The organism is Arthrobacter sp. AL12 (assembly GCF_029960645.1).
Classification (GTDB): domain Bacteria; phylum Actinomycetota; class Actinomycetes; order Actinomycetales; family Micrococcaceae; genus Arthrobacter.
On the sequence record NZ_JASBQY010000011.1, the window covers coordinates 1 to 57671 of the forward strand.

Sequence of the window (57671 nt, forward strand, 5' to 3'; positions counted from 1 at the left end):
GCTGGGCCTGTTTTGGCTGGGCCTGTTTTGGCTGGGCCTGTTTTGGCTGGGCCTGGTCGGGCCCCTGATTGCCGTCCATGGAAACACACTATCGGGCACCTCGGACAATATGAGGACGGCTGATCCGCTGTAGGCATTTCCGCGAATTGCACGCCCGATTGGCACCGCCGGGACGCGGGCCAAAGGAGGCAAGGCTGCCCGCCACAACAACGCGGGGTCACGGGGTCACGCTGCGCCCGTTGTCCGCCGTCGGATGGGCCGGAAATGACCCCGCGTTGCTCCTCTTGTTCCGCTGATTGTCAGGCGGCGGGCGCCGCAACGATGGGGGCAGCGGATCAGCACACAGGACCCGGCGCCTCAACAAGTCCCTCGCCCTGATTGGCCCCAACAAGCTGCCCGCGCTGATTGGGTAAGTCCCGCCACCCGGGGGTAGCGTCGAGTCATGACTCCTGGACGCCCTGTACCACCGCCCCTCGCCAAGCCGCTGCCCGATCTCGTCGCGCCGGCCGAAGCCACTGACGGCCCGCGCCTTGCCGCGGCCTACGGTGCGACAGCCAGCGACAGCGGCCTGGTCCCCCTAACGGTGGCCCGCCGCGCGCCGAAAGAAGACGACATTGAGATCGCCGTCGAATTCTGCGGACTCTGCCACTCGGACGTCCACGCCACCCGGGGTGAATGGGGACACCAGAACTACCCGCTGGTTCCCGGCCACGAAATCGTGGGCAGGGTCAGCCGTGTCGGGGCCGCCGTCGACGACTTCACGCCCGGCGAGCTGGTCGGCGTCGGCTGCCTGGTCGATTCCTGCCGTGAGTGCGACAGCTGCCTCGACGGCCTGGAGCAGTACTGCGAAAACGGCATGACCGGAACCTACGGCTCAAAGGACCGCCGCAACGCGGACTCGATCACACAGGGCGGCTACGCCACCTCTGTCGTGGTGGACCGACGCTACGTGCTGCACGTCCCGGAGAGCCTCGACCCTGCCGCGGCCGCGCCGCTGCTCTGCGCCGGCGTCACCACCTACTCCCCGCTGCGCCACTTCGACGTCGAGGAGGGGGACGTCGTCGGCGTCGTAGGCCTGGGCGGCCTGGGCCACATGGCCGTGAAGCTGGCCAAGGCCATGGGCGCCGAAGTGAAGGTCTTCACGACCTCCGAGTCCAAAATCGCCGCAGCCCGCGAACTCGGCGCGGACGAGGTCATCCTGTCCCGCGACGAGGCAGCGATGGACGCCGCGAACCGGAGCATCGACGTCATCATTGACACCGTCGCAGCGCCCCACGACCTCAACCCGTACTTCCGCACCCTGCGCGTTGACGGGGCCCTGTTCCAGCTCGGCCTGCCCTCGGAGGACATGCCCCCGGTGAACCCCGGTGCGCTGATCCGGCGCCGGGTCGCGTACGCCGGGTCGCTGATCGGCGGCATTGCCGAGACCCAGGAGATGCTGGACTTCTGCGCCGAGCACGGCGTCACCTCCGATGTTGAGGTGGTCCGTGCCGACCAGCTCAACGAGGCCTACGACCGCATGGTGGCAGGAGAAGTGAAGTACCGTTTTGTCTTGGACACCAGTACCCTCGGAACACCCTCGGAAAGGGCAGACGCATGAGCACTCTCTTCACCAGGATCATCAAGGGCGAGATCCCCGGCCGCTTCGTCTGGCGCGAGGACGACGTCGTGGCGTTCCTGACCACCGGCCCCCTCGCCGACGGCCACACGCTCGTGGTGCCGACCGAGGAAGTGGACCGCTGGACCGATGCGTCCCCCGAGTTGCTGGCCCGGGTGATGCAGGTGGCCCAGAAGATCGGCGCCGTCCAGGTCGAGGTGTTTGACGCCGCGCGCGCCGGACTCATTGTGGCCGGCTACGAGATCAACCACCTGCACGTCCACGTGTGGCCGTCCAACACCATGGCGGACTTCGACTTCGGCTCGGCGGACCAGCACCCCGATCCCGGGCAGCTGGACGCCAACGCGGAGAAGATCCGCGACGGGCTCCGGAAAGCCGGACACGAGGCCCACGTCCCGGAGTCTTAGCCCGGCGCCGTACTGACCACCCGCTGGCGCGGGTCTGCTGTCCCTCACCGGGCGTCAGGCCGGCGCCAGCGCCTTGTTGAGCACAGTGCGGATCCGCTTCTCGGAGACGGAATAGACGGTCCCGAGTTCTACGGCGAAGAGGCTCACCCTGAGCTCCTCGATCATCCAGCGGACCTGGGTTAACTCGGCTCCGGCCCGCCGGCCCGGGAGCAGCGCCGACACGGCGTCGTCGTAATCGTCCTCCAGGGCCTGGACCGCGGCCATGTGCTGGGCGTCCCGCTGGACGTTGGTGGGGAGTTTCTCAAGTCGCTTCTCGATCGCGGCGAGGTAGCGCGGCAGCTGGCTGAGCTGGTTGTAGCCCGTGCGTGCCACAAAACCGGGGAATACGAGCTGCTCCAGCTGGCTCTTGATGTCGTTGAGGGCGCTGATCAGGGCCAGGCTTGTGGTGCCCTGCAGTGCCTTCTCGATCCTCCGGGTGCTGGCCAGGATGCGCTCCACGACCGCGGTGACGGTGAAGACGGTGTCGATCAGCTCGGCGCGGACCTTCTCGTAGAGCGCATTGAAGGACGCCTCGTCCCACGGCAGTTCGGCCGGGGTGAGCTTGTCGATCGCGGCGAGGGCGCAGTCGGCAATCAGCGCCGTGACGGAACCGTGCGGGTTCTGGCTGAAGGTGAGCTTCTCGGTGTTGTTCAGGTGTTCCAGGACGTAGCGGTCCGGCGGCGGCACCCTCAGGGCCAGCAGGCGGATGACGCCGCCGCGCATGGCTTGGTCCTGCTCGGAACGCGTCTGGAAGAGCCGCAGGGCCACGGACTGGCCCTCATCCACTAGCGCGGGGTAGCCGGTAACCGTATGGCCCTTCACCGTGCCCTGGACCTGGCGCTGCAGTGTGCCGAAGGACCAGGAAGTCAAGCCAGCCTGCTCGGCGAAACCGGCCGCGGCCGCCGCCACAGCGGAAGCCGCAGTCCCCGGCGCCGCTCCGGCGGCCCGGGATGCCGCCGTGCCGGCGGCCTTGCCGCTGGACCTCCCGTTGGACGTGCCGATCGAGGCGGGGGCCGTCGTCGCGGGTGTGGCGCCCAGCGACTCGGCGATCGCCCGGCGGGTGGCCGGTGCCAGCCGTTCCTGCAGCGCGCCAAGGTCCTTGCCCTCGTCGAGGATCTTGCCCTGCGAATCCACGACACGGAAACTGACCCGCAGGTGGGCCGGAATGGCGTCCCAGTTCCACGACTTCGGCGGGATGACCTGGCCGCGGAGCCGGCGCAGGACGAGCTCCAGGGAGGCCTCCAGGTCGTCGGTGGCCGGATCGAAGTCCGCCTCGAGGGCCGCGACGGCCTGCCGGGCGACGTCAGGGGCCGGCACGAAGTTCTTACGCACCTGCTTGGGCAGCGACTTGATCAGGGCCGTGACCAGCTCCACCCGCTGGCCTGGGATCAGCCAGCGGAACGCCGCGTCGTCGAGCTGGTTCAGGAACAGCACCGGCACCTCGGCGGTGACGCCGTCGGACGGGTTGGGCGGCGAGCCGGGCGCCACGGGGTGGAACTCATAGCTCAGCGGCAGCTCAAAGCCCTTGTGCAGCAGGGTCTTCGGGTACGCCGTGTCATCCAGGGCATCGGCGTCCTCGCTGATCAGCAGCGCCTGGTCGAAGTCGAGCAGCGCAGGGTCCTGCTGCCGCGCATCCTTCCACCACTTGTCGAAGTGGCGCTCGGATACGACGTCCCTGCCGATCCGGGCGTCGTAGAACTCAAAGAGTGTCTCGTCGTCCACCAGGATGTCCCGGCGCCGCATCCGCGCCTCAAGCTCCTCGACCTCGAGGAGGAGCGCCCGGTTGCGGTGGAAGAACTTGTGGTGGGTCTGCCAGTCGCCCTCGACCAGGGCGTGCCGGATGAACATCTCCCGGCACAGCTCCGGATCCACCTTGCCGTAGTTGATCCGGCGGCTCGGGATGATAGGCACGCCGTACAGGGTGACCTTCTCATGGGCCATCACCGAGCCCATCTTCTTGGACCAGTGCGGTTCGCTGTAGCTGCGCTTGACCAGTTCCGGCGCTACCTGTTCGACCCAGAGCGGATCGAATTTCGCCGCCACCCGGGCCCACAGACGGCTCGTCTCCACGAGCTCCGCGGCCATAACAAACGTGGGGGACTTCTTGAACAGCGCAGAGCCCGGGAAGATCGCGAAGCGGCTGCCGCGGGCGCCGGCGTACTCCCGCTTTCGCTCATCGAGGATGCCCACGTGGCTCAGCAGGCCCGAGAGCAGGCTGATGTGGATGCCTTCATGGTTGCCCACCGGATCGGCCAGTCGGTTGTTGTCCAGGCTGATGCCGAGCGGCCGGGCCAGCTGGCGAAGCTGGGCGAACAGGTCCTGCCATTCGCGCACGCGCAGGTAGTTGATGAACTCGGCACGGCAGAGCCGGCGGAAGGCCGTGGAGGAGAGCTCCTGCTGCTTCTCCTGGATGTAGTTCCAGAGGTTCAGGAAGCCTGTGAAGTCCGAGTTTTCGTCCCGGAAGCGCGCGTGTTTCTCCGCGGCAAGCTGCTGCTTGTCGGTTGGACGCTCGCGCGGGTCCTGGATGGTGAGCGCTGCGGCGAGGATCATGACCTCGCGGACGCAGCCACGCTTGCCGGACTCGACGATCATCCGGCCGAGCCTGGGGTCCACGGGAACCTGGGCAAGCTGCTGCCCGACGGCGGTCAGCCCGCCGCCGTTTCTTCCGGCAGGGCCGCCGGTAGCCGACCGCCGGCCGGGGCGTCCGTCGCCGTCGCCTGTCTCCTCCTGCGGACGCGCGGCGCTCAAGGCGCCCAGCTCGCGCAGGAGGGTGACGCCGTCGTTGATGGCCCGGGAGTCCGGCGGCTCCACAAACGGGAAGTTCTCGACATCCTTGGGCCCGCGGGCGACGCCCATCGCGGTCATCTGGAGGATGACGGCGGCGAGGTTGGTGCGCAGGATTTCGGGGTCGGTGAACGGCGGCCGGGACTCGAAGTCGTCCTCGGAGTACAACCGGATGGCGATGCCGTCGGAGACGCGGCCGCAGCGGCCGGAGCGCTGGTTGGCCGACGCCTGCGAGACCCGCTCGATCGGCAGGCGCTGGACCTTGGTGCGGTGCGAATACCGCGAGATGCGGGCGGTGCCGGTGTCAATGACATATTTGATGCCGGGGACCGTCAGGGAGGTCTCGGCGACGTTGGTGGCCAGCACGATCCTGCGCTTGCTGCCGGGGTGGAAGACCTTGTGCTGTTCCTGCAGGCTCAGCCGCGCGAAGAGCGGGAGCACCTCGGTGCCGGCCAGCTTCCGGTTGGACTGGATCCTGCCGTTGAGGGCCTCGGCGGCGTCGCGGATTTCGCGTTCGCCGGAGAAGAAAATCAGGATGTCGCCGGGCGCCTCCTGCGCGAGTTCGTCGACGGCATCGCAAACGGCGTCCAGCGGATCGCGGTCCTCTTCCAGTTCGTCGTCGGAGGCAGCAATTGCAGCGTCGTCGGTGCTGCCACCGGCGGCCCCGCCGGCCGGCTGGGACAGCGGCCGGTAGCGGATTTCGACCGGGTAGGTGCGCCCGGAGACCTCGATGATCGGCGAGGGCTCAACCTCGCTGCCGAAGTGCTTGGCGAAGCGCTGCGGATCGATGGTGGCCGAGGTGATGATGATCTTCAGGTCCGGCCGCTGCGGCAGGATCCGCTTGAGGTACCCGAGGATAAAGTCGATGTTCAGGCTGCGCTCGTGCGCCTCGTCGATGATGATGGCGTTGTACCTGCGCAGCAGCTTGTCGCGCCGGATCTCGGCCAGCAGGATGCCGTCGGTCATGAGCTTGACCTTCGTGTTGCGGCCCACCTCCCCGGTGAAGCGGACCTGGAAGCCTACTTCCTGGCCGATCTCGACGCCGAGTTCCTCCGCGATGCGCTCCGCGACCGTGCGGGCGGCCAGCCGGCGCGGCTGCGTGTGGCCGATCAGCCCATTCTCGCCCAGGCCAAGCTCCAGGCACATCTTCGGAATCTGGGTCGTCTTACCGGAACCGGTCTCGCCGGCGATGATGGTCACCTGGTTGGCCGCAATGGCGGCCATCAGGTCCTCGCGGCGCTCGGAGACCGGCAGCTCGGCGGGGTAGGAGATATGCAGTGTCATGGCTGCACACAGTCTACTGGGAACTGTCCGCGCGGCGGTTCCGGGACAAAGAAGTGCTCGGCCCCTGTCGGGGCCGGGCAGCGGTGGGGACGGGTAGTGGACGGGACGCTGGAGGGATGCGGCGTGATCGGGTCTCGGCCGGGGCTCAGAAGATCCGGAAGGTGTAGTTGGTGCTGGGCAGGTCCAGCGCGGTCCAGTAGTCTTCCGAGCGGACCGGCGGGTTGTGGCCGAGTCCGTCCTTGCGGAGGGCTGCGACGGTGGCGGCGAGGCCGACGACGATGAGGACAATAAGGGCGATTCCGATGAGTTCCATACCTCCATGGTTCTCCGGCGGCGGAGGCAAAAGAAGTGGCAGAAATGCCCAAAAAGCTATAATTTCTGCCACTGTTCTGCCAGAATGGATTCATGATCAAATCAGTGGCGATGATCGTGGTTCCCAACTTCTCGATCTTTGAGTTCGGGACCGCGTTTGAGGTCTTTGGTGTGGACCGTTCGGACCGGGGGACCGGCGTGCCGGCCTTCGACTTCCGGGTCTGCACCCCCGTCCCGGGCGAGGTCCCGATGAAATCCGGGCTGTCACTGCACGTGGGTCTCGGGCTCGACGCCGCAGCGGACGCGGACCTGGTCATCATGACCCCCTACGGCCGGGACGAGGACCTCCCGGAATCCGTCCTTGACACACTGCGGGCCGCGAACGCCCGCGGGGCCTGGGTCATGTCCATCTGTTCGGGAGCCTTCGCCCTGGCCCGGGCCGGGCTGCTGGACGGCCGCCGCTGCACGACGCACTGGCACTATTCCCAAGAGCTCGCCAGCCGCTACCCCGCGGCGCGGGTGGATGAGAACGTCCTGTACGTCGAGGACGGCCGGATTATTACCAGCGCGGGCACGGCCGCGGGCATCGACGCCTGCCTGCACCTGGTCCGGATGGAGTTCGGGGCGAACGTGGCGGCGGCCATCGCCAGGGACATGGTGGTTCCGCCGCACCGCGACGGCGGCCAGGCCCAGTTCATCGACCGGCCGATCCCGGCCTGCGGCTCCGAGCCCATGGAGGAACTGCTGCAGTGGATGGTGCGGCATCTGGGGGAGGACCATTCGGTCAACGAGCTCGCCGCGCGTGTCCACATGTCGCCCCGGACCTTCGCCCGGCGCTTCCGCTCCGAGACGGGTGCGACCCCGGCGGCCTGGCTCAACTCACAGCGGGTGCTGCGGGCCCAGGAACTGCTTGAGACCACGGACCTGAACATCGACGAAATCGCCCGCGAATCCGGCTTCGGCCACTCGGTGCTGTTGCGGCACCACTTCGCCAAGGTGCTGGACACCAGCCCGCAGTCGTACCGCCGAACCTTCCGCGGACATCTGGCCGCGGCAGTCTAGATACTCTCACTGGCCGCGGCCAGATAGCGGCGCTGCCGGTCCGGGGGCGTCAGCGCGCGGATCGCGGCGGTCAGTCCGGGGGCGTCAGCGCCGGGGTACCGGCAGCCCGTCCGACGGCGGGGGCCCGGCCGCCGCTTTTGCCGTCTCGACGAGGTCCCGCCAGGGGCCGGTGACGGCCTGTTCGGGCAGGGTGGCGCGGTGCTGCCCGGCCTGGATGTTGTACAGGAACCGGTCCGGCTGGCCGGCGGCGGCACCCCGGCCGGGCTTGGGGACGGCGTCCCACGGGCAGGCCTCAATGAGGGGCTGCCAGAGGTCCGTATCCTCCGGCGGTGTGGGCTGCACGGTCCACGTCCGCTTCATGCCGGCCACGCCGCCACTGCGCTGGACGGTGATTTTCATCGGTCTCGGATCGTCGGGAGACGGCAACGTTCATGGTTTCGGAGCGCCATGAGCTAGTTATCGTCTGGCTCCAGGGAACTTTACCTTCACAGTTTCCCACGCGGATCGCACGGCGTCATGCTCTGTGGAATCCGCCCCGAACAGGTCTCTGGCGGAGGCGGCAGTGGCCTTGGCGAACGCCCCGAACGTGGCGGTCGGGGCGAGGGTGCCGCCCGTCAGGGTCTCGTACCAGATCCGGCCCGGCGCGTCCCAGGCGTTGCCGCCCAGCGCCGTGGCCACCAGGCAGAACGCCCGGTTGGGGATCCCGGAGTTGATGTGCACGCCGCCGTTGTCAGCGCTTGTGTGCACGTAGCCGTCCATGGAGTCCGGCTGCGGGTCCTTGCCGAGCACGTCGTCGTCGTACGCGGACCCCGGGGCCTTCAGGGAACGCAAAGCGGTCCCCTGGACCTTTTCCGTGAAGAGGCCCTCGCCGATCAGCCAACTGGCCTCCGCCGTCGACTGCTGCCGGACATGCTGCTCAACGAGCGCCCCGAAGACATCGGACATCGATTCGTTCAGCGCGCCGGCCTGGTTGCGGTAGACCAGCCCCGCCGAGTACTGGGTGACGCCGTGAGCGAGTTCGTGGCCGATCACGCTCAAGGACTTCGTGAACCGCTGGAACACTTGGCCGTCGCCGTCGCCGAACACCATTTGCTGGCCGTCCCAGAACGCGTTGTCGTACAGGCGTCCGTAGTGGACCGTGGCCTCGAGGTGGAGGCCGTTGCCGTCGATCGAGTTCCGGCCGAAGGCTTCGGCGTAGAGGCGGTGGGTGTGCCCCAGCCCGTCATAGGCCTCGTCGGCGGCGGGATCGCCGGTGGGAGGTTCCCCCTCTTTGCGGACCACAATGCCGGGGAGCTGCTCCGCGGATTTGGCGTCGTAGACCGTCCGTTCCGGCGGGGCCGGCTGGGGTTCCCGCAGTCGCGGATGGCTGCCAGGCCCGGGCGCGGCGCGGGACGCCTGGAAGCTCGGGACGTGGTGCAGGGCTTCCTTTGCCGCACGGGCGGCGGCGGAGAGCTCGGGTTCGCGCTGGGCCGCCAGGCGGCGAAGCATGTACGGAGGAATGATGGAACAGTGCATGTGAGACCCCTTTGTGCTTCGGCGGGATCCCGTGGTGGTGCGGCAGCCGGCACCCAGTCCAGCCACCCGGCCGCCGGAACCCCGCTGCCGATGCAGACAGCCTACGAGCGGGCACCGACAATTGGCAGGGGGGCGCGCCCTGTTCCGCATTCCGCACCCGGCCTGTTCCGCACCCGGCCCGTTCCGCACCCGGCCTGTTCCGCAGTTCGCACCCGGACGTAAAATCACGCATGGAAAAGTTAAGGTATTCGGTGGCGATCAACGCCCCCTTGCAGGACGTGTGGACCACGATGCTGAACGGTGCCACGTACCGGGAGTGGACCAGCGTGTTCAACAGTGATTCCTACTATGTGGGGGACTGGAGCCAGGGCAGCGAAATCCGTTTTCTCGGGCCCGACGGCGACGGCTCGCTGGCGGGGATGATCGCCACGGTCGAGGAAAACCGGCCGAACGAGCTCATTTCCCTGCGCTACATCGGGCAGATCGTCAATGGCGAGGACGACACCATCAGCGAGGCCGCAAAAGCTTTTATGGGCGCCCATGAGAAGTACGCCTTCAGCGCGGCCGGTGGGGTGACGACAGTGGACGTGGAGCTCGACAGCGAGGACGAGTTCGTTGCCATGTTCGACGAGGCGTGGCCGCTTGCGCTGGAGAAGCTCAGGGACATCGTGGAGGCCCGGGGCTGACCCGGCCGGATTCTCCGGCCGGGCTTCTCAAGGGGAGCGCGGGTCAAGGACGATCTGCTGGACCACGGTCCACAAATTCGTGGTGGTCCAGTAGATCAGGACACCGATGGGGAAAATGATGCCACCAATGCCGAAAACGATCGGCAGGGCGTAGAGCACCGCTTTCTGTTGCCGCAGGAACGGCTCCGCCATCGACTCGGCGGTCACCGTCCTGGCCATGATGTGTTTTTGCGTGATGACCTGCGCCGCCGTCATGGCCAGGATCATCACGATCGAGAGGATCCACACCGCCACCACGTTGCCGCCCCCAGGCGTGCCGTGCAGCAGGGACGCGGACAGCGGGGCGCCAAAGATGCTCGACTCGCCGAACTGCACCACCTGCCCGTGGCTCATGGCGCCGATGCCTCTGCCGCTGGTGGCCGCCGACGGAATGCCGGACAGCACCGTGAAGAGGGCAAAGAAGAACGGCATCTGGATCAGCGGCGGAAGGCACGCCGAGAACGGGTTGGTGCCGTGCATCTTGTAAAGGCCCATCTGCTCCTGCACCATGGCCTGGCGGGAGAGCGGATCCGTTTTGCCCTTGTACTTCTGCTCCAGTTTTTTCAGCTCCGGCTGCAGGAGCCGCATGCGGCGCTGGGCCCTGATCTGCCGCAGGGATACGGGAAGCAGGGCGGCGCGGACGAACAGCACCAGACCGATGATGGACAGGGTCCACGTCCAGCCGCTGGCGGCGGGCATGCCGAGGGCTCCGAGGCTGTCATGGAGTCCCACAAGGATGGCCGACACCAGCCACCGGAACGGTAACAGCAGGGCCGCGCCAACGTCCACCCGATGCCCCCACTCGTAGGGCCGCAGCGCGGCCTTCGACCTTGCGTTCTGTCAGCCAACACGAAAGAACCCCCAGAATCCAGTGGATCCTTCCCGGGCGCGGTCAGCGCGCTCGAGGGGACCGCTGGAGCCGTCGGTGGACAACAGCCGCAGCGACACGGATCGGAGCCAGCGCATACCAGCTGGCTGGCAGGTATGGGCGGTTCGGCGGTTCGCCGGTCCTGGCGTCCGGGTTGGACCCGGCCACAGCGCCACTGTCCCGTTCGATCACTTCCGCTGTACCGGCGCCGCTGGGCTCAGCGGCGCCGGTGGGTTCGGCGCCGCTGGGCTCTCGGGCTCCGGTAACCGCGGGCGTGACGTCAGGGCCAGCATCGTTGAGGTCATTCGGCCGGGGTGGCGGGACCCGCAACGGTGCGGCGGCCGGGGCAACCCGCATCAATCTCGTCGACCGTTTCTTTTCGTCGGAGAATCCCACAACGTATGAGCCTGCGCGCAACCCTTTGAACACGTATGGCGGGTCGCTTGGATTAATGACGGCAGTCTCGAGAGCCACTCCCGGGGTGCCGGAGGCGAAGAGGCTTACGGTGGTCTTGTGCTCACCGATGGCGTCGGGGTCTTTCACACTTCCGCTGATGGACGCACCCTTAACGAGGGTGGCATTAACTCCCGTCAGGTCCTCGCCGGTGCCCAGCACGATGGGAGTAGCGTCGTCAAAGGAATCCGCGTTTTTGTACCACTGGACCAAGGCGCCGCTGTCCGGGTCCTGGAATTCAGTGAAGTACACGGTGGCGAACTCAATTTTGTAGGATCCGGCAGGCAGGTAATTGAGCGAGTAGCTGCCGTCGGCCTTCAGGTATGTCGAACCGACGGACGCGGACGGGTTCCCTGTTGCGTAGGCGGAGATTATCACCTTGCCCGCCTCCACTCCGGGCGGGACCGTGACGGTGCCGCTGATGCTGGCCGCTTTGACCAGCGCCGCGTCTATGCCGGTTACGTCCTGTCCCTCTGCGACGCTGATGGCTTTTGCGGTGCGCCAGGACGTTGCGGAGCTGTACCACTGCCCCAGGGCTCCGCTGACGCTGAAGTTCACGTTGTACTCACCGGGAGCCAGCCCAATGATGTGGTAGCTGCCGTCGGCGGCGACCGTGGTGTGTCCGGTCCAGCCCCTCTCGCCCGGAACGGTGACCTCAACGCGGGTGTCAGTGAGTGTTACCCCGGCCGGAGCGGTGACCGTCCCGCTGATGCTGGCGCCCTTCCTCAGGGTCGAGTTGACGCCAGTGACATCCTGTCCGTCCGTCACGGCGATGGCAGTGGCTGTTTCGGCGGTGGGCGCGTTGTCGTAGTACCGGGCCATGGCGTGGCCGTCGCCGGAAAACCACAGCAGGTGGGACCCGGCGCGGAGACCCACAATTTTGTAGGTGCCGTCGGCGGCCACCGGCCAGCCGCCAGAGACACCATTGTCGTAAACCTTGGTATCGGTCAGAGTTACCCACGAGGGTGCGGCCAGGGTTCCACTGATGGTGCCGCCCTTGACGAGGGTGGCGTTGATCCCGGTGAGCTGCTGGCTGTCAGTCACCGTGACGACTTCTGCTGCCGAACCGTGAGGGGCATTGTTGTACCACTGGTCGAGGGCGCCGCTCCTTCCGGTGAATTGCAGCCGATAGCTAGCTGGCGGAAGCCCGGAGAGCTCGTATGACCCGTCCGGCTTGAGCATTGTGGATAATTCAAGGTCATAGACTTCACCGGCCACAGCCCACACCTCCACCAACCCGGCATCTACGCCGGCCGGTACGGTCACTGTGCCGCTGATGCTGGCCGGGGCCCGGGCCGGGTCCGGTTCCGCCTGTGCCGGGACAGTTCCCACCGCGGCGAGGGCGCTGAACAGCACGGCTATTGCGGCGACGATCAGACCAAATCTCAAGGCGCGGTCGTGCATGCTGACCCCTATGGTCGTCGACGGACAGACCCGCCACATCCGGTGCCTGCCACCAGCAGACGATCGCATTTTACACGTGCTCGTTCGGGCTGGGGAGCACTGTCAGGCGGACAAGCGAAAACCCCGCCACTTCCATGAAGTGGCGGGGTTTTTTCTGTGCCCTCGATTGGAATCGAACCAACGACCTTCTGCTCCGGAGGCAGACGCTCTATCCCCTGAGCTACGAGGGCAGTCAGGGTTCCTGCCGTTACCAGCGGGACGTCCTAGAGCTTAGCAGGAAGGTGGGCTCGAAGGGAAAATCGGTCGCTCAGTAGCCCGCGAAGGAGTCCACATGGATCCGCCGCGCCCCGGCCCGGCGGGCGGCGGCACGGAGGGAACGGACACTCGCGGGGGAGCCCGAGACGTAAACAACCCGGCCCGCGATGTCGGGGACGAGGTCCTTCAGGGTGGCGCCGTCGATCCGGACGGCGCCGGCATCCTGCATGAACGCCGGCGGCGCGGAACCGTCGGCAAGCCGGGCGATGACCCGGGCCCCGGTGCGTCCGAGTTCCCCGGCGTAGGCGAGCTCGGCGGCCGTCCTGGCCAGGTACAGCAGGACCACGTCCCGATCCCCGGCGGAACCCCCGGACAGTTGGGCCAGGTACGGGGTGATGCCGATACCGGCCGCTATCAGCAGCACGGGCGCCTCCGGGCTCCGCGGCAGGACAAAGTCGCCGCCCACGGTGGTGGCCGTCAGCTCGTCGCCGGGCGCCAGGGCCAGGAGCGACCGCTTCGCCGCGGACCGCGGTTCGGCCGTTCCCACGCCGATGGTCAGTTCCGGGGAGTCCGGGGCACTGGTCAGGCTGAACACCCGCCGCCGGCCCTTGTGGTCCGCCTTTCCCTCCGGCAGGTTCAGTTCGATGTACTGTCCCGGCGTGAAGCGCAGCGGCCGCTCGGGCTGGAAGCTGAACTCCGTCGTCGTCGGGGTCAGCGGGCGTGAGCCCCGGAAGTGGAGCAGAATGCGGCCGCGCTGGCCGGCGGCGAAGGCGAGAGCGTTCCCCGCGAGCAGCGCCAGTTCGGGGGAATTGGCCACGAAGCCCAAATTGTAGGGAATGGCGAACAGCAGTCCGACGACGGCGGCCAGCGCCAGCTGCTGCCGGCGGCGCGGCGGCAGGGTGAGCGGCTCGGTCAGCATAAAGCCGACGAAGAACAGGACCGGGCGCTGGGCGATGGACTGCCACAGAGCCTCGCCCGCTCCCATGCCGGCGCGCAGCAGTTCCACGGACACGATCGACACCGCCACCACAGTGAACACGGACGCCATCAGCAGCTTCCGGACCCGGACGAGCACCAGCAGGACACCAGGCAGCACCAGCCAGAGCATCGCGGGTGTGGCGGCCCACCAGGTGGCGATATTGAGTCCGGTCAGCCCGGTGATGAACGCGCCGGCCGCCGCCGGATTGAAAATGTGGCGGCCGCGCCAGGCCAGGGCGTACTTGGACGCCGAGGCGAGCGCACAGGCGAGGGCGACACCGGCCACGTCCAGGTACTGGAGCCCCGTCGAAAACTGAGTGGGCCAGAAGAGAAAGTACAGCAGCAGGCCCGTGATCAGGGACGACTCGGAGTGCGGCCGGACGTGGAACACGGCCGCGATCACCCGGTTTGAGGCATACGTCAGGCCGAGGCAGAGCGCCAGGTGGGCGATCATCTCCGGGAGCCCGAACGTCAGCCAGCCGAGCACATCGAGCAGCAGGCTGTAGCCGGCGAGCACGGCCAGGACCCAGAGGACCAGCCGGTACATCGTGAACCGGCCCAGGGCAGCGTCCAGCCGCGACCCGAAGGGCGTGGAGACGGTGGCGGTCATGTAAACAACACCCCTTCGAAATCGGCCGAGTACTCTGCGTGGCCGTCCGAGTGGACGGTCAGCCAGGAACAATCGAATTCCTCCCGCAGGCGGGATCCCTCGACGAAGAACAGCGCGGTTGCCAGCGCGTCGGCCACCATGGCGCTCGCTGCCATCGCCCAGCTCGCGACGACGGTGCGCACCGGCGCCCCGGTGGTGCCGTCCAGCACGTGGTGCAGCCCGTCGCCCCAGGCGCGCCGGTTGGCCGCGGAGGCGCAGAGCGCCCCCGCCCCGAGACAGACGATGCCGATGGCCCGGTCCGGATCATATGGATGCTCCAGGCCCACCTCCACCGGTATGGTTCCCGCGTTGACCAGGTCACCGCTCGCGTCGATGAAGTGTTCGCTGATGCCGGCGCGGCGCAGTTCGGCGGACAGCAGATCCGCCAGCTGCCCCTTACCGGCCGCCCCGACGTCGATCACCACCGGGGCCCGGGTCGTCAGCACCGTGCCCTGCCAGTCGAGCACCCCGGCCCAGGGCGGGGCGGGCAGCGGAGGTCCGCCCGGGCGGAGGGAGTAGCCGGCGTCATAGCCGAGCTGTTCGAGGCTGCCGCCGATCAGCGGCGTCATGGCCCCGCCGCTCAGCCGGTACAGCGCTGCGTAGAGCGGCCCCAGCTCGGCGGCACCGGCTGGCAGGGTGTACCGGCCCGGCTGCCGCGCGGCGCCCGCAATCACGGAGTCCGGCCGGAAACGGGACCACGCGGCGTCGTAGTCCGCGACCGCAGCCAGCAGCCGGCGGCGGAGCGCGCCGGACAGCGGGGAGGGTGTCGAGATGTCCCAGCGGGTACCGATCCCGTCGAAACTGAAATCCGCCCAGCCGGGATGCGGCACGTTTCCTCCTGCTACTTTGCCTCTGACTTGATCTTTTCCACGGCCTGGCTAAAGCCGCCGCTGGTCAGCGATGAGCCGGCCACTTTGGAGACCTTGATTTCCTCGAGCTTCTTGCCCACGATCTGGGAGTGGATGCCGCCGGCGAACTCGCCCTGGAACTTCCTGGTGTTGGGGTTCGACGGATGCTGGGTGATCTGGACATCGGTCACGGCCCCGCCGGTGAGTGTGAGCTTCACGCCCACCGTCTCGGTGCCGTTCGGCGAGACGTAGTTGCCGTCCGCGCTGTAGATGCCGTCCTTGTAGGTGGCGCTGCCCGCAACGGCTGAGGGCGCGGCGCCGGTGGCCTGGGTGCCGGTGGCCTGCCCGGGCGCGCAACCGGCGGCGGTGCCGACCAGGGAAAGTCCGGCGATGCCTACGAAAACGCTTTTTCGGAAAGAGGTGTTCATTCAGCGACTCGTTTCTCTAGCGACGATCAGGGGAATGACGGACAGCTGTAACCCGCACGCGGAGACCCGCAGTGGATACTCCCATGACAACGTATGAATCAGCGTAGTGGTTCACCCTGTGAGCCAGCCTCAATTCCGCCACACTGCAGGCCACCGGTAGGCTGGAACCGTGACCCCAGAAGAACTCTCCCTCGCCATATCCGCCTGCCTGAAGGACGCCGTCGCCGCCGGTGAAATCGCCCTCTCCGCATCCGATGTCCCGGGTGAGGTGCGCGTTGAGCGTCCGAAGAACCGCGACCACGGCGACTGGGCCACCAACATCGCCCTGCAGCTGGCCAAAACTGCAGGCACCAACCCCCGGGAGTTCGCCTCGGTCCTGAGCGCCCGGCTGAAGTCCATCGACGGCGTCTCCGCAGTCGACATTGCCGGTCCGGGGTTCCTGAACATCACTGTCGACGCCGCCGCCTCCGGCGCCCTGGCCAAGGCCATCGTCGAGGCCGGCCCGGGCTACGGCACCAACACCGCGCTCGCGGGCCACACGGTCAACATGGAATTCGTCTCCGCCAACCCCACCGGGCCGCTGCACATCGGCCACACCCGCTGGGCGGCCCTGGGCGACGCGATAGCCCGCGTCCTCCGGGCCTCCGGCGCCGACGTCACGGCCGAGTACTACATCAACGACGCCGGGTCGCAGATGAATGTCTTTGCCCACTCGGTCCTGTCCCGGCTGCACGGCCGCGGGGTCCCGGAGGGCGGCTACCCCGGCGAGTACATCGCGGACCTTGGCCACGAGGTGCTGGCCCAACACCCGGACATCCGCGAGCTGACCGACGTCGCGGCACTGCCAGTGATCCGCGGCGCGGCCTACAAGGCCCAGCTGCACGAGATCAAGCGCACCCTGGCCGAGTTCGGCGTCGCCTTCGATGTCTACTTCTCCGAACAGGAACTCCACGACGGCGGCGCGATCGAGGACGCCGTCGCGCGGCTCCGGGAACAGGGCCACGTGTACGACGACGGCGGTGCGGTCTGGCTGCGCACCACGGACTTCGGTGACGACAAGGACCGCGTGATGATCCGCGCGAACGGCGAGCCGACGTACTTCGCCGCCGACGCCGCCTACTACCTGTCCAAAAAGGACCGCGGGTACACCGAGAAGATCTACCTGCTGGGCGCGGACCACCACGGCTACATCAACCGGCTCAAGGCCATTGCGGCCGCCGCCGGTGACGACCCCGAGGTCAACATCGAGGTCCTGATCGGCCAGCTGGTCTCTGTCAACGGCGCCAAGCTTTCCAAGCGTGCCGGAAACATCATCGAGCTCAAGGACCTCATCTCCTGGCTGGGCAAGGACGCGGTCCGCTACTCTCTGGCCCGCTTCCCGGCCGATTCGCCGCTGACCCTGGACCCGGAACTGCTGAAGAAGCACAGCAACGAGAACCCGGTGTTCTACGTCCAGTACGCGCACGCCCGGTCCCGCGGGACGGCGCGCAACGCCGTTGCCGCCGGGGTGGAGCGCCGTGTGGACGGCAAAGACTGCTTCGAGGCCTCGCTCCTCGAGCACGCGACGGAAAACGAGCTGCTCTCCTATCTCGGCAGCTACCCCTCGATCGTGGCCAAGGCCGCCGAACTGCGCGAGCCGCACCGCGTGGCCCGCCACCTCGAGGTCATCGCCGGCGCCTACCACCGCTGGTACGACGCCTGCCGGGTGGCGCCGCTGGGCGACGAGCCGATCACCGACCTCAACCGCACCCGGCTGTGGCTCAACGACGCCACGAGCCAGGTGCTGGCCAACGGCCTGGAACTGCTGGGCGTCTCGGCGCCGGAACGGATGTAACTGCCATGACCACGAACCCGTCCACCACCGGCGCAGCCTCCCCGCTCGCGCCGGAATGGCTGCAGGTCCCAGCTGACCTCAATGCCCTGCACGAAGGGCTGTGGGCCGGCGGGGTGGCCCGGAACAAGGCCGGCGAACTCGCCATCGACGGGATCACCGTCAGCGAGCTCCAGCGCCAGTTCGGTACACCCCTGTTTGTGATGAGCGAGAACGACTTCCGGGCCCGGGCCCGGGCCTTTTCCGACGCCTTCAACGACGCCTTCGCCGACATCTGCGGGGGAGTGGACGTCTACTACGCCGGCAAATCCTTCCTGTGCACCGCGGTGGTCCGCTGGGTGGAGGAAGAGGGGCTGCGGCTGGACACGGCCTCCGGCGGGGAACTCGCCGTCGCGGCCCGCGCCGGAATCCCCGGACCCGACGTCGCGCTGCACGGCAACAACAAGTCCGACGGCGAGATCCACCGCGCGCTGGACCTGAAACTGGGGCGGATTGTGGTGGACAGCCTCGCCGAGCTCGAGCGCGTCGCCAAGATCGCCGACGCCCGCGGTGAAACCGCGAAGGTCATGCTGCGGCTGACCCCGGGCGTGCACGCCCACACCCACGAATTCATCGCCACAGCCCACGAGGACCAGAAGTTCGGCCTCTCGATGGCCGGTGACTCCACGGACCAGGCCGGGCTGTCCGCGGCCGAGGAAGCCGTGGCCGCGGCGTCGGGCTACCCCGGCATCGAGCTGCTGGGCCTCCACTGCCACATCGGCTCGCAGATCTTCGAGCCGGACGGCTTCGCCCTCGCCGCCGAAAAGCTGCTGGATTTCCTTGCCGCGATGCAGACCAAGTACTCGATCGTGCTCCCCGAACTGGATCTCGGCGGCGGCTACGGCATCGCCTACACGCCCGTGGACACCCCGCGCCCGGCAGCCGAGATCGCCCAGGCAATGGCCGCCGTCGTCCGGACCAAATGCGCCGAACTGGGGATTTCCTCCCCGCGGATTTCAATCGAACCGGGACGCGCGATCGTCGGCAGCACCACCTTCACGCTCTACGAGGTGGGCACGCTGAAGACCGTGCGGGTCGATGCGCCGGCCCCGGGCGACGCCGGCGCACCCGGCGAAAGCGTTACGTACCCGCGCCGGTATGTGTCGGTGGACGGCGGCATGAGCGACAACCCGCGCCCGGTGCTCTACGACGCGGATTACTCGGCAATTCTGGCGTCCCGGACCTCGGAAGCGGCCCCGCAACTGTCCCGCGTAGTGGGCAAACATTGCGAGAGCGGCGACATAGTTGTTAGAGATGTATATCTGCCCGAGGACGTGGCAGCCGGTGATCTGCTCGCTGTACCGGGTACCGGCGCCTACTGCTGGGCCCTGTCAAGCAACTACAACTATCTGGCCCGGCCGGGCGTTGTCGCTGTGCGCGACGGATCTGCCCGGCTCATCGTCCGCGGGGAAACCGAAGAAGATCTGCTCAACCGCGACATGGGAGTCTGAATGACCGAATTGCGAACCCTGAAAGTAGCCCTGCTGGGCTGTGGCAACGTCGGGGCCCAGGTCGCGCGGATTCTCCTTGACGACGCCGAGATGCTGGCCTCCCGCGCCGGCGCCCGCCTGGAGCTGGCCGGCATCGCCGTCCGCAACCTCGAGGCCCCCCGGGATGTTGAACTGCCCCGCGGGCTGTTCACCACCGACGCCGAGACCCTGGTCAAGGACGCCGACCTGGTGATCGAGCTGATGGGAGGGATCGAACCTGCCCGGACCCTGATCCTGACCGCCATGCGCAACGGCGCCTGCGTGGTCACCGGCAACAAGGCGCTCGTTGCCAAGGACGGCCCCACCCTCCACGAGGAAGCGGACAAGGCCGGTGTGCAGCTGTCCTACGAGGCCGCCGTTGCCGGCGCCATCCCCATCCTGCGGCCCATCCGGGACAGCCTCTCCGGCGACCGGATCACCCGCGTGCTCGGCATTGTCAACGGCACCACCAACTTCATCCTGGACCAGATGGATTCCACCGGGGCGCAGTTCGCCGACGCCCTGGCCGAGGCCCAGCGGCTGGGCTATGCGGAAGCCGACCCCACCGCCGACGTCGAGGGACACGACGCCGCCTCGAAGGCCGCGATCCTGGCCTCGCTGTCCTTCCACACGCGGTTCTCCCTGGATGACGTGTACTGCGAGGGCATCAGTTCCGTCACGTCCGCCGACATCGCCGCGGCGAAGGACGCCGGCTTTGTCATCAAGCTGCTGGCGATCGCCGAGAAGCTGGCGGCCGAAGGCACGGAAACAGGCACAAAAACAGGCAAAAAAACAGGCACGGAAACAGGCGCCGACGGGAACTCGGGCGTGTCCGTCCGCGTGCACCCGACCCTGCTGCCGCGCGAACACCCGCTGGCAGCAGTGCGCGGAGCGTTCAACGCCGTCTTCATCGAGGCCGAAAACGCCGGCGAGCTGATGTTCTACGGCCAGGGCGCCGGTGGCAAGCCGACCGCCTCTGCCGTGATGGGCGACCTCATCTCCGCTGCCCGCAGCATCGTCCTGGGCGGTCCCGGCCGTGCCGAGACCACGACGGGCCAGGTGTCTGCGCTTCCCATCACCGCCGCGGTCACCAGCTACTACATCGGACTCGACGTCGCGGACCAGCCCGGTGTGCTGGCCAAGATCGCCCGGCTCTTCGCCGAGCACGGCGTTTCCATTGAAATCATGCGGCAGACCATCCACCGCGATGCTGATTCGAATATCCAATCGGCGGAACTGCGGATCGTGACCCACCGCGCAAGCGAGGCAGCACTGGCAGCCACCGTCGAGGCCGTCAAGGGCCTGGACGTCATCAATTCAGTTACATCCGTACTGCGGGTAGAAGGAGTCTAAGTGGCTCACCAATGGCGCGGCGTTATCCGCGAATACGCCGAACGACTGCCGGTCACCGAAGCGACCAAGGTCATCACCCTCGGGGAGGGCGGCACCCCGCTGGTTTACGCGCAGCAGCTTTCCGCCCTCACCGGCAGCGAGGTCTACCTCAAGGTTGAGGGGATGAACCCGACCGGTTCGTTCAAGGACCGCGGCATGACCATGGCCATGACCGCGGCGGTCGCCGCCGGGGCCAAGGCGGTCGTCTGCGCCTCCACCGGCAACACCTCCGCCTCGGCCGCCGCGTATGCCACCGCGGCCGGGCTCAAATGCGTCGTGCTGGTGCCCGAGGGCAAGATCTCGATGGGAAAGCTGAGCCAGGCGATCGCGCACGGCGCAACCCTGCTGCAGGTCGACGGCAACTTCGACGACTGCCTCGACATTGCCCGCAAGCTGGGGGAGTCCTACCCGGTCTTTCTGGTCAACTCGGTCAACCCCGCCCGGATCGAGGGCCAGAAGACCGGTGCCTTCGAGGTGGTCGACTGGCTCGGTGACGCACCGGACTTCCACGTCCTCCCGGTGGGCAATGCCGGCAACATCACCGCGTACTGGAAGGGATATAAGGAATACTGCGCACCGTTCGAGTCCGCCACCGCCGGAACGCTGGCCGCAGTCTCCACCCGGACCCCGGTCATGTGGGGCTTCCAGGCCGCCGGCGCCGCACCGTTCGTCGCCGGCCACCCGATCACGGAACCGGACACGATCGCGACCGCCATCCGGATCGGGAACCCCGCGTCGTGGGATTCCGCCATCGCCGCGCGGGACGAGTCCGGCGGCGTGATCGAAGCGGTGACGGATGCGGAAATCCTGTCCGCCCACCGCTGGCTGTCCGCCCGTGAGGGCGTCTTCGTCGAGCCGGGCTCCGCTGCCGGCGTCGCGGGCCTGATCAAGAAGCATGCCGCCGGCGAAGTGCCGGCGGGCAAGACCATCGTCATCACGGTCACCGGCCACGGCCTGAAGGACCCGCAATGGGCGCTCCGCACCGAGGACGGCAGCGAAGTGCAGCCCGAAAAGGTCTCGAACGACGTGGTCACCGTGGCCACGGCCCTGGGCCTGGAAGAAAAGTAGCTGTGGAAACGACCCTCACCATCCCGGCCGAGTCCGCCGCCGACACGCCGGCGGTTCCGGCCGGGCAGCTCGTGACGGTCCGCGTGCCGGCGACGAGCGCGAACCTGGGCCCGGGGTATGACAGCCTCGGCCTGGCGCTGACGCTGTTCGACACGCTGACGGTGGAAACCCTGGACAGCGGCGAGCTGGAATTCGAGCTCAGCGGCGAGGGGGCCGAATCCCTGCCCCGCGATGCCAGCCACTTGGTGGTCAGGGCCATCACGGAGGCCCTGCACCGCCTCGGCTTCCGGCACGACGGCCTGCGGATCACGGCCGACAACATCAACCCGCATGGCCGCGGCCTCGGCTCCTCGGCCTGTGCCGTCGTCGCCGCGGTCACCGCCGCCAATGCCCTGGTCCCGGAGCCGGCGCGCCGAGACAAGGACTGGGTCCTGCAGCTCACCAGTGAGATGGAAGGGCACCCGGACAACGTCGCACCCGCTATTTTCGGCGGGCTGGCGTTGTCGTGGCAGGACAGTGACCGATACAGCAGCACCTGCGCGGCGGTCGCCTCCGCGGTGATTCCGGTGGTTGCCGTGCCGGACTTCGAACTCTCCACGGAAGCCGCACGGGCGCTGCTGCCTGCCTCGGTGGGCCACCACGCCGCCGCCATGAACTCCGGTCGCGCGGCCCTGCTGATCCACGCCCTGACGCAGAAGCCGGAGTTCCTGCTGGCCGGCACCGAAGACTACCTGCACCAGAGCTACCGAGCCGCGGCCATGCGCCCCAGCGCGGACCTGATCGCATCCCTGCGGCGGGCGGGCTTTGCCGCCGTCGTCTCCGGCGCCGGACCCACCGTGCTGGTCCTCGCCAACGGGGAGGCCCAGGCCGAGGCCGCCGTCGGGTTCATCGGCGCTTTCACGTCCGGCAACACGCCGGACGTGGGCTGGCGTGTGATGAAGCTGGCTGTGGACGTCGAAGGTGCTAAAGTGGAAGTGCACCGGCGGTAATCACGCAGGCAGTAATTCAGTTACTGTTCAAAAGACCGCGATGTTGGCCTAGTTGCCTCTCTCATCTTTCACTGCGCAATATTTTCCGGTGCCACCTGCTTTTGGTCTGACGCAGGAATCCGCAGAAACAATCTCTGCACCGCCTGAAAACGTCAGCCCGCCGTTCCATATCTTCCGGAATACGGCCGGTGTTGTTATATCCGGCCGTGCTGGCCAATATCCATCCGGCAAGGCCGAAATCCCGGCTGCAGATCTGAACTGCAGCCCAGAAAAAAATCATCGCGTCCAGCTCCTAGTCTGGACGCCGTCGAGGGGGAAGGATCCTTCGTGACCGAAACCACTGAGCTGTCTTCAGCTGTGGAAACATCATCTTCTGCTGCCGGATCGTCTACGGCCGCACCCGCCAAGAGCAGCGGCCTCGCCGGCCTTAAGCTCGCCCAGCTCCAGGCTCTTGCCAGCCAGCTGGGGATTTCCGGCGGTTCGCGGATGCGGAAGGGCGACCTCGTGTCGGCCATTTCCGCCCACCGCGCCGGTACTCCGGTGAGCAAGGCTCCGGCCCGCGCGGCTGACAAGGCGACCGACAACGGCACCGTCGCCCAGGCCTCGGCTCCGGCCGCCGCGCCTGCCGCCGACTCCGAGGCCCCGGCCCAGGAAAACCCGCGTGCCCGCGGACGTGGCCGCAGCCGCCGCGCCGGCAGCGACGGCGTGATCACGACTCCCGCCGCCGAGGTCCCCGCAGCCGCTCCGGCCTTGGAGGCCCCCGCCGCTTCCGCCGAGGCAGGCTCTGCCGAGAACGGCTCCGCCGCCTCCTCGGCGGAAGGCAGTGACCGCACCCGCCAGCCGCGCACCCGCAACCGCCGCCGCAGCGATGCCGCAGAGCAGTCCGGAGGACAGGGCGCAGGGCACAACACAGCGCAGTCCGCAGCCCCGGCCGCAACCGCTGTCGAGGCTCCGGCCGAGCACCGTCAGGCTGAACAGCGCAACGAACAGCGCACCGAACAGCGTTCGGAACAGCGCAACGAACAGCGCACCGAACAGCGTTTGGAACAGCGCCAGGCAGAGCAGGGCAGCGAAGATGGCCAGCGCCGTGAGGGCACCCGCACCCGCGGCGGCCGCGACGACGCTGCCGGCAGCCGCGACACCCGCGACAACACTGCCAACCGCGACACCCGCGACAACACTGCCAACCGCGACACCCGCGACGGAGACGACAGCGACGGCGGCAGTCGCCGGAACCGCCGGAACCGGCGTGACCGCAACGACCGCAATGACCGGCCCGAGCGCTCCGGCGGGCAGGACAGCCGCGACAACACGTCACGCAACGACCGCTTCCGCGACCGCAACGACCGCCGTCGGGGCCGTGTCCAGGGACCGGACGTCGACGACGTCGAGGTCACCGAGGACGACGTTCTGGTGCCCGTTGCCGGCATCCTGGACGTGCTGGAAAACTACGCGTTCATCCGCACCTCCGGCTACCTGCCGGGCCCGAACGATGTCTACGTGTCCCTCGCCCAGGTCAAGAAGTACAACCTGCGCAAGGGCGACGCCGTCGTCGGTGCCATCCGCGCACCGCGTGAAGGCGAGGCCCCGCAGGGGAGCCAGCAGCAGACGACGCGTCAGAAGTTCAATGCCCTGGTCCGCGTCACCTCGGTCAACGGCAAGACCCCCGAGGAACTCAAGGACCGCGTCGAATTCGCGAAGCTCGTCCCGCTGTACCCCTCCGAGCGCCTGCGACTCGAGACGGACCCGAAGAAGATCGGACCCCGCGTCATCGACCTGGTTGCCCCGATCGGCAAGGGCCAGCGCGGCCTGATCGTTTCGCCGCCGAAGGCCGGCAAGACGCTCATCCTGCAGTCCATCGCCAACGCCATCACCACCAACAATCCTGAGGTCCACCTCATGATGGTGCTCGTTGACGAACGCCCCGAAGAAGTCACGGACATGCAGCGCACCGTCAAGGGTGAGGTCATTGCCTCCACCTTCGACCGTCCGGCCGACGACCACACCACCGTGGCCGAACTCTCCATCGAGCGTGCCAAGCGCCTCGTGGAAATGGGCATGGACGTTGTGGTGCTCCTCGACTCGATGACCCGTCTGGGCCGTGCCTACAACCTGGCGGCGCCGGCTTCCGGCCGCATCCTCTCCGGTGGCGTCGACTCCGCAGCGCTGTACCCGCCGAAGCGCTTCTTCGGGGCAGCCCGCAACATCGAAAACGGTGGCTCACTGACCATCCTGGCAACCGCGCTCGTCGAGACCGGTTCCAAGATGGACGAGGTCATCTTCGAAGAGTTCAAGGGCACCGGCAACATGGAACTGCGCCTGTCCCGCCAGCTCGCGGACAAGCGCATCTTCCCGGCCGTGGACGTCAACGCGTCCGGCACGCGCCGTGAGGAAAACCTGCTGTCCCCCGAGGAAGTCAAGATCATGTGGAAGCTGCGCCGCGTCCTTTCCGGACTCGAAACGCAGCAGAGCCTTGAGCTGCTGACCAACAAGATCCGGGAGACCCAGAGCAACGTGGAGTTCCTCATGCAGGTGCAGAAGACGACGCTTGGTGCGAAGTCCGATAACGACAAGTAGCTGGCTTTAGCCGCTCAAAATATGCCGGCCCCGCCCCTACGCCGGGTGGCTGACGATCTACGATCGTCATCCACCCGGCTCCGGCAGGCCCGAAGCCACTCCCTGGCCGGCATATTTTGAGCGGCTTCGCTGTTTGCCCACCTTCGCTGTCGCGTTACTAGACTTGTAAGAGTCGAAAGAGGTTTTGAAAATGTTTGAGTCCGTACAGGGCCTGTTGGATGAGCATGACGCCATCCAGGCACAGCTTGGGGATCCTGCTGTTTATGCTGACCAGAAGCTGGCCCGGAAGCTGGGGCGGCGTTCTGCCCAGCTGAACGGCATTGTCGAGGCGTATCATGCCTGGCACGGCATCCAGGATGACCTTGCGGCTGCCAAGGAAATGGCGGGGGAGGACCCGGAGTTCGCCGCCGAGGTGCCGGAGCTTGAGGCGGCGCTGGAGACGGCTGCGGCCAAGCTGCGCCGGCTGCTGATCCCGCGCGACCCGGACGATGCCCGCAACGTGATCCTCGAAGTCAAGGGCGGCGAAGGCGGCGACGAGGCTGCCCTGTTCGCGGCCGACCTGCTGCGGATGTACACCCGGTACGCGGAATCCCGCGGCTGGAAGACTGAGATGATTTCCGCTAATGAATCCGACCTGGGCGGCTACAAGGATGTCCAGGTGGCCATCAAGGGCAACTCGAACGACCCGGCCGAGGGCGTCTACGCGCGGCTCAAGTTCGAAGGCGGAGTGCACCGTGTCCAGCGCGTCCCCGTGACGGAATCCCAGGGCCGCATCCACACCTCCGCCGCCGGCGTGCTGGTGCTCCCGGAAGTGGACGAGCCCGAAGAACTGGACATCAGCCAGAACGACCTCAAGATCGACGTCTACCGTTCCTCCGGCCCAGGCGGCCAGTCCGTGAACACCACGGACTCCGCCGTCCGGATCACCCACCTTCCCACCGGAATCGTGGTGGCCATGCAGAACGAGAAGTCGCAGCTGCAGAACCGCGAAGCCGGCATGCGCGTCCTTCGCGCCCGCATCCTGGCGCACCAGCAGGAGCAGATCGACGCCGAAAACTCGGCCCAGCGCAAGTCGCAGATCCGCACCATGGACCGCTCGGAACGCATCCGGACCTACAACTACCCGGAAAACCGGATCGCGGACCACCGCACCGGCTACAAGGCCTACAACCTTGACCAGGTCATGAACGGCGACCTGGAGCCGGTCATCCAGTCGGCCATCGAGATGGACGAACAGGCCCGCCTCGACGCCATCGGCGACTGATCCCGGCCCCCGCAGTGATGACAGAACGAACCTCGCTGAGCCTCGCGGACGCGGTCCGCGCGGCCACGGCCGTCCTGGCCGCCGCTGGCGTCCCGAGTCCCCGGGCCGACGCCGAACTCCTCGCCGAGCATTTGCTCGGCGTCGGGCTCGGCCGGCTCCGGGCCCTGATGCTGGGCGACACCGCAGCCCCGGAGGGCTACGGGGAGCTCATCGCCGAGCGTGCCCGGCGCATTCCGCTGCAGCACATCACCGGCGTCGCGCACTTCCGCTATCTGGAACTGGCCGTCGGGCCGGGAGTGTTCATTCCTCGCCCGGAAACGGAATCCGTCGTCCAGCTCGTGATTGACCGGCTGCGGGGCCTGGCCCATCCCAAGGTGGTGGACCTGGGCACCGGGTCCGGGGCCATCGCCGGATCGATCGCGCACGAGGTTCCCGGCGCGGAGGTCCACGCCGTCGAATTCAGCGAGTTTGCGCACGCCTGGGCCGCCCGGAACCTGCTTCCGCTCGGTGTCCACCTGATCCGCGGTGACCTGCGCGACGCCCTGCCTGAGCACAACGGGACGTTCGATGTCGTTGTGTCCAACCCGCCTTATATTCCCGCCGAAGCGGTCCCGAACGAACCCGAAGTGGCCCTGCACGATCCCCCCGAAGCACTGTACGGCGGGGGACCGGACGGCATGGAGCTTCCGACGGCGGCCGCGGCCTCCGCGGCCCGGCTGCTGGTTCCCGGCGGCTACTTCGTGATGGAACACGCCGAAGTCCAGGCGGGCTGGATCGCCGCGATGCTGGAGCGCTCCGGGCTGTGGGCGGCGGTGGCCACCCATCGTGACCTCAACGGCAGGGACCGGGCCACCAGCGCCGTTCTTGCCGACCCGGCCGCCTCGCGGTGAAACGGGCAAACGAAGTGATGGAAGAATAGGCCCGTGACGACTAGCTACGATTGCACAGCAGCTGAGCAGCGCGCTGCCGGACTTGAACATGCCCAGCGGGCCATCCGGGACCACAAGTGCGTGGTCTTCCCGACGGACACCGTGTACGGGATCGCCGCCGATGCGTTCTCCCCGCTCGCGGTGACCCTGCTGCTGGCGTCGAAAGGCCGCAGCCGGAAGATGCCGCCCCCGGTCCTGATCCCCAGGCTCAATGCCCTCGACGGACTCGCCACGGATGTTCCGGCCGAGGCCCGGCGCCTGGCGGAGGCGTTCTGGCCGGGCGGACTCACCCTGATCCTGCATGCCCAGCCGTCCCTGGACTGGGATCTTGGCGAGACCAAGGGTACCGTCGCCCTCCGGATCCCGGCCGACGACGTCGCCCAGGACCTGCTGACGCTGACCGGGCCGCTGGCCGTCTCCTCGGCGAACCGCACGGGCCAGGCGGCGGCGCTGACCGCGGCCGAGGCCGAGGCCCAGCTCGCAGAGTCAGTGGAGGTCTACCTCGAAGGCGGGCCACGTCCGGCCGAGGGCGCCGATGCCCTGCCCTCCACCATTGTTGATGCCACCGCTGTGCCGCTGCGGGTGGTCCGCCAGGGCGCCATCAGCCTGGAACGGCTCCGCGAGGTCGTCCCGTCCGTGCTCGGCGTCGGTGAGGAACCGGGAGCTGCAGAGCCGGAAGCTGCTGAGCCGGAAGCTGCAGAAGACGGCGCCGCCACGGCAGACGCTGCTGCCGGGCCCGGGGAACCCGCGCATGCTGTGGTGCCCGCCGAAACTGCGGAACCCGCTGGTAATCCTGAACCGGCTGGACCCGCTCAACCGGCTGAACATGCCGAACCTGCCGAACCTGCCGAACCTGCTGAACCTGCCGACCGTCCCAGCACGGGGGCCGGCACCGTATGATCCTCCAGCGACAACGCGTCCCCGTCCTTGACGTGGACGCGACGCCCCTGACTGTTCCTGAACTGACAGAGGTCCTTAACCGATTCGTGGCCGAAGGCACCACCCGCACGGTCCTGGGACACAACCTGCACAGCGTCACACTGTGCCACTCCGACCCGGACTTCCGGGCGCTCTACGATCAAAGCGACGTGGTTCTGATCGACGGCGCGCCGGTGCTGATGCTCTGGGCCCGCGGCAGCGGGGCGCAGCAGGGCGGGGGCCCCGTCATGGACTACAGGCTGGGTTCCACGGACTGGATCCCGGCGCTGGCGGACGTCGAGGGACTTGAGCGGATTGCCGTGATCGGAGCCGGATACGAGGCGAACTCCCAGGCCGTGGCCCGGCTCGCCGCCCTGGTCCCACAGGCCCGGGTCACCGGGCTGCCGGGGGAGGGCTGGAACGAGGAACTCGAGGAATCGGCTGTCACGTGGCTCGCTGAGTTCCGGCCGCAGCTGGTGCTGCTTGGGCTGGGCATGCCGCTGCAGGAGCAGGTGCTCACGCGCCGGCTGGCAACGCTGCCCCCGGCGGTCTACTGTGCCGTGGGCGGCGCGATCGAGCAGATTGCGGGGATCCAGAAACTGGCACCGCGGTGGCTCGGACGCCTGGGCCTGGAATGGGCCTGGCGGCTGGTCCTGCACCCCCGGCGGGTCGCGTACCGGGTCTTCGGCGAGCCGTGGCTGCTCGCCGGGCTGCTGGTCCGGCGCCGGCTACAGCCCGGGCGCTAGAACTTCTGGTCCTTGAGGGGGCCAAAGCCCTGGCCGCGCAGGCCGGCGGAAAATGCCCCGAACCAGTCGGCCAGGCCGCGGAGATCGCCGCGCTGCAGGAAGTAGCCGAGGTAGCCGCCGACATCCGCGACGAACGACTTGATCCTGAAGTGGCGGCGGATGAGGTACCCGCGGTTCCGGTAGTAGTAGTAGCGCTTGAAGGCCGACTCCGGCACGATGACGTGCCACCGGGCGCCATAGACGTGCTTGGTCTCGGTAAAGGCGTGGGGGTGGGTGATGGCCGTCGTCGTGACGGTGCCGAAGCGGATTCCGGCCTTGCGGAGCCGGATGGTGAAGTCCACCTCGTCCCCGCGGATGAACAGGCGCATGTCCGGCAGGCCGACCTTGAAAAAGACATCCGAGCGGATCAGCGCGCCGTTGAAGAAGTGGCCGTCGTCCGGCAGGAACCCGATCTTCTCCACCTCGGCACGGTCGTGGGTGACCTTCCCGTCGAGGCGGAAGAAGAAGGAGAGCCGGTCGGGGTGGCCGGGGGCGACCACGAGCGGTACGACGGCTTCGAGGTCCCGGGCCTCCGCCTCGCGGACGAGGGTGGCGAGGCATTCCCGGTCGGCGGGCTCGGCGTCGTCGTCCATCATCCAGATCCAGTCGGCGCCGGTGGCGACCGCCTTGAGGATCGCGAGGGCGAAGCCTCCAGCGCCGCCAAGGTTGGCCTCGGACCGGACGTAGTCCACGTTCTCGTGCGCCCGCGCCACATCCTGGGCGGGGACCGTGCCGGAATCGACAAGGCAGATTGATCGAACCGATGCCGTCTGGTTGTTGATGGCGTTCAGCAGAACTGCCAGCTCCCGGGGACGGTCAAACGTCACGGCGGCAACTGCAACCGACAGGGTCATCGAGTGTTCCTTTCAGCACGGCCGCCGGTGGTTTTCCCGCCGGCGATGGGCCGTGTGACGCGAAGACAAGTGGCCGTTGGCGTTAGTATCTTGACTAGAGTCCACTGTAATACAGCCCTGTCAGGCACTACGCACTGCCTGCCCTGCGCGCGGCGACGGAGAAGTTTCATTTATCGCAAGACAGACCAACAGCAACTGAGTTCACCCCACCCCCGGAGCCACGCAGCATCACCGTGGCTCCGGGCTGTGAGACCGGGTGTGCCCTGTGCGGACGGCTCCAAGCGGGTGTCTCCGCAGTGATTATGTACCTGCTCATGATGCTCTCAGCGGCCGTCGTGAGCTACACAGCGACCTGGGGTGCCCGCTATGTCGGCAACCGGATGGAGCTGTTCTCCCCGATCCGCAGCCGGGACATGCACTCGACCCCCGTGTCGAGGCTCGGCGGCCTGGGGATCTTCGCCGGGTTCTTCGTGGCACTGCTCCTGGCCAGCCAGTCCTTCTTCGTCAAGGACATCTTCCGGAACAACGACGCTCCCTGGGGGATCCTCGCGGGCGCTGCCGTCATCGTGCTGGTCGGCGTGGCGGATGACCTGCTGGATCTGCGCTGGTGGGTCAAGCTCATCGGCCAAAGCGCCGCGGCCCTGGTGGTGGCGGTCTGGGGCGTCCGGATGACCATCATTCCGTTCGTCCCGGAGCCGTATGTGATCGAGAGCGACGCCGTGAGTATCGTGCTGACGGCCGGGCTGATTGTGACGACGATGAACGCGTTCAATTTTATTGACGGTCTCGACGGGCTGGCGGCGGGCGTGGCCATCATTGGGGGGACCGCCTTCTTCCTCACGGCGTACTGGGTGCACCGAACGGCCGTTCTACTGGACCGCTCGGACCTGGCCACCCTGCTGACCGCCGTGCTTGTCGGCGCCTGCATCGGCTTCCTGCCGCACAACTGGTTCCCCGCCAAGATCTTCATGGGTGACTCCGGAGCCATGCTGATCGGCCTAATCATGGCCTCGGCGGGCATTGTGTCCACCGGCCAGATCACGTCCGGGCTGTACGACCGGGCCAACGGCATCCCCACCATCATCCCGATCCTGCTGCCCTTTGCGGTGCTGTTCCTGCCGCTGCTGGACCTCGGCCTGGCCGTGGTGCGCCGCACCGCGCTCGGGCGGTCACCGTGGTCGGCGGACCGCGGCCACCTGCACCACAAGCTCCTGGATATCGGGTATTCACACCGCGGTGCCGTCATCCTGATGTACCTGTGGACCTGTGTGCTGGCGTTCGGAGGCCTCGCCCTCGCCATCTTCCAGTGGCAGGTCGTCGTGGTTGTTGGCGGGGCCGCGATGGCCATCATGGCCGGCGTGACGGCGTGGCCGTACCTGCGCCACCGGGCCCCGGGGCTGGGGCCCCGCTCATCGGCCGAGGACGAATGACGCCGCAGCGGAACCGCCCCGGCTGGGCTTTTCCGAATATTTTCTATCTCATGTAGAATTCATGTGCGGTCCCTCGCCGCGCCGCTTTGACCAGCACACCACGCCTCGACGATTGGGATCTCATGACCTCCAACGCCGAACCCGGACGACTGTCCGGCGCCGGACCCGTTGGTGTCTCAGGTCCCACAAAATCATTGTGGCTGCGCCTGCTGGCCATCAGTTCGACCGTTGGTGGTGGCGCCCTGCTGCTCACCAGTCTGGCGGCGCTCCTTATCGACAGCATGGCCGCGGCGCTGTCGTCCCTCTTCGGCGGGGCGCTGGTGATCGCTTTCTTCTCGATCAGCCTCCTGGTCGGCCATTTCGGCGGCCGCAACCACTCCTCCGGGGCCATCGGGCTGTTCGCGGGAACGTATTTCATCAAGGTCGTGGGCTTTGCTGTGGTGCTTTTTGCCATCGGAAGCCCCGAGTGGCTGAACGGGCGCTGGTTCCTGGCCGGCGCCGTCGTGACTGTGGTTCTGTGGCAGGCCGCCGAAATCTACGGCTTCAGCAAGGCCCGGCTCCAGCTCTACAACGACCCCGAGACCCCGGAAGGCGGCACCGATGTCTAGCCGCAAAGAGCGCCCCACGAACAAGCCCCGCAGCCGGGAAAACACCTCCGGAGCCCCCGGTGTTTCCGACAACGGACGCGACGGCGGATACAACGCCGGGATCGCCGTCTTCAGCTACATTGTTGGCGGAATCATGGTCTGGAGTTTGATAGGGTGGGGTCTGGATAATCTGTGGGGAACCCGCTGGATTGTGCTCGCAGGCGCTCTGCTTGGAGCTGCGGGAGGGTTCTATCTTTCACATATGCACGGCCTTACCAGTCTCCGGAATTCGACTGGTGAGGACACTGCTGCACGTGGCCCGTCCAAGGACGAGGATCAGTAATGCCAAATAATTTCACAAGGGGAGAGTATGACAGCAACGTCGACCCTTTCCTACCAACGCCCAATGATGGACACTGCAGAGAGGAAACGCGTTGATCGCGCTTGCGCTCCCGGCCCAAGATTCAGGAACTTTTACGCCTCCTGGAATTGAAGAAATCCACCTGCCGGCAATCCTGCCGTGGGGGGCGGCCGACGGATTCTCCAAGCAGATGCTGCTGGTAATCCTTTCGGTCGTTATTATCGCCGCATTCTTTCTGATGGCTGCCCGCAAGGGTCAGCTCGTCCCCGGCCGGCTCCAGTTTGCAGGTGAAGCCGCCTACGGCTTCGTCCGCAACGGCATCGGCAAGGACATCATCGGCGGCAAAGACTTCATGAAGTACGTCCCGCTGCTGTTCAGCCTGTTTTTCTTCATCCTGGTGAACAACATCTACGGCGCCATTCCGGTAATCCAGCTCCCGACTTTCTCGCATGTCGGCGGCGCCTACGTGATGGCCGGAATCGTGTATGTCACGTGGATCGCCATCGGCGTCAAGAAGAACGGCCTGCGCTACTTCAAGCTGGCCACCGTGCCGTCCGGAGTCCCGGGCTACATTCTTCCGATCGTCATTCCGATCGAGATCATCTCCAACTTCCTGGTCCGCCCGGTCACGCACAGCCTCCGTCTTTTCGCGACCATGCTGGCCGGCCACCTCATCGTCATGATTGCCGGTTCCGGGATCGAGTACCTCGTCACGCAGGAGAACCTGTTCCTCAAGGGCACTTCGGTTCTCGTCCTTGGGGGGGCGATCGCCATGTACATGCTGGAAGCGCTGATCATGGTCCTGCAGGCGTACGTGTTCACGCTGCTGACCGCGATCTACATCGAAGGCGCGCTGCACGCGGATAGCCACTAGGCACCCAAAATCTTCCCCTCTGGGGATGAAGTACACCAAACAACCTGCCACATAGATGGCATCTTGAAAGGAAAAAAATGGAAGGCAATCTCAACCTCGTAGGTTACGGTCTGTCCGCAATCGGCGGTGGTATCGGTGTTGGTCTCGTGTTCGCCGCGTACATCAACGGCGTAGCACGTCAGCCGGAGGCACAGCGTGTGCTCCAGCCGATCGCATTCCTTGGCCTTGCGCTGACTGAAGCCCTCGCCATCCTCGGCCTGGTCTTCGCGTTCGTTCTCTAGTCTGAACTCTAGAACAAAGCGAACATCCAGAACCGAGTAGATAAGGACGGGTGAATTATGAATCAGCTGATCATCTCAGCCGCCACAGAGGGCGCCAACCCTCTCGTTCCCAATCCTTGGGAAATGCTTGTCGTCTTCGCGGGCTTTGCTGTCCTCATGTACATCGTGGTCAAGTACGTTGTCCCGATGTTCGAGAAGACCTTCGCAGAGCGTGCGGAGGCCATTGAAGGTGGCATTGCCAAGGCTGAAAAGGCCCAGGCAGAGGCTTCCGCGGCTCTCGAAGAGTACAAGCAGCAGCTCACCGATGCCCGTGCCGAGGCCAACCGCATCCGCGAGGAAGCACGTGCCGAAGGCGCTCAGATCCTTGCGGACCTGAAGGAGAAGGCAGCTCTCGAGTCTGCCCGCATCACGGCCCAGGCGCACGCCGCGATCCAGTCCGAGCGCCAGGCGGCCGTCGTGTCGCTGCGCACGGAAGTTGGCACGCTGGCCACCACCTTGGCCGGCCGCATTGTTGGCGAGTCCCTCGAGGACGACGCGCGCTCAGCCCGAGTGGTTGACCGCTTCCTGGCAGATCTGGAGAACCAGAACGCAGGTGCAGCTAAGTAATGGCAGGTGTATCGAGCGAATCGCTCACCGCGGCCTTGGCGGCGCTGGAAGCCAAGCTTCCTTTCGCCTCGCTGCAGTTGGCTAAGGAACTCTTCGGAATCCTGGGAACGGTGGACAGCTCGGCTGGCTTGCGCCGCGCCCTGACTGACCCGTCCCGCAGCGGTGACGAAAAGTCGGCGCTTATCAAGCAGCTCTTCGGCGGGAAAGTCTCCGCGGATGCTGGGGATATCGCGAGCGGACTCGCCGGCTCACGCTGGGCGTCGGCCCGGGATATCGGCGATGCACTCGAGACTCTTGCCGCTTCGGTGGTAATTGCCGTTGCTGAGAACAAGTCTGCCGTCTCTGCCTCCGGGATCACCGGCTTGGAAGCGCTGGAGAACGATCTGTTCTCCTTCAACCAGGCCGTCGATTCCAACCACGAGGTACAGCGTGCTGTGTCCGAGCCGCAGGCTAGCGCGGCCGCCAAGGTTGCCCTCGCCGAAAAGCTCGTACCGAGCGCAAGCGAGGAAGCGAAGGTCCTTATTGGACAGGCAGTTTCGCAGCCCCGTGGCCTCAAGGCAACCAAGCTCGTCCGTCGTTTCGCGGAGCTTGCAGCCAAGCGCCAGCAGCGCTGGATTGCAACGGTCAGCGTCACCCGTCCGCTGACGGAGACACAGACCAGCCGTCTGCAGGCGGGGCTGAATGCCTTGTACGGGCGGGAGCTCAAGATCAACATGAACGTTGACCCGGCACTGATCGGTGGCATCCGGATCCAGGTTGGTGACGAAGTGGTAGACGCTTCGGTCCTCGCCCGCCTGGGCCAGCTCCACCGCCAGCTTGCTTAGCCAGCCGGACCAGCACAACTAAACGAAACCCCGGTCATCGTGAGCAACGATGATCACGAAAACAGGAGAGCAGGGACTGCAGATGGCCGAATTGACCATCAACGCCGACGACGTCCGTAATGCGTTGAACGAGTTCGCGGCGTCCTACGAACCCGGAAACGCAGAGCGCGTAGAGGTCGGCCGTGTAACAACCGCAGGTGACGGCATCGCCCGTGTTGAGGGCCTTCCCTCGGTCATGGCGAACGAGCTGCTTCGCTTCGAAGACGGCACCCTGGGCCTGGCCCAGAACCTCGACGTCCGCGAGATCGGCGTCATCATCCTCGGTGACTTCACCGGTATCGAAGAAGGCCAGGAAGTTCACCGCACCGGACAGGTTCTGTCCGTACCGGTGGGCGACGCCTTCCTCGGCCGCGTTGTCGACCCGCTGGGCGAGCCCATCGATGACCTCGGCGAGATCAAGGCCGAAACCACCCGTGCCCTGGAACTCCAGGCACCCGGAGTGACCCAGCGCAAGTCGGTTCACGAGCCGATGCAGACCGGCCTCAAGGCTATCGACGCCATGATCCCGATCGGCCGCGGCCAGCGTCAGCTGATCATCGGTGACCGCCAGACCGGTAAGTCGGCTATCGCCATCGACACGATCATCAACCAGAAGGCCAACTGGGCCTCCGGGGATGTCAACAAGCAGGTGCGCTGCATTTACGTAGCCATCGGCCAGAAGGCATCCACGATCGCGGCTGTCCGTCAGACCCTTGAGGACAACGGCGCACTGGAGTACACGACCATCGTGGCTTCCCCCGCGTCCGACCCCGCAGGCTTCAAGTACCTGGCACCGTACGCCGGTTCGGCCATCGGCCAGCACTGGATGTACGGCGGCAAGCACGTCCTCATCGTGTTTGATGACCTCTCCAAGCAGGCCGAGGCCTACCGTGCAGTGTCGCTGCTGCTCCGCCGCCCGCCGGGACGCGAAGCTTACCCGGGCGACGTGTTCTACTTGCACTCCCGCCTGCTGGAGCGTTGTGCCAAGCTCTCCGACGAGCTCGGTGCAGGCTCGATGACCGGCCTGCCGCTCATCGAGACGAAGGCAAACGACGTCTCCGCCTACATCCCGACCAACGTGATCTCCATCACCGATGGCCAGATCTTCCTGCAGTCGGACCTGTTCAACGCCAACCAGCGTCCCGCCGTCGACGTGGGTGTCTCCGTTTCCCGCGTTGGTGGCGCCGCCCAGGTCAAGTCCATGAAGAAGGTCTCCGGTACCCTGAAGCTGGAACTGGCTCAGTACCGCGACATGCAGGCGTTCGCAATGTTCGCCTCGGACCTCGATGCCGCATCGCGCCAGCAGCTGACCCGTGGTGCACGCCTGATGGAACTGCTCAAGCAGGGCCAGTACTCGCCGTTCCCGGTCGAGAATCAGGTCGTCTCCATCTGGGCCGGCACCAACGGCCACCTGGACAACGTTCCGGTTGAGGACATCAACCGCTTCGAGACCGAGTTCCTGGAGCACCTCAAGCACAAGTCCTCCATCCTGACGACGCTGGCCCAGACCAACGTCATGAGCGATGACACTGCAGAAGCTTTGAAGACCGCGATCGTGGACTTCAAGAAGGGCTTCTTCGGCGAGGGAGACAACCACCTGGTTGGTGCGGGGCACGAAGAACACGCCCCCATCGACGAGGCACAGGTCGACCAGGAAAAAATCGTCAAGCAGAAGCGCTAGTTTCGCTGGCAGGGATTGCCGGGACCCCCAAGCGGGTTCCGGCAGTCCTGGCCACCGGGATCTTAGGAAAGGATAAGTATGGGAGCCCAGATCCGGGTCTACCGCCAGAAGATCAGCTCGACGACGTCGATGCGCAAGATCTTCAAGGCGATGGAACTGATCGCTACCTCGCGCATCGGGAAGGCCCGAGCACGCGTAGCAGCTTCACTGCCTTACGCAAACGCCATCACGCGTGCCGTTTCTGCTGTCGCAAGCCAGAGCGAAATCGACCACCCGCTGACCACCGAGCCGGAGCAGATCCGCCGGGCCGCCGTCCTGGTAATCACCTCGGACCGTGGCCTCGCAGGTTCGTACTCCGCGAGCGTGCTCAAGCAGGCGGAAGGCCTCAACGAGCTGCTTGTCGAGGAGGGCAAGGAAGTCAAGTTCTACCTGGTCGGCCGCAAGGCGCAGGCCTACTTCGACTTCCGGAACCGACAGTACGGGCGCGTTTGGACCGGCGGCACGGATGCGCCGGAGTTTGCCACCGCACAGGAAATCGGCGAGGCATTGCTGGCTGACTTTGCGATGGACTATGCAGAGGGCGGCGTCGACGAGATCCATGTCGTCTACACCCGCTTCAAGTCCATGGTCACCCAGGAGCCGACGGTTATCCGTCTTCTCCCGCTTGAGGTTGTCGAAGAGCAGGCTGCGTCCGAATCGGACCTCCTGCCGCTCTACGAATTCGAGCCGGAAACGGAGCAGGTTCTTGATGCTCTGCTGCCGCGCTACATCGAATCACGCATCTTCGCCGCGATGCTGCAGGCAGCAGCTTCGGAGCTGGCTGCCCGCCAGCGGGCAATGAAGTCCGCCGGCGACAACGCCACGGACCTCATCAAGAAGTTCACGCGTCTGCGCAACACTGCCCGCCAGGCTGAAATTACGCAGGAGCTTTCCGAAATCGTGGCCGGCGCCGACGCGTTGAACGCGTCCTAGCCACCCCGGTCTCGGATCCTGCCGTACCTGCACCAAAGTAAACTTAACCCCAACGCCATCTACTGAGTGAAGTGAGAGAGATGACTGCCACTGCTACCGAACACGTAGCCGCGACGACCGGTGCTACCGGCCGTATTGCACGTGTTATTGGCCCGGTTGTCGACGTCGAATTCCCGGCTGACGCAATCCCCTCGATTTACAACGCACTCACCACCGAGATTACTCTCAACGGTGAGACCAAGACGATCACTTTCGAGGTTGCCCTGCACCTCGGAGACAACGTCATTCGCGCCATCTCCCTGCAGGCAACCGACGGACTTGTCCGCGGCACCGCTGTAGTGGACTCGGGTGCCCCCATCTCCGTTCCTGTCGGCGACGTCGTCAAGGGACACATCTTCAACGTCCTCGGACAGCCGCTGGACGTGGCTGAGTCGGAACTCGGAATCACCGAGCGCTGGCCCATCCACCGCAAGGCTCCTGCCTTTGCGACGCTTGAGGGTTCCACCGAGATGATGGAAACCGGCATCAAGGTCATCGACCTTCTCACCCCGTACATCAAGGGTGGCAAGATCGGTCTGTTCGGTGGTGCCGGTGTCGGCAAGACCGTGCTGATCCAGGAAATGATCACCCGTGTTGCCCGCAACTTCGGCGGCACCTCGGTGTTCGCCGGTGTCGGCGAGCGTACCCGTGAAGGTAACGACCTCTGGGTTGAAATGGAAGAGGCCGGCGTCCTCAAGGACACCGCTCTTGTGTTCGGCCAGATGGACGAACCGCCGGGAACGCGTCTGCGCGTGGCCCTGTCCGCCCTGACCATGGCGGAGTACTTCCGCGATGTGCAGAACCAGGACGTGCTGCTCTTCATCGACAACATCTTCCGCTTCACCCAGGCAGGGTCCGAGGTTTCCACCCTCCTCGGCCGCATGCCGTCGGCCGTGGGCTACCAGCCCAACCTGGCTGACGAGATGGGCCTCCTGCAGGAGCGCATCACCTCCACCAAGGGCCACTCGATCACCTCGATGCAGGCCATCTACGTCCCCGCAGATGACTACACCGACCCGGCCCCGGCCACGACCTTCGCACACCTCGACGCGACCACGGAACTTTCCCGTGAAATCGCTTCCCGTGGTCTGTACCCGGCCGTTGACCCGCTGACGTCGACGTCCCGCATCCTGGATCCGCAGTACATTGGCAACGACCACTACAACACGGCCGTCCGCGTCAAGCAGATCCTGCAGAAGAACAAGGAACTTCAGGACATCATCGCCATCCTTGGCGTTGACGAACTCTCTGAAGAAGACAAGATCGTCGTGTCGCGTGCACGCCGCATCCAGCAGTTCCTCTCGCAGAACACCTACACCGCCAAGCAGTTCACCGGCGTCGAGGGCTCCACCGTGACCATCAAGGACACCGTTGAAGGCTTCACCGCGATCTGCGACGGCGAGCTCGACCACATTGCAGAGCAGGCGTTCTTCAACGTCGGCGGCCTGGATGACGTTGAGCGCCAGTGGGCCAAGATCCAGGAACAGACCAAGTAATATGGCTGAGCTTGAGGTTGAGATTGTCGCAGCGGACCACTTCGTGTGGTCCGGAGCGGCCACGATGGTCAAGGCCCGCACCAGCGATGGTGAAATCGGAATCCTGCCCGGCCACGCGCCCCTGCTGGCGATTCTGGCCGAAGGCGAGCTGGCAATCCAGCCGGTCTCCGGTGACCGCATTGCCGTAGTTGTCGACGGCGGATTCTTCTCCGTCGACAACAACCGGGTCGTCATTGTTGCTGACAACGCCCAAATGGGCGACTCGGCTACTGCGGGGATCCGCTAGCACGACCTTGATGAACGATACTGTTTTTCCGTTCATCGCCCTGGCAACGGTCTTTGCGTTGCTGGTATTTGCACTGTGCCTTTCCGGGGTGCGCCGCTTCAATCTGCGGCGCGCCCTGGGCACGGTGGACGCCTCCATTTGCACGGCTGGAAACAGCTGGCAGATGGGGGTTTGTCGTTATCAGGACAACGACCTTGAGTGGTTCCGCCTTGCCTCGCTGAGCATGCGGCCGAAGCACACCTTCCGCCGGAGTTCGCTTGAGTTGATCGGCCGGCGCAAACCCACCGAATCCGAACTTGTCAAAGTCCAGCCCGATGCCGTGATTGTCGAACTCCGGTACGAAGGGCAGGACGTCCTCCTGGCGATGCGGTTCGACGCCTACACGGGGCTCTCGTCCTGGCTTGAGGCCGGGCCCGTCGTCGGCGTCGGCACCTGGCGCTAGCCCCGGTGGACTTCATCGAAGACCTCCGTGTCGTCGACGGGCCGGTGCTCTGGTTCGCCTGGACCGCGGGTGCTGCGGGCCTGGTCTACCTGCTGTTGCTGGGCGGACGTCCTGCCGCCCGGGCTGCGGCCGGAAGTAAGGCCGGCCCCCGCCGGCTGGCATTCCTGCTTCCCCCCGCCGCCGCGATCCTGGCCGCCGCCGCGCTGCTGGCCGGCGCGCACTGGGCGCTGATCTACGTTTTTTCCGTCTTCCCCGGGGAACTCCCGCCCGAGGTCCTGGCCTGGTCCCTTCCCGCCGTCGCGGCACTGCTGCTCTGGCTGGTGCGCCTGTGGGACACCTGGCGGTCCACGGGCGCCGCCCGGGCGCCCGGCCGCAACGGCCGGCGGCGTCCGGCCCGGACGACGGCGGTCTCCACCGCCGCCCTGTTCGGCGTCGTCCTGCTCTCCGCCGTCCAGATCAACGGCTACTTCGGCCTCAACCACACGGTGAGTGACCTGACCGGCACCGCCCTCGCCCGGATCCAGCCACTGGAAGACGGGCTGAAACGCGCCCCCGGTCCCTCCGCCGCTGTCGGCCTGTCCGGGTGGAACCCGCCGGCGGACCTGCCCGAGCGCGGCGTGCTGCGGCGGGCCGGAATCCCCGGCGCCGCCTCAGGCTTTGCCAGCCGTGAAGCCTACGTCTATCTGCCGCCGGCCTACCAGGCCAAGCCCCGTCCGGCGCTTCCCGTCCTGGTCCTCTTCGCCGGCCAGCCCGGCGCCCCGGCGGACTGGCTCACCGGCGGGGCACTGCGCAGCCGGATGGACCGGTACGCAGCCGCGCACCAGGGGGTGGCTCCGGTGGTCGTCGTCGTGGACCCGAACGGTTCCGCCGCGGGCAACACGCTCTGCATGGACAGCTTGATCGCCCGGGCCGACACGTTCCTCGCCGAGGACGTGCCGGCCTGGATCAACCGGACGCTGGATGTGGATCCGAACCCCAAGCAATGGGCGGCCGGGGGATTCTCCTTCGGCGCGACCTGCGCCCTGCAGATGGTGACCCGCCATCCGGACGTCTACAGCTCCGCCCTGGCCTTTTCCAGCGAACAGGAACCCGCCCTCGCCAAGGAGCGGGAGAAGACCGTTGCAGCCTCCTTCGGCGGCGACACCGAGGCCTTCGACCGCCAGACACCGCTGCGGCTGATGCGGGAGCACCGCTTTGAAGGTCACGCCATCTACTTTGCCGCAGGCGAGCGGGACCCCGAATTCGTCGGCTATCTGGAGGTTCTGTCCGCCGCCGCACGCGCCGCCGGGTTCACCGTCGACGCGCGCCTGGTCCCCGGTGCTGGGCACTCCTGGGAGACCGGGTCCGCGGGGCTGCCCGCCGGACTGGACTTCCTGGCGTCCCGCTGGGGCATCCGGCAGTGAGACCCGAAGCAGCGGCAGGGCAGCGGGGGACCGGCGCCGCCTCCCTCCAGGGCCTGGGCCGCGCGGGCGTGCGGGAGTCGCTGGGCCATCTGCGCGCCATACCGTTCACCCTCGCCGTCCTCGCGGTCTTCCTGATCACCGGCGCGGCCACGGGAAGCTTCCTCTCCGGGCCGCCGGAATCGCTGCTGGACGTGGCGTCCGTCAGTGCCCCGGAGTTGAAGGCCGGGAACTGGTGGTCGCTGTTCAGTTCGATGTTCTTTGCCACCAACCTGTTGGCCTACGCCGCGGCCGCGCTGATGATCCTGCTGCTGCTGGGCATCGCGGAGCGGCTGCTCGGGACGCGGCGCACGGCCGTGTTCTATTTCGCCGCCCAGTTCGCCGCGGTGACGCTGTTCCTGCTGGTGACACAACTCGCCCGCTATCCCGACGACGGCTGGCTCAGCCGGATGGTGGACGCGCGGCTGATGGGCCCGTACGCGGCCGTCCTGGCGGTGTCGCTGGCGTCCAGCGGGCTGCTGCCCACGCTGTGGCAGCGGCGGCTGCGCACCGCCGTCGTGTCCGTCTCGCTGATGCTCGTGCTGTACGTGGGGCATGCCGAGACGGTCGTCGGGTTCGCCGGGGCGCTGGCGGGGCTGGCAGCCGGATGGTGGATCCAGGGCGACAAGGGCACCCTGCACCGGCACCGCTCCACCGGGCGTGAAACCCGCAACCTGCTCGCCCTCACCGTGGCGATCTTCGCCGTCGGACCCATCCTGACTGCCACGGTCCGGACCCCCACCGGACCGCTGGCGCTGCTGCGGGACGTTGTGCTCAACCCGCTGCCCACGCTGAACCAGCTGGAGCAGAATTGCGGCGGCACCATCGACGCCACCTGCCTGGAGGCCGGCCGCGCCGGGTTCGCCGGGCCGCTGGGCCTCGCGCTGGCGGTGGTGCCCGTGGTGCTGCTGCTCATCTGCGCCGACGGCATGCGGCACGGCCGCCGGCTCGCCCTGCGGATCGCGGTCACGCTCCAGCTCGCCGTGACGGCCCTGGCCGCCGTCTACCTGTCCCTGTTCGCCAGGATCCCGCAGTACGCCAACCGGCCGCACACCGGCGTGATGGGGTCCGGGTTCGTGCACGTGCTGCCCCTGGTGGTGGTTCCGCTCGTGCTCGTTGTCCTGCTCGCGGCGAACCGCCGCCAGTTCCGCGTCGAGACAAGTCCCCGGGCCCGCCGGGCCCTCACCGCGGTAGTCGGCGGCACCTGGCTCGTGCTGGCGTCCTGCTATACCGGAGTCTGGCTGGCCGCCGGCGGCATGGACCGCGACGGCGGCCTGCTGGGCCTGGCTGCCGAGCTCTCCCGCCAGTACCTGCCGCTGCCCATCCCCGGCATCTACAGCCGCATCTTCCAGGGCCGCGGCGCCGTCGAGGCCTTCCTCTTCGCCGCCTCCGGCATCATCTTCTGGGCGGTCGCCCTGGGCGCCGTGTGGCTGGTCCTGCAGCGCCGGCTGCACCTCAGCGACGCAGGGGCCGGCGACCGCGACGTTGCCCGCAGCCTGATCCGCCAGGGCGGCGACTCGCTGTCCTGGATGGCGCTGTGGGCGCCCAACAAGTACTGGTTCGCGCCGGACAGCCGCGGGGGAGTGGCCTATCAGCAGCATGGCAACGTCGCGCTGACGCTGGCGGGACCCTTCGGCCCGGCAGCGTTCCACGAGGAGACCGCTGCGGGCTTCATCCGGTACTGCGCCGAGCATGCCCTCATTCCCTGCTTCTACTCCTGCACCGACGAACTGTGGCCGATGCTGGAGGGCCGCGGCTTCCGGCGGGTGGCCGTGGCGCAGGAGACCCGGCTGGCCGTGCGCTCGCTTGAGTTCAAGGGCAAGGACTGGCAGAACGTCCGGACCGCCCTGAACCGGGCCAAGAAGACCGGGGTGCGCGCGGTGTGGGGCCGCTACGCCGACTTCGCGCCGGCGGTGCGCGCCCAGCTGAGCGAGGTTTCGGAGGAGTGGGCCGCCCAGAAGTCCGTCCCGGAGATGGGCTTCACGCTTGGTGGCATCGATGAGCTTGAGGACCCGGAGGTGCTCTGCTGCCTCGCGGTGGACGCCGAGGGGCAGATCCAGGGCGTCACCAGTTGGCTGCCGGTCTATACCGAGGGCCGCCTGGTGAGCTGGACGCTGGACTTTATGCGCCGGCGCGGCGATGCCTTCCCCGGCGTGATGGAATTCCTGATCGCCTCGGCGGTCCAGGAGCTCCGGAGCTCGGTGGAGGTCATTTCGTTGTCCGGGTCCCCGCTGGCCAAGGAAGCGGACACGGTCCCGGGTGCTCCCCGCGGTGAGGCCGGGCCCGAGGCGCTGGCCAGAATCCTCGACGTCGTCGGGAAGGCTCTGGAGCCCGTGTACGGCTTCCGTTCCCTGGCCACTTTCAAGTCCCGGTTCAAACCCGCCTACCGGACGCTGTACCTCTATTACCAGGACCCGCTGCAGCTGCCCGCCATGGGCAGGGCACTGAGCCGGGCCTATCTGCCCGGGTTGTCCGTGCGGCACAGTGCCCGGCTGCTGAGGACCCTCGTGCGCTGAGGCATAAAATGGTCCCCGGCTCGGAGGCCGGGGACCATTTCTGCGCGGGGAGTGCCGGTGGCACTCCCGCCGCGGGGTACTAGACCAGCGTTACGCCGGTAGCCTGGGGGCCCTTGGCGCCCTGGCCGATTTCGAACTGAACGCGAGCGTTCTCGTCGAGGGTCTTGAATCCACCGGTCTGGATCTCAGAGTAGTGAACGAAGACATCGCCATCGGAGTCATCCGGGGTGATGAAGCCGAAGCCCTTTTCAGCGTTGAACCACTTGACGGTTCCCTGTGCCATGTATATCTCCTCATTATGGATTTTGGATAAGTCAGGCACACTTCGTCCCGGACTTGGTCACTCCGCGAGAAGAACCTTGGCTATGGGACCGGATAAACCGGACTTCGGCGGCAGGAGCTTCAAGCTCGCAACATGTCTTGCGAGCATGAAAAAACACCTACACAAAGACTGGTCTTAGAATTTCATGTCATTTGCGTCAGGTCAACGGGCCCGGCGCACAATTTCATAAAATTTGTACAAAGTATCGACGAATTATTCCACCGCGGAATGCCGCCGGCCTTTTCACCCGTGTTGGACCACCACTTCCCGGCAGCGTTCCTGCTCTGAGGCCACAATGGACTATGGCTGAATCCCCTATTCTGGTAAATGGTCTCCCGGGGGCAGGGAAGACCACATTGAGCCGGCAACTGGGCGCGGCACTGGCGGCTACCGGCCACGAGACCTCGATTACGTGGCCAAAGGCATCGCCCAATCGGGAAGCCCGGCTGTAGTGGAGATTTGGTGCGAGATCGACCCGGCGTTGGGCCGGGGCCGCTATGAGTCGCGGCGGCGGCACAGGATTCATTCGATGGGGGCGGCGGCGGCAACGGCCTGGGCCGACTGGACGGCACAGGCAGGTCTCCTGTCACTCGGCCCGACAATCCCGGTGGACACGTCCGGGCCCGTTCACCTTGCCCCGCTCAGGGCACAGCTGGCACTGGCAATGGGCTCATAACCCGGGATCGAGGGCCGGCGCAGTGGGGCTCTAGAAGAGCCGGGACTCGACGTCGTCCACGCCGCGCATGGCGTCGTAGTCGAGGGTGATGCAGTCGATGCCGCGGTCGTTTGCCAGGACCTTGGCCTGTGGTTTGATCTGCTGGGCGGCGAAGATCCCGCGGACCGGTGCCAGCAGGGGGTCCCGGTTGAGCAGTTCGAGGTAGCGCGTGAGCTGTTCGACGCCGTCGATGTCACCGCGCCGCTTCAGCTCGATGGCCACCGTGGCGCCCTTGGCGTCCCTGGCCAGAATATCCACCGGGCCGATGGCGGTGAAGTACTCGCGGCGGATGAGGGAGAACCCGGTGCCGAGGAGTTCGATCTGGTCGGCCAGCAGCCGCTGCAGGTCCGCCTCCACACCGTCCTTGATCAGCCCGGGGTCCTGGCCCAGCTCATGGGAGGTGTCATGCAGCTGCTCATGGATGTTGATGATCAGGCGGTCGTCGGTTTTGGCCGACTGGACGGTCCACTGTTCGACCACGCCGGTTTCGACGTCGACCTCGTCCGGGGTGGAAACCCGCAGGGACGCCGGGGGACTCATCCAGTTCAGCGGCTTGTAGGATCCGCCGTCCGAGTGGACCAAAACGGAACCGTCGGCCTTGACCAGCAGGAGCCGGGTGGCGAGCGGGAGATGGGCTTTGAGCCGGCCGACATAATCAACGGAGCAACGGGCTATGACTAAACGCACCCGGTCAACACTACCGTCTGCAGGGGCAACGGGCACCCGGATTGGGGCAGAATGGAACCATGCCCCGTTCCAACCGCCCCCGCCGAGCCGTGTCAGGACGAGCCGGCCCGGGCAAAGCCGCCAAGCCCGGAGTAAAGGGCGGGCCCGTGCCGGAACTGGACCTGGAACGCGCGCGCTCGGGCATTGCGCGGCGGGAGAGTGCTCCGGACGGCGAGTGGTCGGTCCGGCCCGTGACCCCCGGCCGTGCCGAAAAGACCTACATCTGTCCGGGCTGTTCGACCGCCGTGCTGCCCGGCGTGGCGCATCTCGTCGTGTGGTCCGAGTCCCATCTGTTCGGGGCCGCCGCGGGCCTCGCGGAGCGGCGGCACTGGCATACGAACTGCTGGACCTCACGCAGCTACCGGTACCGCTGAGTGCCGCCACGGACTGCTTTGCCGGCCGCTTTCGCTAAGCTGGACGCATGAGTTTTGACCCGGCGTCGTACGTCTTCAGCCAGCCTTCCGCACCGACCGCGATCCGCGCCTCCACCGTTCTCCCGGCCCGCCGGGAGAACGTGGAGCTCCGCACGAGCGACGGACACCGGCTCGTCGGGGAGCTGGCGCTCCCGGAGTCCGGCGAGGTGACGGCCACCCTGATCACGCTCCATCCGCTGCCCACCCACGGCGGCTTCATGGACTCGCACGTCTACCGGAAAGCCTCCTACCGGCTGCCCGCCCTCGCCGGAATCGCCGTGCTCCGGTTCAACACCCGCGGCACCGGATCACCGCGGGGAACATCCGACGGAGCGTTCGAGGAGGGCATCGGTGAACGCCTCGACGTCGAGGCGGCCGTGAAGTTCGCCGTCGACCGCGGCCTGCCGAACCGCTGGCTCGTGGGCTGGTCCTTCGGGACCGAGCTCGCGCTGATGTACGGGGCGTCGGAACCGGTGGCCTCCGAGGTGGAAGGTGCCATCCTGCTCTCGCCCCCGCTGCACCGCGCCACGGAGGTGCACCTGAAGGAATGGGCAGCCTCCGGCAAACCGCTCAAGGTCCTGGTTCCCGAGCTTGACGATTACCTCCAGCCGGCCGAGGCCACGGAGCGCTTCGGGGCGGTGCCGCAGGCCCGCGTCGTGGGCGTGGACGGCGCCAAGCACCTGTGGGTGGGGGAGAAGTACGCCGCCCGGGTGCTCAATGAAATCGTTGACGAAGTGCTCCCGGGCCAAGGCGGTGCCGGGACTGAACTGCCGCAGGAATGGGCCGGTCCGGTGGCCACCCCGCACGCCTGAGCGCCTTTCTGCTAGGGAATAGGACAGCCGCTGCGTGGATCCACGCAGCGGCTGTCCTTTTCCGTAGCGGAAAGTGTCAGTGCTTGTCCTGGCGGACGATGAAGATCTCCTTGATCAGGAGCATGATGGCGGCCGCGGTGGGGATGGCGATCAGCGCGCCCAGGACGCCGAGCAGGCTGCCGCCGGCAATCACCGAGATGACGGCAACGGCGCCGGGCACCGCGACGGCCTTCTGCATGATGCGCGGGGAGATGAAGTAGGCCTCGAACTGCAGGTAGGCGAAGTAGCAGACGGCGTAGGCCACGGCGGTCTGCCAGCCCGCCGTGAGGGCGATCAGCGTGACAATGACACCGGCAATCAGGCCGCCCACCAGCGGAATGAACGCCAGCAGGGCCACCACGAAGGCCAGCAGGACGGCGAACGGAACGCCGATGATCGTCATCACAATGAACGCGAAGGTTGCGTTGACGAGGGCGACGACAGCCTGGCCGATCACGTAGTTGCCCACCGACCCGGTGATTTCCTCGGACAGGGCCTCGACCCGGGACCGCCGGGACCGCGGGGCCAGCCGGTAGCCCCATTTCTTCATGGCCGGCAGGGCGGCGAGGAAGTAGAGGCTCAGCACCAGCACGATCAGGGCGCCGAAGAGCCCGTTGGCCACTGTGGAGCCGAAGCCGACGACACCGCCGAAGATCCCGCCCATCGCCTCCGGGTCGTTGACGAACTTCTCCAGCTCCTGGGTGATGCGCTCACGCACCCCGTACTGGTTGTCGATGCTGCGGAAAAAGTCGGAGTTGACGAATTCGGTGATCCACCGCGGCGCCTCCTCGACGATCTGGGTGACCTGCTGGACGATCGTGGGGATCAGCGTGGCAAAGAAGGCCGCGACGCCCAGGGCCAGGGTGGAAACTGAGATCACAATACCCGCGGCACGGGGGATCTTCTTCCGCTCGAGCCATCGCACCACAGGGTCCAGGCCCAGGGCGATGAAGAGCGCCGCGACGATCCAGAGGATCAGCTGGGTGGTGTTGGAGCCGATCCAGTAGACGAGCAGGGCCACACCGACACCGACTGTGCCCATGAACCCGACGTAGAGGGGGTGCTGGGCGGACATCCGCGGACCGGGATCGCCGAAGCGGGCGCCGGTCTCGGGCGTCGTCTCGTCGGCCTCCTGCTCCGGGGGCATCTCGAAGCGGAGCCGCGGCTGGGCTCCCGGCAGGGGCTGGCGCAGGCGGTGGGCCATCGAGTTCAGGACCCCGGCCAGGGCCACGCGGCGGGGGGAAACCGGCTCCTGCGGACTTAGCACCGTGCTGCCGGATTCTTTGGTTTCTTCCGGTCCTGAGGGGGACGAGTCCGTGTGTCCAGTCACTGCGTTGGAAGCCCTTTATTCTCTGTATATCCCTGGCGGAGGCGCTGCGGTGGCCCCAGTGTGATGATCACCGCAAACACTATCAGCAGGCTTGTTAGGGCGCTGTTTTGGGCTCCCGCGGGGACCCCGGAGGGGGTTGACAAACCGCCCGATCTGACTCTGTGGTAACAAAACGGTTACTATTGAAGCTACGTGTCCGCTGATGATAGGTAATATTTTGCGTTTCAAGACTGCAGTTGCACTAGTGCTGCTGGGCCTCCTGACACTTCTGGCCGGAATCGGCCAGAAAACATTCTGGGCACCGCCGGAGACCGTCACGGCGACCGCGCCCTCAGGTGCCACCGCCGCACCGCTGACCGTTTTTGACGAGAAGCTCCGCACGCTGCACAACGGCACAGTGACGATCAACGTCAAGGGCGAGGGCAGCTTCATGCTGGCCGCCGGCCGCCCTGACGACGTCGATGCCTGGGTTGGCGCCGCCGCGCACAACACCGTCTCCGGTGTCTCCGAAGACGGCAAGGCGCTGCAGTTGACCCATGCTGACGGGGAGGCCACTGCGCCCTCGCCGGCCGGATCGGACCTCTGGGTCAGCACGGAGAACGCCAGCGGCGAGCTGAAGTACAACTGGACCCCGCCGGCCGACGGCGACTGGGCGCTGCTGCTCGCGACGGACGGCACCAAGCCGGCCCCCGCGTCCATCACCATGACTTTCCCGAACGACACGTCCACCCCGTGGGCCATTCCCCTGATGGTGATCGGCGGCCTGCTGATCCTGGCCGGCGCCGCGCTGCTGGTGCTCAAGCCCAAAACCGGCACCCGCCCCGGCAACAGCGACACCGACAACACCGGCCCCGGCAACAGCGGCAGCGGCGGCGGCGAGCCGGCCACCGGTTCCAAGCGCACTGCTCCCCAGGGCTCCGAAGGCGCCGCGCCGAAGCCCGCAACCCCGCAGAACGCCGCGCCGAAAAACGCCGCGCCGAAAAACGCCTCCCAGCAGCTCACCGCCGCACCGGTCACCGTTACTCAGCGCCTGCGTCGTTCCGGAACGGTGGTGGCCGTGCTGACAGCCACCGCCGTCGCCGGCAGCGGCGTGGCGGCGCAGGCCAGCCAGACGCCGGCCCCGTCACCGGCCACTTCCTCTGCCGCAGCGGAGCAGGCTCCGGCGTCTCCGGTCGTGGTTGACGCCCAGTTCCGCCGCATCCTGGAACAGGTTGCCAGCGCGGTCGACGCCGGGGATGCGGCCAAGGACGCCAGCAAGCTGGAGCCGCGCGTGGCCGGACCCGAACTCGAGGTCCGCACGCAGAACTACAAGATCCGCTCGCAGGTCGGCTCGTACGAGCCCCGGATGCCGGTCCGCGCCACCAAGCTCCTCACCACGGTGGTCACCGAGCAGCGCACCTGGCCGCGCACGGTCATGGCGGTCACCCAGGGCGACGGCAACGTCGTTCCGCAGCTGCTTACCCTGACCCAGGCCTCCCCGCGCGAGAACTACAAGCTGGTCCTCACCACACCGCTGCAGCCGGGAACGACCTTCCCGGGGATCGCCCGCGGCGGCACCGAGACGCTGGCACCCGCCGACAAGACCGGTCTGCTCTACAGCGGCGAGGAAGCGCTGGGCGGGCTGGGTGACCGGCTGAACTCGGCCGACTCCGCGTTCAAGGACAAACTCGCCGAGGGCGCGTCCTCCCCGTACATTGCCGACACGCTGGCCTACCAGGCCGATGTGGTGAGCTCGGGTGTCAACGGCACCTTCTCCTTCACCCACAAGATGGTCCCGGAGAGCGTTGTTGTGTTCCGGACCGCCGACGGCGGGGCCCTGGCCATGGGCCGCCTGGACTTCGCGTTCGATGGCACCCCCAAGGCCGCCGGCGACAAGCTGACGATCGGCGACGACGCGGCGGCCCTGGCCGGAGCCAAGGAGACCAGCACCGGCATGGTGCTCAAATTCGCCGAGTCTGTGGCCGTCTACATCCCGCCGGCCGGGTCCCAGGACCCGATGAAGCTCGTGGCCGCCACCCGCGGCCTCGTTGGGGCCAGCTTCAAGTAGGTCCAGCCGCAGCAGCTGCAGAAGTCACCAGCAGCTCCGGCAGAACCGGTGCCAACAGCAAAGACCCGGCCAGCAGGCCGGGTCTTTTCTGCTGCCCGGGCCCCATCCGGTGGCACCTGACCGGGCCGATATGGCTAGAGTGGATCCATGACTTCGCCAGCATCCCGCCCGGTCCCGCCAGCCGCCGCCAACCCGCTCAGTCTGCGGGGCGCGGTCGACCTGTCCTCCCTTAAACAGCGCCCTGCGGCGCCGCCGGGCGCGCCAGGGGCCGCAGGCGCGCCGGGGATGCCCGGCGCGCCTGCCGCGGGCAACGGCGACGCGGAGCACCCCCGCCGGCCGCTCCGGGTTGACATCACCGAAGCCAATTTCCAGGAACTCGTGGAGCTCTCAGCCCAGGTCCCGGTCGTCGTGGCGCTGTGGGCGGCCTACTCGCCCGGCTCCGCCGACGTGGTCGACGTCCTCGAACGGATCGTGGACAGCTACGGGGGCCGGCTGGTCCTCGGCGCCGCCGACGTCGAAGTGTTCCCGCAACTCGCCCAGGCCTTCCAGGTGCAGGCCGTTCCCACCGCCGTGGCCCTCGTCAACGGCCAGCCGATACCCCTGTTCCAGGGCGGCGCCGAGGAACCGCAGGTCCGCAGCCTGCTGGATGAACTGCTCAAGGTCGCGGCCGCCAACGGCGTGGCCGGACAAGTCGGCACGGGCGAACCCGGCGCTGCCGAGCCCGAGGCTCCGCCGCTGCCGCCCCTGCATCAGAAGGCGTTCGACGCCATCGAGGCCGGGGACTACGCTGCGGCCGCCGACGCCTACCGCCAGGCCCTTCTCGAAATGCCCGCCGATTCCGAGGCCAAGGCCGGGCTCGCGCAGGTGGAACTGATGGGCCGGCTCCAGCCGCTCGCCGCCGCGGACACCGAGGCGCTGCGCCAGCAGGCCGCCACCGAACCGGACAACCTGGAGGCCCAGCTCAGCGTGGCCGACCTGGACATCGCCGGCGGACACGTGGAGGACGGCCTCGGCCGGATCGTCGCGTTCATCGGCAGGAACTTCGGCCCGGAGAGGGAAACGGCTCGGGTCCGGCTGCTGGAACTGTTCGACGTCGTCGGCACCGGGGACGACCGGGTGGCGAAGGCGCGCCAGAACCTTGCCCGGGTGCTCTTCTAGTGGGCTCCGCCCTCTTCACGCCACTGGAACTGCGCTCCCTGCACCTGCAGCACCGCGGCTGGGTATCTCCCATGTGCCAGTACAGCTGCGAGCCGGAAACCGGGGAAGGCGTGCCCAACGACTGGCATCTGATGCATCTGGGTTCCTTCGCCGCCGGCGGGGCAGCCTTGATCCTCACGGAGGCAGCCGCCGTGAACGCCGCGGGACGGATCAGCCCCCGGGACGCCGGGCTTTACAACGACGACCAGGCGGCCGCATGGGAACGGATCACCTCCTTCGTGCACCGCCACGGCACGGCGGAGACCAAGATCGGCACCCAACTGGCGCACGCCGGCCGGAAGGCCTCCTCCTACTGGCCCTTTTCCGGCAGGCAGGGCACCGTGCCCGTCGGCGACGGCGGCTGGCCCACCGTGGGACCCGGTGCGGGGGCCTTTGACGGCTACGAGGCCCCCTCGGCGATGACGGAAGCGCAGATCGACGGCGTCATCGCCGACTTCGCGGCCGCCGCGGCCCGGGCCGTCGGAGCCGGCTTCGACACGATCGAAATCCACGGCGCCCACGGCTACCTCCTGCACCAGTTCCAGAGCCCGCTCGTCAACGACCGCACCGACCGCTGGGGCGGTGACGAGACCGGCCGGAACCGGCTGACCCTCGCCGTGGTCGATGCCGTGCGCAATGTCATTCCTGACTCCATGCCTTTGCTGCTCCGGATCTCGGCCTCCGACTGGGCCGAGGGCGGCATCGACATCGAGGCCTCCGTGCGGATGGCCAGGGCGGCCGCGGACCACGGTGTGGACCTCGTGGACGTTTCCAGCGGCGGCGCCGTTGCCTACCAGAAGATCCCGGTGGGACCTGGCTACCAGACCGGCTTTGCCGCCCGGATCCGGCGTGAAACCGGGGTCAAGACCGGCACCGTCGGGCTGCTGACCTCGGCCGGCCAGGCGGAGCACGCCGTCGCCACCGGCCAGGCTGACGGTGTCTTCATCGCCCGCGCCGCCCTCCGTGATCCGCACTGGTGGCTGCGGGCCGCGTTCGAACTGGGCCAGGACGTGGTATGGCCGCCGCAGTACGAACGGGCCATTCCCCGCCACTCCTTCTGACGGGCGTTCCGGTGGAGGACGTGGTCCGCCTGCAGGGGTACGCCTTGCGGACGATCCCGTCCGCGCACCCGGGCGGTTAGTCTAACGACATGACTCTCGAGCTACCGCATCCGCCTGCCCCCGAAAACCAGGCGGGCCAGGCTGTTCCCGCCCTGTCACTGCGCGGGCTCGCCAAGCGCTTCGGCGACAAGATCGCCGTCGACGGCATCAGCCTGGACGTTCCGGCGGGTTCCTTCTACGGGATCGTCGGCCCGAACGGTGCAGGCAAGACCACCACGCTGTCGATGGCCACCGGACTGCTGCGGCCCGAGTTCGGCACGGCGTTCGTGCACGGCGTGGATGTCTGGAAGCGGCCCCTGGAGGCCAAGAAGCTGATGGGCATCCTCCCCGACGGCGTACGGCTCTTTGACCGGCTGACCGGCGAGCAACTGGTCAGCTACGCCGGCCTGCTGCGCGGCATGGACAAGGGCGTCGTGGCCACACGCGTCAGGGAGCTGCTCGCCGCCCTGGACCTGGGCCCGGATGCCGGAACGCTGGTGGTGGACTACTCCGCCGGCATGACCAAGAAGATCGCCCTCGCGTCGGCGCTGATCCACGCGCCCCGGCTGCTGGTCCTGGACGAGCCGTTCGAGTCCGTGGACCCCGTCTCAGCCGCCAACATCCGCGACATCCTCGACCGCTATGTGGCCTCCGGCGGCACCGTCATTGTCTCCAGCCACGTCATGGACCTGGTCCAGCGGATGTGCGACCACGTCGCCGTCGTCGCCGCCGGGCGGGTCCTTGCCGCCGGGACGGTGGACGCCGTCCGCGCGGGAGCGACGCTCGAGGACCGATTCGTGCAGCTGGTCGGCGGCCGCAACCACACGGAGGGGCTGGAATGGTTGCGCACCTTCTAAGGCTCAAGCTGACCCTGCTGCGCAACAGCGTCCGACGCAGCCCGTGGCAGCTGGTGGGCCTTGGCATCGGCACCCTGTACGCGCTGGGGCTCGTGGGGCTCGGCATCACGGGGCTGCTGTTCCTGCGCGGGGCGGACGCCGGCGTGGCGCAGACCGTCGTCGTGCTGGGCGGTGCCGCGGCGCTGCTGGGCTGGGCCGTCGTCCCGGTCGCTGCCTCCGCCGCCGACCTGACCCTGGACCCGGCCCGGTTCACAACCTTCGCCGTGCCGATGCCGCAGCTGCTGACCGGGCTGGCCCTGGGCGGGCTGATCGGGATTCCGGGGACGGCGACCACCCTGGTGGCGCTGGGCACCGTCGGGACCTGGTCCTGGAGCCTCCCCGGCGTGGCGGGCGCCCTGGTCGGGGCGTTCCTCGGGGTGCTGAGCTGCATTGTGCTGTCCAAAGTGGTCACCACCGCCACCGCTGGGCTGGCGAGTTCCCGCCGCTTCAAGGATGCCAGCGCCGTGATCTTCCTGATTCCGCTGGTCCTGATGGGACCGATCGTGGCGGGTGTCGCCGAGGGGATTGCAGGCTCCGGGGACTTCCTGACCGGGCTGGCCCGGACGCTGTCCTGGACCCCGGCCGGTGCCGCGTGGTCCCTCGGCGGCGAGATGGCCGCGGGAAGCTACGGCGCCGCGGCGATCAAGTTCCTGATCGCGCTTGCCACGCTGGCCGGGCTCGCGCTGTGCTGGAAGGCCCTGCTGCAGCGGGCGCTCGTGACGCCGCCCTATGCCGGCACATTCAGGAAACGAGCCGGCGGGCTGGGCTTCTTCGGGCTGTTCCCCGCGACGCCGACGGGCGCGGTCGCGGCACGGTGCCTGAGTTACTGGCTCCGGGATCCGCGGTACTCGGGCTCCCTCGTCGTCGTGCCGCTGCTGCCCGTGCTGTTCCTGTTCCAGGCCACCCAGACGGGCTCCTACGGCATGCTCCTCTTCGTCGGTCCGCTCACCGCGTTCCTGCTGGCCTGGTCGATCTCAACGGATGTCTCCTACGACAACACCGCCTTCGCGCTGCACCTCTCCACGGGAATAAGCGGGGTCCAGGACCGGCTGGGCCGTGCCGTGGCGTGCCTGGTCTTTGCCCTGCCGGTGGTGCTGGCGCTCAGCGCACTGCCGTTCCTGCTCGGCGCGGACTGGCAGCTGTTGCCCGGGGTTCTCGGGCTGTCCCTCGGGGTGCTGTTCAGCGGGCTGGGCCTGTCCTCGGTGGTATCCGCGCGCTACACCGCCGCGGTGCCGCTGCCCGGGGACAGTCCCTTCAAGAAGCCGCCCGGCAATGTGGCGCAGACCCTGGCGGTGCAGTTCGGCGGCATGGGGGTACTCCTTCTGCTTGTGGTCCCGGAAACGGCGCTGCTCGTGGCACAGTTCGTCACCGGCAGCGCTGTCCCCGGCTGGATCAACCTGGTCCTCGGCCCGGTCCTGGGGCTCGCGTTGTTCGCCGCCGGGGTCCGGCTGGGCGGTAAATGGCTCGACGCGCGGGGGCCGGAACTGCTGGCCCAGCTGGCCGTCAACCGCTGACCCGCGCGCGGTGGCCGGGACTGGGATACCCTGCCCCTAGGGCACATCCGGCAACGGGCACGGCAAGGGCAAAGGCAGGGCCATGGAAGTCGTCATTCTCTCCGGCAGCAAGCCGATTGCCGCCCTCGCGGCGGATGCGGTCGAGGCGCTGCTCCGGCGCAGGCCCGACGCCGTCCTGGGCCTGGCCACCGGCTCGTCGCCGCTTCCGGTCTACAACGAACTGGCGCTGCGGCACGAACGGGACGGCCTGGATTTTGGCCGGGTGCGCGGCTTCGCCCTCGACGAGTACGTGGGGCTAACGCCCGGGCACCCTGAGTCCTACCGTGAGGTGATCAGGGGTGAATTCACCGAGCGCGTGAACATCGACCCGGCGAACGTCACTGGGCCGGACGGCTCGGCGGCGGACATCCCGGCCGCCTGCCGGTCCTTCGAGGACGCCCTGCGCGGGGCCGGGGGAGTGGACCTGCAGCTGCTGGGCGTCGGCACCGACGGACACATCGGCTTCAACGAGCCCGGTTCCTCCCTCGCCTCGCGGACCCGGATCAAGACCCTGATCGAGCAGACACGCCGGGACAACGCACGGTTCTTCGGGAGCCTGTCCAAGGTCCCGCACCACGTCGTCACGCAGGGGCTCGGAACCATCCTGGAGGCCCGGCATGTGATCCTTATCGCCACCGGCGCGCAGAAGGCCCAGGCAGTCCGTGACCTCGTGGAGGGACCGGTCGCCGCCATCTGTCCGGCTTCCGTGCTGCAACTGCACCCGCACGCCACGGTCCTGCTCGACGAGGCGGCGGCGTCGTCGCTGCGGCTCGCCGACTACTACCGGCACAGCTACGAGAACAAGCCGTCGTGGCAGGGCCTGTAGCTCACCTTTTTTCGCGGTGAAGCGGCCAGGCCGACGCCCGTCCGTCGCACCGCCGTCCGATCCAGCCGCTAAGATGGATCTCATGAACAGCATGACCGATCCTCTCGAAAACGACCCGATGCGCGAGCTCTCCGGAGCCGGGACGTCGACGGCCACCATCGAGCGCGAGGAACTGCGCCAGGAAGTGGAACCCGGTGACCGGGAACGCTTCTCGCACTATGTCCGCAAGGAAAGGATCATGGAATCGGCGCTGTCCGGCGATCCTGTTATCGCCCTGTGCGGCAAGGTCTGGACTCCGGGCCGCGATCCGAAGAAGTTCCCCGTCTGCCCGGAATGCAAAGAGGTCTATGAGGGCCTCCGGCCGGGCGGCGACGGCGGCAAGGGCTCCGGCGACAAGTAGCGCCGCCACACAAGGCGGCGACGCCAGGGCTTCGCGGGTCACCGCGCCCGGCCTCAGGTGCGCCGCGGTGCGCCGGGGACCCCTGTTCTCCCGGTGAATGATGCCCGGTCCATGATGCGGGTCGGTACTGGCCGGTGATTGCTGGCCGGTGATTGCTTACGGTTCATCCGAAAAGATTGGTGTTTTTTTGTGCTTACTTGGGTTTCCCCGGCAGCGGCGGCAGGGCGCGGAATGGAGGGGACCTAAGTGACAGAGACACTCTTTGGCGGACCGGTGCTCCCGCCCGCGTATCCCGAGCGGGCAGCCTGGGGCACCGCGCCGAAGCTCCGCGCCTGGCAGCAGGAAGCCCTGGACAGCTACTTCAGCACCCATCCCAAAGACTTCCTGGCGGTCGCCACGCCCGGCGCCGGCAAAACCACCTTTGCGCTCCGGGTCGCCTCCATGCTGATCGAGGCCAGCATCGTCAACCGCGTCACCATTGTGGCGCCCACGGATCACCTCAAGCGGCAGTGGGCCGACGCCGCAGCCAAGGTGGGCATCGCCATCGACCCGAACTTCAAGAACGCCGACGGCCAGCACGGCCGCGGATTCATCGGCGTCGCGGTCACCTACGCGCAGGTCGCGAGCAAGCCGATGCTGCACCGGGCCAAGACCGAGGCCGCCCGCACCCTGGTCATCCTCGACGAGATCCACCACGGCGGCGAGGCCCTGTCGTGGGGTGACGGGCTCCGCGAGGCCTTCGAGCCCGCGGCACGCCGGCTCTCGCTGACGGGTACGCCGTTCCGTTCCGACACCTCGCCGATCCCTTTCGTGGAGTACGCCGAGGACCGGGACGGGATCCGGCGGTCCAAGGCGGACTACACCTACGGCTACGGCAACGCCCTCCGGGACCACGTGGTCCGTCCCGTCATGTTCATGGCCTACTCCGGGCAGATGCGCTGGCGCACCAGCGGCGGCGAGGAGATGGCTGCCTCGCTCGGCGAGTCGGCGGTCACCAAGGACGTCACCTCCCAGGCTTGGCGGACCGCGCTGAATCCCGCGGGCGCATGGATCCCCGCGGTGCTGGCCGGGGCGGACAAACGCCTCAGCGAGGTGCGCAGGAGTGTTCCCGACGCCGGCGGGCTCGTCATCGCCACCGACCATGAGGACGCGCGCGCCTACGCCGGGCAGCTGAAGAAAATCACGGGCGAGTCGCCCACGGTGATCCTCTCCGACGACGCCAAAGCCTCCAGCAAGATCGAGGAGTTCACCGCCAGCGAGAAGCGCTGGATGGTGGCCGTGCGCATGGTTTCCGAAGGCGTGGACGTGCCGCGGCTCTCCGTCGGCGTGTACGCCACGTCCATCGCCACGCCCCTGTTCTTCGCCCAGGCCGTGGGGCGCTTCGTGCGCGCCCGGAAGCGCGGCGAGACGGCGTCGGTCTTCCTGCCCTCCGTGCCGCAGCTGATGGCGCTGGCGAACTCCATGGAGGCCGAGCGGGACCACGCCCTGGACCGCCCGGAGAAGGAGGACGGCGACGGCCTGTTCAACCCGGAGGACTCGCTCATGGACGAGGCGAACCGAGAGGAGAATGCCTCCGATTCGCTGATGAAGGGCAAGTTTGAGGCCCTGGATTCGCAGGCATCCTTTGACCGTGTGCTCTTCGACGGCGGCGAGTTCGGCACCGGCGGTGAGGTGGGCT

At 67.3% G+C, this 57671-nt stretch carries 50 protein-coding genes, 1 tRNA gene and 1 pseudogene (1 of these 52 running past the window's edge); 38 read left to right on the forward strand and 14 right to left on the reverse strand.

The window, feature by feature from the left end; genetic code table 11:
• The first annotated feature begins 442 nt into the window (after positions 1 to 442).
• Together QK291_RS12635 and QK291_RS12640 are read left to right on the forward strand one after the other, a co-directional pair.
• Complete coding sequence (locus tag QK291_RS12635; RefSeq protein WP_282382365.1) at positions 443 to 1600, forward strand: NAD(P)-dependent alcohol dehydrogenase; 1158 nt, start codon at positions 443 to 445, stop codon at positions 1598 to 1600.
• The gene (locus QK291_RS12640) at positions 1597 to 2025 is read left to right on the forward strand and encodes an HIT family protein (protein ID WP_282382367.1); all 429 of its coding nucleotides are present in this window, start codon (positions 1597 to 1599) and stop codon (positions 2023 to 2025) included. The genes QK291_RS12635 and QK291_RS12640 overlap by 4 nt, the downstream gene beginning before the upstream one ends.
• A gap of 54 nt (positions 2026 to 2079) precedes the next feature.
• On the opposite strand, the gene hrpA is transcribed toward QK291_RS12640, so the two are convergent.
• Together hrpA and QK291_RS12650 are read right to left on the reverse strand one after the other, a co-directional pair.
• Positions 2080 to 6132, reverse strand: coding sequence for an ATP-dependent RNA helicase HrpA (hrpA, locus tag QK291_RS12645; RefSeq protein WP_282382369.1), 4053 nt, complete (start codon positions 6130 to 6132; stop codon positions 2080 to 2082).
• Positions 6133 to 6277: 145 nt separating this feature from the next.
• A complete protein-coding gene (locus tag QK291_RS12650; RefSeq protein WP_282382371.1) occupies positions 6278 to 6445 on the reverse strand; it encodes a hypothetical protein in 168 nt (55 codons plus the stop codon).
• Positions 6446 to 6537: 92 nt separating this feature from the next.
• On the opposite strand from QK291_RS12650, the gene QK291_RS12655 reads away from it, so the two are divergent.
• Positions 6538 to 7506, forward strand: a complete 969-nt coding sequence (locus QK291_RS12655; protein ID WP_282382373.1) for a helix-turn-helix domain-containing protein — start codon at positions 6538 to 6540, stop codon at positions 7504 to 7506.
• Positions 7507 to 7590: 84 nt separating this feature from the next.
• Here QK291_RS12655 and QK291_RS12660 read toward each other — a convergent pair whose 3' ends face one another.
• The gene (locus tag QK291_RS12660) at positions 7591 to 7905 is read right to left on the reverse strand and encodes a protealysin inhibitor emfourin (protein ID WP_282382375.1); all 315 of its coding nucleotides are present in this window, start codon (positions 7903 to 7905) and stop codon (positions 7591 to 7593) included.
• A 57-nt stretch (positions 7906 to 7962) separates the two neighbouring features.
• Positions 7963 to 9021, reverse strand: a complete 1059-nt coding sequence (locus QK291_RS12665; protein WP_282382377.1) for a M4 family metallopeptidase — start codon at positions 9019 to 9021, stop codon at positions 7963 to 7965.
• Between the two features lie 230 nt (positions 9022 to 9251).
• On the opposite strand from QK291_RS12665, the gene QK291_RS12670 reads away from it, so the two are divergent.
• Positions 9252 to 9707, forward strand: a complete 456-nt coding sequence (locus tag QK291_RS12670) for an SRPBCC domain-containing protein (protein ID WP_282382379.1) — start codon at positions 9252 to 9254, stop codon at positions 9705 to 9707.
• Between the two features lie 54 nt (positions 9708 to 9761).
• Here QK291_RS12670 and yidC read toward each other — a convergent pair.
• The 6 genes and pseudogenes from yidC to QK291_RS12700 all read right to left on the reverse strand — a co-directional run.
• Positions 9762 to 10535 (reverse strand): annotated as a pseudogene (yidC, locus tag QK291_RS12675) (membrane protein insertase YidC); the annotation flags it as partial.
• A gap of 103 nt (positions 10536 to 10638) precedes the next feature.
• Positions 10639 to 12456, reverse strand: a complete 1818-nt coding sequence (locus tag QK291_RS12680) for a carboxypeptidase-like regulatory domain-containing protein (RefSeq protein ID WP_282382381.1) — start codon at positions 12454 to 12456, stop codon at positions 10639 to 10641.
• A gap of 172 nt (positions 12457 to 12628) precedes the next feature.
• A tRNA-Arg gene (locus tag QK291_RS12685) sits at positions 12629 to 12701 on the reverse strand.
• A gap of 77 nt (positions 12702 to 12778) precedes the next feature.
• Positions 12779 to 14314, reverse strand: a complete 1536-nt coding sequence (locus QK291_RS12690) for an FAD-dependent oxidoreductase (protein WP_282382384.1) — start codon at positions 14312 to 14314, stop codon at positions 12779 to 12781.
• Positions 14311 to 15183, reverse strand: coding sequence for an FAD:protein FMN transferase (locus QK291_RS12695; RefSeq protein WP_282382386.1), 873 nt, complete (start codon positions 15181 to 15183; stop codon positions 14311 to 14313). Before QK291_RS12695 ends, QK291_RS12690 begins: the two co-directional genes overlap by 4 nt.
• 11 nt (positions 15184 to 15194) lie before the next feature.
• Entirely contained in the window at positions 15195 to 15629 is a 435-nt protein-coding gene (locus tag QK291_RS12700) for a hypothetical protein (RefSeq protein WP_282382387.1), read from the reverse strand.
• Positions 15630 to 15798: 169 nt separating this feature from the next.
• Between QK291_RS12700 and argS the strand changes: the two genes are divergently transcribed.
• The 10 genes from argS to QK291_RS12750 all read left to right on the forward strand — a co-directional run bounded on the left by argS (position 15799) and on the right by QK291_RS12750 (position 28851).
• A complete protein-coding gene (gene argS / locus QK291_RS12705; protein ID WP_282382389.1) occupies positions 15799 to 17463 on the forward strand; it encodes an arginine--tRNA ligase in 1665 nt (554 codons plus the stop codon).
• 5 nt (positions 17464 to 17468) lie between these two features.
• Positions 17469 to 18950 (forward strand): diaminopimelate decarboxylase, encoded by a 1482-nt coding sequence (lysA, locus tag QK291_RS12710; protein ID WP_282382391.1) that lies wholly within the window; start codon positions 17469 to 17471, stop codon positions 18948 to 18950.
• Positions 18951 to 20321, forward strand: a complete 1371-nt coding sequence (locus QK291_RS12715; RefSeq protein WP_282382393.1) for a homoserine dehydrogenase — start codon at positions 18951 to 18953, stop codon at positions 20319 to 20321.
• Positions 20322 to 21428 (forward strand): threonine synthase, encoded by a 1107-nt coding sequence (gene thrC / locus QK291_RS12720; RefSeq protein WP_282382395.1) that lies wholly within the window; start codon positions 20322 to 20324, stop codon positions 21426 to 21428.
• A 2-nt stretch (positions 21429 to 21430) separates the two neighbouring features.
• Entirely contained in the window at positions 21431 to 22417 is a 987-nt protein-coding gene (gene thrB, locus QK291_RS12725; RefSeq protein ID WP_282382397.1) for a homoserine kinase, read from the forward strand.
• 327 nt (positions 22418 to 22744) lie between these two features.
• The gene (gene rho, locus QK291_RS12730; protein ID WP_282382399.1) at positions 22745 to 24994 is read left to right on the forward strand and encodes a transcription termination factor Rho; all 2250 of its coding nucleotides are present in this window, start codon (positions 22745 to 22747) and stop codon (positions 24992 to 24994) included.
• 190 nt (positions 24995 to 25184) lie between these two features.
• The gene (gene prfA, locus QK291_RS12735) at positions 25185 to 26258 is read left to right on the forward strand and encodes a peptide chain release factor 1 (protein ID WP_282382400.1); all 1074 of its coding nucleotides are present in this window, start codon (positions 25185 to 25187) and stop codon (positions 26256 to 26258) included.
• A gap of 17 nt (positions 26259 to 26275) precedes the next feature.
• Positions 26276 to 27148 (forward strand): peptide chain release factor N(5)-glutamine methyltransferase, encoded by an 873-nt coding sequence (gene prmC / locus QK291_RS12740; protein WP_282382402.1) that lies wholly within the window; start codon positions 26276 to 26278, stop codon positions 27146 to 27148.
• 33 nt (positions 27149 to 27181) lie between these two features.
• Entirely contained in the window at positions 27182 to 28087 is a 906-nt protein-coding gene (locus tag QK291_RS12745; protein ID WP_282382403.1) for an L-threonylcarbamoyladenylate synthase, read from the forward strand.
• The gene (locus QK291_RS12750) at positions 28084 to 28851 is read left to right on the forward strand and encodes a WecB/TagA/CpsF family glycosyltransferase (RefSeq protein WP_282382405.1); all 768 of its coding nucleotides are present in this window, start codon (positions 28084 to 28086) and stop codon (positions 28849 to 28851) included. The genes QK291_RS12745 and QK291_RS12750 overlap by 4 nt, the downstream gene beginning before the upstream one ends.
• Here QK291_RS12750 and QK291_RS12755 read toward each other — a convergent pair.
• Complete coding sequence (locus QK291_RS12755) at positions 28848 to 29744, reverse strand: glycosyltransferase (RefSeq protein WP_282382407.1); 897 nt, start codon at positions 29742 to 29744, stop codon at positions 28848 to 28850. The genes QK291_RS12750 and QK291_RS12755 overlap by 4 nt on opposite strands.
• 296 nt (positions 29745 to 30040) lie before the next feature.
• Here QK291_RS12755 and QK291_RS12760 point away from each other — a divergent pair, with 296 nt between their 5' ends.
• From QK291_RS12760 to QK291_RS12825, 14 genes are all read left to right on the forward strand, one after another.
• Complete coding sequence (locus QK291_RS12760) at positions 30041 to 31174, forward strand: MraY family glycosyltransferase (RefSeq protein WP_282382409.1); 1134 nt, start codon at positions 30041 to 30043, stop codon at positions 31172 to 31174.
• A 122-nt stretch (positions 31175 to 31296) separates the two neighbouring features.
• Positions 31297 to 31782 (forward strand): hypothetical protein, encoded by a 486-nt coding sequence (locus QK291_RS12765; RefSeq protein ID WP_282382411.1) that lies wholly within the window; start codon positions 31297 to 31299, stop codon positions 31780 to 31782.
• Positions 31775 to 32104 carry a hypothetical protein gene (locus QK291_RS12770; protein WP_282382412.1) on the forward strand — a complete coding sequence of 110 codons (330 nt, stop codon included), beginning with the start codon at positions 31775 to 31777 and terminating at the stop codon, positions 32102 to 32104. Before QK291_RS12765 ends, QK291_RS12770 begins: the two co-directional genes overlap by 8 nt.
• Before the next feature lie 91 nt (positions 32105 to 32195).
• Positions 32196 to 32996 (forward strand): F0F1 ATP synthase subunit A, encoded by an 801-nt coding sequence (gene atpB / locus QK291_RS12775; RefSeq protein ID WP_282382414.1) that lies wholly within the window; start codon positions 32196 to 32198, stop codon positions 32994 to 32996.
• 77 nt (positions 32997 to 33073) lie between these two features.
• Entirely contained in the window at positions 33074 to 33277 is a 204-nt protein-coding gene (gene atpE, locus QK291_RS12780; protein WP_009356484.1) for an ATP synthase F0 subunit C, read from the forward strand.
• Positions 33278 to 33334: 57 nt separating this feature from the next.
• Positions 33335 to 33883 carry a F0F1 ATP synthase subunit B gene (locus QK291_RS12785; protein WP_282382438.1) on the forward strand — a complete coding sequence of 183 codons (549 nt, stop codon included), beginning with the start codon at positions 33335 to 33337 and terminating at the stop codon, positions 33881 to 33883.
• Complete coding sequence (locus QK291_RS12790) at positions 33883 to 34707, forward strand: F0F1 ATP synthase subunit delta (RefSeq protein WP_282382440.1); 825 nt, start codon at positions 33883 to 33885, stop codon at positions 34705 to 34707. The genes QK291_RS12785 and QK291_RS12790 overlap by 1 nt, the downstream gene beginning before the upstream one ends.
• An 82-nt stretch (positions 34708 to 34789) precedes the next feature.
• A complete protein-coding gene (gene atpA, locus QK291_RS12795) occupies positions 34790 to 36427 on the forward strand; it encodes a F0F1 ATP synthase subunit alpha (protein WP_282382575.1) in 1638 nt (545 codons plus the stop codon).
• A gap of 78 nt (positions 36428 to 36505) precedes the next feature.
• Complete coding sequence (locus tag QK291_RS12800; protein WP_282382442.1) at positions 36506 to 37399, forward strand: F0F1 ATP synthase subunit gamma; 894 nt, start codon at positions 36506 to 36508, stop codon at positions 37397 to 37399.
• An 80-nt stretch (positions 37400 to 37479) separates the two neighbouring features.
• A complete protein-coding gene (gene atpD / locus QK291_RS12805) occupies positions 37480 to 38934 on the forward strand; it encodes a F0F1 ATP synthase subunit beta (protein ID WP_282382444.1) in 1455 nt (484 codons plus the stop codon).
• A gap of 1 nt (position 38935) precedes the next feature.
• Positions 38936 to 39220 (forward strand): F0F1 ATP synthase subunit epsilon, encoded by a 285-nt coding sequence (locus tag QK291_RS12810; RefSeq protein WP_282382446.1) that lies wholly within the window; start codon positions 38936 to 38938, stop codon positions 39218 to 39220.
• A 10-nt stretch (positions 39221 to 39230) separates the two neighbouring features.
• Complete coding sequence (locus tag QK291_RS12815) at positions 39231 to 39662, forward strand: DUF2550 domain-containing protein (protein WP_282382449.1); 432 nt, start codon at positions 39231 to 39233, stop codon at positions 39660 to 39662.
• A 5-nt stretch (positions 39663 to 39667) separates the two neighbouring features.
• The gene (locus QK291_RS12820; RefSeq protein WP_282382452.1) at positions 39668 to 41065 is read left to right on the forward strand and encodes an alpha/beta hydrolase-fold protein; all 1398 of its coding nucleotides are present in this window, start codon (positions 39668 to 39670) and stop codon (positions 41063 to 41065) included.
• Positions 41062 to 43617, forward strand: coding sequence for a DUF2156 domain-containing protein (locus QK291_RS12825; protein WP_282382454.1), 2556 nt, complete (start codon positions 41062 to 41064; stop codon positions 43615 to 43617). The genes QK291_RS12820 and QK291_RS12825 overlap by 4 nt, the downstream gene beginning before the upstream one ends.
• Positions 43618 to 43696: 79 nt before the next feature.
• Here QK291_RS12825 and QK291_RS12830 read toward each other — a convergent pair whose 3' ends face one another.
• Complete coding sequence (locus QK291_RS12830; RefSeq protein ID WP_024365900.1) at positions 43697 to 43900, reverse strand: cold-shock protein; 204 nt, start codon at positions 43898 to 43900, stop codon at positions 43697 to 43699.
• Positions 43901 to 44645: 745 nt separating this feature from the next.
• Complete coding sequence (gene nucS, locus QK291_RS12835) at positions 44646 to 45341, reverse strand: endonuclease NucS (RefSeq protein ID WP_282382458.1); 696 nt, start codon at positions 45339 to 45341, stop codon at positions 44646 to 44648.
• A 59-nt stretch (positions 45342 to 45400) separates the two neighbouring features.
• Here nucS and QK291_RS12840 point away from each other — a divergent pair, with 59 nt between their 5' ends.
• Positions 45401 to 45754 carry an ATP/GTP-binding protein gene (locus QK291_RS12840; protein ID WP_282382460.1) on the forward strand — a complete coding sequence of 118 codons (354 nt, stop codon included), beginning with the start codon at positions 45401 to 45403 and terminating at the stop codon, positions 45752 to 45754.
• 47 nt (positions 45755 to 45801) lie between these two features.
• Positions 45802 to 46605 (forward strand): alpha/beta fold hydrolase, encoded by an 804-nt coding sequence (locus QK291_RS12845; RefSeq protein ID WP_282382462.1) that lies wholly within the window; start codon positions 45802 to 45804, stop codon positions 46603 to 46605.
• Positions 46606 to 46681: 76 nt separating this feature from the next.
• Here QK291_RS12845 and QK291_RS12850 read toward each other — a convergent pair whose 3' ends face one another.
• Complete coding sequence (locus QK291_RS12850; protein WP_282382577.1) at positions 46682 to 47848, reverse strand: AI-2E family transporter; 1167 nt, start codon at positions 47846 to 47848, stop codon at positions 46682 to 46684.
• A 328-nt stretch (positions 47849 to 48176) separates the two neighbouring features.
• On the opposite strand from QK291_RS12850, the gene QK291_RS12855 reads away from it, so the two are divergent.
• The 8 genes from QK291_RS12855 to QK291_RS12890 all read left to right on the forward strand — a co-directional run.
• Positions 48177 to 50021, forward strand: a complete 1845-nt coding sequence (locus QK291_RS12855; RefSeq protein ID WP_282382463.1) for a hypothetical protein — start codon at positions 48177 to 48179, stop codon at positions 50019 to 50021.
• Positions 50022 to 50168: 147 nt separating this feature from the next.
• Complete coding sequence (locus QK291_RS12860) at positions 50169 to 51179, forward strand: tetratricopeptide repeat protein (protein ID WP_282382464.1); 1011 nt, start codon at positions 50169 to 50171, stop codon at positions 51177 to 51179.
• The gene (locus tag QK291_RS12865; RefSeq protein WP_282382465.1) at positions 51179 to 52279 is read left to right on the forward strand and encodes an NADH:flavin oxidoreductase/NADH oxidase; all 1101 of its coding nucleotides are present in this window, start codon (positions 51179 to 51181) and stop codon (positions 52277 to 52279) included. Before QK291_RS12860 ends, QK291_RS12865 begins: the two co-directional genes overlap by 1 nt.
• Before the next feature lie 89 nt (positions 52280 to 52368).
• Positions 52369 to 53175 (forward strand): ABC transporter ATP-binding protein, encoded by an 807-nt coding sequence (locus QK291_RS12870; protein WP_282382466.1) that lies wholly within the window; start codon positions 52369 to 52371, stop codon positions 53173 to 53175.
• Positions 53157 to 54728, forward strand: a complete 1572-nt coding sequence (locus tag QK291_RS12875) for a transporter (protein WP_282382467.1) — start codon at positions 53157 to 53159, stop codon at positions 54726 to 54728. Before QK291_RS12870 ends, QK291_RS12875 begins: the two co-directional genes overlap by 19 nt.
• 82 nt (positions 54729 to 54810) lie before the next feature.
• Positions 54811 to 55593 (forward strand): glucosamine-6-phosphate deaminase, encoded by a 783-nt coding sequence (gene nagB, locus QK291_RS12880; RefSeq protein ID WP_282382468.1) that lies wholly within the window; start codon positions 54811 to 54813, stop codon positions 55591 to 55593.
• Between the two features lie 73 nt (positions 55594 to 55666).
• The gene (locus QK291_RS12885) at positions 55667 to 55993 is read left to right on the forward strand and encodes a DUF3039 domain-containing protein (protein WP_282382470.1); all 327 of its coding nucleotides are present in this window, start codon (positions 55667 to 55669) and stop codon (positions 55991 to 55993) included.
• Between the two features lie 246 nt (positions 55994 to 56239).
• On the forward strand, positions 56240 to 57671 hold the 5' portion of the coding sequence (locus tag QK291_RS12890) for a DEAD/DEAH box helicase (protein WP_282382472.1). It continues 353 nt past the right edge of the window; the window shows 1432 of its 1785 coding nt (coding positions 1–1432); the start codon lies at positions 56240 to 56242; its stop codon lies beyond the right edge, outside the window.

Excerpts from the sequence above, each read along its gene's own strand:
- QK291_RS12810 (WP_282382446.1), top strand. The coding sequence starts at position 38,936 with ATGGCTGAGCTTGAGGTTGAGATTGTCGCAGCGGACCACTTCGTGTGG.
- atpE (WP_009356484.1), top strand. The coding sequence starts at position 33,074 with ATGGAAGGCAATCTCAACCTCGTAGGTTACGGTCTGTCCGCAATCGGC.
- QK291_RS12870 (WP_282382466.1), top strand. The coding sequence starts at position 52,369 with ATGACTCTCGAGCTACCGCATCCGCCTGCCCCCGAAAACCAGGCGGGC.
- QK291_RS12785 (WP_282382438.1), top strand. The coding sequence starts at position 33,335 with ATGAATCAGCTGATCATCTCAGCCGCCACAGAGGGCGCCAACCCTCTC.
- QK291_RS12690 (WP_282382384.1), bottom strand. The coding sequence starts at position 14,314 with ATGACCGCCACCGTCTCCACGCCCTTCGGGTCGCGGCTGGACGCTGCC.
- QK291_RS12655 (WP_282382373.1), top strand. The coding sequence starts at position 6,538 with ATGATCAAATCAGTGGCGATGATCGTGGTTCCCAACTTCTCGATCTTT.
- lysA (WP_282382391.1), top strand. The coding sequence starts at position 17,469 with ATGACCACGAACCCGTCCACCACCGGCGCAGCCTCCCCGCTCGCGCCG.
- QK291_RS12840 (WP_282382460.1), top strand. The coding sequence starts at position 45,401 with ATGCCCCGTTCCAACCGCCCCCGCCGAGCCGTGTCAGGACGAGCCGGC.
- atpA (WP_282382575.1), top strand. The coding sequence starts at position 34,790 with ATGGCCGAATTGACCATCAACGCCGACGACGTCCGTAATGCGTTGAAC.
- QK291_RS12885 (WP_282382470.1), top strand. The coding sequence starts at position 55,667 with ATGGATCTCATGAACAGCATGACCGATCCTCTCGAAAACGACCCGATG.
- QK291_RS12670 (WP_282382379.1), top strand. The coding sequence starts at position 9,252 with ATGGAAAAGTTAAGGTATTCGGTGGCGATCAACGCCCCCTTGCAGGAC.
- prfA (WP_282382400.1), top strand. The coding sequence starts at position 25,185 with ATGTTTGAGTCCGTACAGGGCCTGTTGGATGAGCATGACGCCATCCAG.
- QK291_RS12755 (WP_282382407.1), bottom strand. The coding sequence starts at position 29,744 with ATGACCCTGTCGGTTGCAGTTGCCGCCGTGACGTTTGACCGTCCCCGG.
- QK291_RS12850 (WP_282382577.1), bottom strand. The coding sequence starts at position 47,848 with ATGGCCCACCGCCTGCGCCAGCCCCTGCCGGGAGCCCAGCCGCGGCTC.
- QK291_RS12800 (WP_282382442.1), top strand. The coding sequence starts at position 36,506 with ATGGGAGCCCAGATCCGGGTCTACCGCCAGAAGATCAGCTCGACGACG.
- QK291_RS12650 (WP_282382371.1), bottom strand. The coding sequence starts at position 6,445 with ATGGAACTCATCGGAATCGCCCTTATTGTCCTCATCGTCGTCGGCCTC.
- QK291_RS12790 (WP_282382440.1), top strand. The coding sequence starts at position 33,883 with ATGGCAGGTGTATCGAGCGAATCGCTCACCGCGGCCTTGGCGGCGCTG.
- QK291_RS12815 (WP_282382449.1), top strand. The coding sequence starts at position 39,231 with ATGAACGATACTGTTTTTCCGTTCATCGCCCTGGCAACGGTCTTTGCG.
- QK291_RS12700 (WP_282382387.1), bottom strand. The coding sequence starts at position 15,629 with ATGAACACCTCTTTCCGAAAAAGCGTTTTCGTAGGCATCGCCGGACTT.
- QK291_RS12845 (WP_282382462.1), top strand. The coding sequence starts at position 45,802 with ATGAGTTTTGACCCGGCGTCGTACGTCTTCAGCCAGCCTTCCGCACCG.
- prmC (WP_282382402.1), top strand. The coding sequence starts at position 26,276 with ATGACAGAACGAACCTCGCTGAGCCTCGCGGACGCGGTCCGCGCGGCC.
- QK291_RS12860 (WP_282382464.1), top strand. The coding sequence starts at position 50,169 with ATGACTTCGCCAGCATCCCGCCCGGTCCCGCCAGCCGCCGCCAACCCG.
- nagB (WP_282382468.1), top strand. The coding sequence starts at position 54,811 with ATGGAAGTCGTCATTCTCTCCGGCAGCAAGCCGATTGCCGCCCTCGCG.
- QK291_RS12855 (WP_282382463.1), top strand. The coding sequence starts at position 48,177 with ATGATAGGTAATATTTTGCGTTTCAAGACTGCAGTTGCACTAGTGCTG.
- atpD (WP_282382444.1), top strand. The coding sequence starts at position 37,480 with ATGACTGCCACTGCTACCGAACACGTAGCCGCGACGACCGGTGCTACC.
- QK291_RS12830 (WP_024365900.1), bottom strand. The coding sequence starts at position 43,900 with ATGGCACAGGGAACCGTCAAGTGGTTCAACGCTGAAAAGGGCTTCGGC.
- QK291_RS12635 (WP_282382365.1), top strand. The coding sequence starts at position 443 with ATGACTCCTGGACGCCCTGTACCACCGCCCCTCGCCAAGCCGCTGCCC.
- QK291_RS12665 (WP_282382377.1), bottom strand. The coding sequence starts at position 9,021 with ATGCACTGTTCCATCATTCCTCCGTACATGCTTCGCCGCCTGGCGGCC.
- QK291_RS12640 (WP_282382367.1), top strand. The coding sequence starts at position 1,597 with ATGAGCACTCTCTTCACCAGGATCATCAAGGGCGAGATCCCCGGCCGC.
- QK291_RS12770 (WP_282382412.1), top strand. The coding sequence starts at position 31,775 with ATGTCTAGCCGCAAAGAGCGCCCCACGAACAAGCCCCGCAGCCGGGAA.
- hrpA (WP_282382369.1), bottom strand. The coding sequence starts at position 6,132 with ATGACACTGCATATCTCCTACCCCGCCGAGCTGCCGGTCTCCGAGCGC.
- QK291_RS12765 (WP_282382411.1), top strand. The coding sequence starts at position 31,297 with ATGACCTCCAACGCCGAACCCGGACGACTGTCCGGCGCCGGACCCGTT.
- QK291_RS12660 (WP_282382375.1), bottom strand. The coding sequence starts at position 7,905 with ATGAAAATCACCGTCCAGCGCAGTGGCGGCGTGGCCGGCATGAAGCGG.
- QK291_RS12875 (WP_282382467.1), top strand. The coding sequence starts at position 53,157 with ATGGTTGCGCACCTTCTAAGGCTCAAGCTGACCCTGCTGCGCAACAGC.
- QK291_RS12715 (WP_282382393.1), top strand. The coding sequence starts at position 18,951 with ATGACCGAATTGCGAACCCTGAAAGTAGCCCTGCTGGGCTGTGGCAAC.
- QK291_RS12750 (WP_282382405.1), top strand. The coding sequence starts at position 28,084 with ATGATCCTCCAGCGACAACGCGTCCCCGTCCTTGACGTGGACGCGACG.